This is a genomic window from Microbacterium sp. ZW T5_45 (assembly GCF_044987415.1).
Taxonomy (GTDB): Bacteria; Actinomycetota; Actinomycetes; order Actinomycetales; family Microbacteriaceae; genus Microbacterium.
In genome coordinates this window covers 112,876-170,546 of sequence record NZ_JBJDRJ010000002.1, presented here as the reverse complement: position 1 = coordinate 170,546, position 57,671 = coordinate 112,876, and the positions used below count along the sequence as shown (strand labels likewise).

At 70.3% G+C, this 57,671-nt stretch carries 36 protein-coding genes (2 of these 36 only partly in view); 7 read left to right on the top strand and 29 right to left on the bottom strand.

The features are described from left to right. The 22 genes from ACI3KS_RS01720 to ACI3KS_RS01615 form a co-directional block, all read right to left on the bottom strand. On the bottom strand, positions 1-499 hold the 5' portion of the coding sequence (locus ACI3KS_RS01720) for a transglutaminase domain-containing protein (RefSeq protein ID WP_404914557.1). It extends 2,033 nt beyond the left edge of the window; only the first 499 of its 2,532 coding nucleotides appear in the window; the start codon lies at positions 497-499; the stop codon falls past the left edge of the window. After that, positions 496-1,866 (bottom strand): DUF58 domain-containing protein, encoded by a 1,371-nt coding sequence (locus tag ACI3KS_RS01715; protein WP_404914555.1) that lies wholly within the window; start codon positions 1,864-1,866, stop codon positions 496-498. The genes ACI3KS_RS01720 and ACI3KS_RS01715 overlap by 4 nt, the downstream gene beginning before the upstream one ends. Then, on the bottom strand, positions 1,863-2,828 hold the full coding sequence (locus ACI3KS_RS01710; RefSeq protein ID WP_404914599.1) for an AAA family ATPase: 966 nt from the start codon (positions 2,826-2,828) through the stop codon (positions 1,863-1,865). The genes ACI3KS_RS01715 and ACI3KS_RS01710 overlap by 4 nt, the downstream gene beginning before the upstream one ends. Positions 2,829-2,939: 111 nt before the next feature. Beyond that, positions 2,940-8,867 (bottom strand): Ig-like domain-containing protein, encoded by a 5,928-nt coding sequence (locus ACI3KS_RS01705; RefSeq protein ID WP_404914553.1) that lies wholly within the window; start codon positions 8,865-8,867, stop codon positions 2,940-2,942. Then, positions 8,867-9,994 (bottom strand): serine/threonine-protein kinase, encoded by a 1,128-nt coding sequence (locus tag ACI3KS_RS01700; RefSeq protein WP_404914551.1) that lies wholly within the window; start codon positions 9,992-9,994, stop codon positions 8,867-8,869. Before ACI3KS_RS01700 ends, ACI3KS_RS01705 begins: the two co-directional genes overlap by 1 nt. A gap of 140 nt (positions 9,995-10,134) precedes the next feature. Beyond that, positions 10,135-10,704: a DNA-3-methyladenine glycosylase I gene (locus tag ACI3KS_RS01695; RefSeq protein ID WP_404914549.1), complete on the bottom strand. Its 570-nt coding sequence runs from the start codon at positions 10,702-10,704 to the stop codon at positions 10,135-10,137. A 28-nt stretch (positions 10,705-10,732) separates the two neighbouring features. Further along, positions 10,733-11,767, bottom strand: a complete 1,035-nt coding sequence (locus ACI3KS_RS01690) for an NAD(P)-dependent alcohol dehydrogenase (protein ID WP_404914547.1) — start codon at positions 11,765-11,767, stop codon at positions 10,733-10,735. A gap of 215 nt (positions 11,768-11,982) precedes the next feature. Next, entirely contained in the window at positions 11,983-13,074 is a 1,092-nt protein-coding gene (locus ACI3KS_RS01685) for a hypothetical protein (protein WP_404914545.1), read from the bottom strand. Between the two features lie 51 nt (positions 13,075-13,125). Next, the gene (locus tag ACI3KS_RS01680; RefSeq protein WP_404914543.1) at positions 13,126-14,319 is read right to left on the bottom strand and encodes a hypothetical protein; all 1,194 of its coding nucleotides are present in this window, start codon (positions 14,317-14,319) and stop codon (positions 13,126-13,128) included. After that, positions 14,316-15,338, bottom strand: coding sequence for a hypothetical protein (locus tag ACI3KS_RS01675; RefSeq protein WP_404914541.1), 1,023 nt, complete (start codon positions 15,336-15,338; stop codon positions 14,316-14,318). The genes ACI3KS_RS01680 and ACI3KS_RS01675 overlap by 4 nt, the downstream gene beginning before the upstream one ends. After that, entirely contained in the window at positions 15,338-18,010 is a 2,673-nt protein-coding gene (locus ACI3KS_RS01670; RefSeq protein ID WP_404914539.1) for a hypothetical protein, read from the bottom strand. Before ACI3KS_RS01670 ends, ACI3KS_RS01675 begins: the two co-directional genes overlap by 1 nt. Continuing rightward, positions 18,007-20,193 carry a hypothetical protein gene (locus tag ACI3KS_RS01665; RefSeq protein ID WP_404914537.1) on the bottom strand — a complete coding sequence of 729 codons (2,187 nt, stop codon included), beginning with the start codon at positions 20,191-20,193 and terminating at the stop codon, positions 18,007-18,009. Before ACI3KS_RS01665 ends, ACI3KS_RS01670 begins: the two co-directional genes overlap by 4 nt. Positions 20,194-20,209: 16 nt before the next feature. Continuing rightward, positions 20,210-22,792, bottom strand: a complete 2,583-nt coding sequence (locus ACI3KS_RS01660; RefSeq protein WP_404914535.1) for a hypothetical protein — start codon at positions 22,790-22,792, stop codon at positions 20,210-20,212. Then, positions 22,789-26,244, bottom strand: a complete 3,456-nt coding sequence (locus tag ACI3KS_RS01655; protein ID WP_404914534.1) for a tubulin-like doman-containing protein — start codon at positions 26,242-26,244, stop codon at positions 22,789-22,791. The genes ACI3KS_RS01660 and ACI3KS_RS01655 overlap by 4 nt, the downstream gene beginning before the upstream one ends. A 43-nt stretch (positions 26,245-26,287) precedes the next feature. Continuing rightward, positions 26,288-29,389 carry a VWA domain-containing protein gene (locus ACI3KS_RS01650; protein WP_404914532.1) on the bottom strand — a complete coding sequence of 1,034 codons (3,102 nt, stop codon included), beginning with the start codon at positions 29,387-29,389 and terminating at the stop codon, positions 26,288-26,290. Next, the gene (locus ACI3KS_RS01645; protein ID WP_404914530.1) at positions 29,389-29,925 is read right to left on the bottom strand and encodes a hypothetical protein; all 537 of its coding nucleotides are present in this window, start codon (positions 29,923-29,925) and stop codon (positions 29,389-29,391) included. Before ACI3KS_RS01645 ends, ACI3KS_RS01650 begins: the two co-directional genes overlap by 1 nt. A 318-nt stretch (positions 29,926-30,243) precedes the next feature. Beyond that, positions 30,244-32,283, bottom strand: a complete 2,040-nt coding sequence (locus tag ACI3KS_RS01640) for an acyl-CoA dehydrogenase (RefSeq protein ID WP_404914528.1) — start codon at positions 32,281-32,283, stop codon at positions 30,244-30,246. Positions 32,284-32,490: 207 nt separating this feature from the next. Continuing rightward, positions 32,491-33,573: an HTTM domain-containing protein gene (locus ACI3KS_RS01635; protein ID WP_404914526.1), complete on the bottom strand. Its 1,083-nt coding sequence runs from the start codon at positions 33,571-33,573 to the stop codon at positions 32,491-32,493. After that, positions 33,570-34,397, bottom strand: coding sequence for a DUF5819 family protein (locus ACI3KS_RS01630; RefSeq protein WP_404914522.1), 828 nt, complete (start codon positions 34,395-34,397; stop codon positions 33,570-33,572). Before ACI3KS_RS01630 ends, ACI3KS_RS01635 begins: the two co-directional genes overlap by 4 nt. Positions 34,398-34,473: 76 nt before the next feature. Continuing rightward, on the bottom strand, positions 34,474-38,766 hold the full coding sequence (locus ACI3KS_RS01625; RefSeq protein WP_404914520.1) for a choice-of-anchor G family protein: 4,293 nt from the start codon (positions 38,764-38,766) through the stop codon (positions 34,474-34,476). Between the two features lie 476 nt (positions 38,767-39,242). Beyond that, on the bottom strand, positions 39,243-41,024 hold the full coding sequence (locus ACI3KS_RS01620) for a glycoside hydrolase family 3 protein (RefSeq protein WP_404914518.1): 1,782 nt from the start codon (positions 41,022-41,024) through the stop codon (positions 39,243-39,245). Positions 41,025-41,026: 2 nt separating this feature from the next. Then, positions 41,027-42,325, bottom strand: coding sequence for an MFS transporter (locus ACI3KS_RS01615; protein ID WP_404914516.1), 1,299 nt, complete (start codon positions 42,323-42,325; stop codon positions 41,027-41,029). Positions 42,326-42,464: 139 nt separating this feature from the next. Here ACI3KS_RS01615 and ACI3KS_RS01610 point away from each other — a divergent pair, with 139 nt between their 5' ends. Further along, positions 42,465-43,730 carry a TetR/AcrR family transcriptional regulator gene (locus ACI3KS_RS01610; protein ID WP_404914514.1) on the top strand — a complete coding sequence of 422 codons (1,266 nt, stop codon included), beginning with the start codon at positions 42,465-42,467 and terminating at the stop codon, positions 43,728-43,730. Between the two features lie 128 nt (positions 43,731-43,858). Then, positions 43,859-45,058, top strand: coding sequence for a hypothetical protein (locus ACI3KS_RS01605; RefSeq protein ID WP_404914512.1), 1,200 nt, complete (start codon positions 43,859-43,861; stop codon positions 45,056-45,058). Between the two features lie 372 nt (positions 45,059-45,430). Here the strand turns inward: ACI3KS_RS01605 and recQ are convergent, their stop codons facing one another. Then, positions 45,431-47,488 carry a DNA helicase RecQ gene (gene recQ, locus ACI3KS_RS01600; protein ID WP_404914510.1) on the bottom strand — a complete coding sequence of 686 codons (2,058 nt, stop codon included), beginning with the start codon at positions 47,486-47,488 and terminating at the stop codon, positions 45,431-45,433. Positions 47,489-47,609: 121 nt separating this feature from the next. Here recQ and ACI3KS_RS01595 point away from each other — a divergent pair, with 121 nt between their 5' ends. Genes ACI3KS_RS01595 through ACI3KS_RS01585 form a run of 3 tightly spaced genes read left to right on the top strand, consistent with a single transcriptional unit; the run spans position 47,610 to position 49,965 of the window. Beyond that, positions 47,610-47,930, top strand: a complete 321-nt coding sequence (locus tag ACI3KS_RS01595) for a GNAT family N-acetyltransferase (protein WP_404914508.1) — start codon at positions 47,610-47,612, stop codon at positions 47,928-47,930. Continuing rightward, positions 47,927-48,844 (top strand): pirin family protein, encoded by a 918-nt coding sequence (locus ACI3KS_RS01590; RefSeq protein WP_404914506.1) that lies wholly within the window; start codon positions 47,927-47,929, stop codon positions 48,842-48,844. Before ACI3KS_RS01595 ends, ACI3KS_RS01590 begins: the two co-directional genes overlap by 4 nt. A gap of 5 nt (positions 48,845-48,849) precedes the next feature. After that, complete coding sequence (locus ACI3KS_RS01585) at positions 48,850-49,965, top strand: DUF6226 family protein (protein ID WP_404914504.1); 1,116 nt, start codon at positions 48,850-48,852, stop codon at positions 49,963-49,965. A gap of 131 nt (positions 49,966-50,096) precedes the next feature. On the opposite strand, the gene ACI3KS_RS01580 is transcribed toward ACI3KS_RS01585, so the two are convergent. From ACI3KS_RS01580 to ACI3KS_RS01555, 6 genes are all read right to left on the bottom strand, one after another. Further along, the gene (locus ACI3KS_RS01580; RefSeq protein WP_404914502.1) at positions 50,097-51,554 is read right to left on the bottom strand and encodes a cation acetate symporter; all 1,458 of its coding nucleotides are present in this window, start codon (positions 51,552-51,554) and stop codon (positions 50,097-50,099) included. Then, complete coding sequence (locus ACI3KS_RS01575) at positions 51,551-51,925, bottom strand: heavy metal transporter (RefSeq protein ID WP_404914500.1); 375 nt, start codon at positions 51,923-51,925, stop codon at positions 51,551-51,553. Before ACI3KS_RS01575 ends, ACI3KS_RS01580 begins: the two co-directional genes overlap by 4 nt. Beyond that, positions 51,922-52,644 (bottom strand): LytR/AlgR family response regulator transcription factor, encoded by a 723-nt coding sequence (locus ACI3KS_RS01570; RefSeq protein WP_404914498.1) that lies wholly within the window; start codon positions 52,642-52,644, stop codon positions 51,922-51,924. The genes ACI3KS_RS01575 and ACI3KS_RS01570 overlap by 4 nt, the downstream gene beginning before the upstream one ends. Before the next feature lie 9 nt (positions 52,645-52,653). Beyond that, positions 52,654-53,835, bottom strand: coding sequence for a sensor histidine kinase (locus ACI3KS_RS01565; RefSeq protein WP_404914496.1), 1,182 nt, complete (start codon positions 53,833-53,835; stop codon positions 52,654-52,656). A 172-nt stretch (positions 53,836-54,007) separates the two neighbouring features. Beyond that, positions 54,008-54,250 (bottom strand): YbdD/YjiX family protein, encoded by a 243-nt coding sequence (locus ACI3KS_RS01560; protein ID WP_404914494.1) that lies wholly within the window; start codon positions 54,248-54,250, stop codon positions 54,008-54,010. A 1-nt stretch (position 54,251) separates the two neighbouring features. Beyond that, entirely contained in the window at positions 54,252-56,528 is a 2,277-nt protein-coding gene (locus ACI3KS_RS01555) for a carbon starvation CstA family protein (RefSeq protein ID WP_404914492.1), read from the bottom strand. Positions 56,529-56,770: 242 nt separating this feature from the next. Between ACI3KS_RS01555 and ACI3KS_RS01550 the strand changes: the two genes are divergently transcribed. Continuing rightward, a complete protein-coding gene (locus tag ACI3KS_RS01550; protein WP_404914490.1) occupies positions 56,771-57,319 on the top strand; it encodes an ECF transporter S component in 549 nt (182 codons plus the stop codon). Positions 57,320-57,402: 83 nt separating this feature from the next. After that, positions 57,403-57,671, top strand: partial view of an ABC transporter ATP-binding protein gene (locus tag ACI3KS_RS01545; RefSeq protein WP_404914488.1) — the beginning only. Its footprint extends 1,405 nt past the window's final position; 269 of the gene's 1,674 nt are visible here — the first part of the coding sequence; its start codon is at positions 57,403-57,405; the stop codon falls past the right edge of the window.

Below are 57,671 nucleotides of genomic sequence, written 5' to 3'. Positions count from 1 at the left end.
TCGCCGAGACCACGGCGACCGCCCAGGCGGCACGACGGCGGGCATCGAGCACGAGCAGCGTGGCCACAAACGCGCCGAACAGCACGACCACGAGCAGCGGCACGAGCACCGCCTGGTACTCGCCGAGCGGCGGGTTCAGCGTGAGGATCTGCTTCCACCCCAGAGCGACCCCGAGCACGGCGTCGCGGACCCCCGCGAAGAAGGCGGGGATCGAGGTGAGCGACGAGGGCACCGCGAGCGGTGCGGCGACGAGCACATAGACGCCGGCAGTCGCGAGTGCGGAGAGCAGGAGGTTCCACCGCAGCACCCGCGACACGAGGGCGACGAGCATCCCGAGCAGGCCACCCACCACGCCGACGAGCACCACGCGCGGTGCGGCATAGAGCGGCCACGCCGCGACGGTCGCCAGGCCGATGCCGATGAGCACGTACGCCAGCCCCCAGACACGGGTGGCCGAGAACAGCTCGCGCACGCGGCGGAGCGCGGCGGACGCGGTCATCGAAGAGCTCCCCTGGCGAGCATCTGCGGCAAGTCGCCCAGCGCGCCCAGCGTCATCACCGACAGCTCGCGGGCGGTGCGCATGGTCGGCTCCTGCCCCAGCTCGGCGCGGACGGCGACCGCCTCGACCGCGGCGGGCAGCGCGACCGCGGCGTGACGCAGCCGCTCGATGGGCATGAGGGATCCGGTCGCGAGGAACGCGATCGAGAGGTCGGGGTACGACTGCACGGTGAGCGCGGTGACCGCCTCGATGCGCATGACGTTGTCGGCAGCGTCGACGGTCGACGTCGCATCGAGCATGGCCTTCGGGGTGAGCGTCGGCAGCGTGCGGATCGCGAGCACCTCGGCGCGTGAGTGCTCGGGGATCTCGTCGCTGACGACGAACAGCACGTCACGACCCTCGGTGACGCCCTGCAGGGCGAGGGATGCCGCGGCACTCACGGTCGTCTCGAACTCCTCGTCGCTCTCATAGGAGTCGGCCGCGAGGTCGAGGATGATCGCGATGCGGGCGTGCCGCGATTCCTCGTACTGACGCACCATGAGCTTTCCGGTCTTGGCCGTGGACTTCCAGTGCACGTGGCGCTGCGAATCGCCGACCACGTACTCGCGCACGGCGTGGAACGACAGGTCGGCGTCGACCAGGGTCGTGCTCGGCGTGCCCTCGAGGTCGCGGATGAGGCCGGCGCTCGTGCTGGGGATGCGCACCGTGACCGGGTGCACGTGGATGCGCTGCACCTCGGGCCAGCGCTGCTCGCGGCGCAGCAGACCGATGGGATCGCCGCGGGTGATGGTCATGGGGCCGACGTCGATGATGCCGCGGCGGTGCGCGGCGATCGTGAGCTGCTCGCTGTGGTGCCCGTCCGGGCGCAGCAACGGCACGTGCGCCTCGACGAGTCCCTCGCCGACCGGCACGTCGACGACGCCGGGCAGTGCGAGTCGGGTGCCCGTGTTGCGCACGTCGAGGACCGCACCGATGTCGGTGCCGGCGACGACGCGGTCACGTCCGAGTTCGAGGCGGATGCTGTAGTCGTGGGCGCCGAGCACGAACGGCACGCACACCACGAGCAGCACGAGCGCGATCGCTGCGACGGCCCACGCTTCGACCCAGCCGAGGAGAAGTCCGCCGACCAGCCCGAGCACGAGCGCGACGGCGACGAGCAGGCCGGCGGTGGTCACCGTCTCGTTCAACCACGACACGGTCCCCCTCGCCGCGCGGGCGATGCCGCGCAGCATCCGACGCACGCCGAACACCGCACCGCGGACGGGTCCGCCGTGCGTGCGTTCGAAACGCGTCACCGTCGAGGTACGGGTCGAGGTGCTCGTCCGTGCCGCGGTGCGCGTCAGGCGTGATTCGGTGTTGAAGCTCACGCAGTGCCGTTCTCGCGCGGGGGCTCCACGTCGAGGAGGATCTGACCGACCACGGCAACCGCGGTGACGCCGTCGAACTCGGCTTCGGGCTCGAGCACGAGACGGTGGGCGAGGGCGACGACCGCGAGGTCGCGCACATCGTCGGGGGTGACGAAGGTGCGGCCCGACTTCGCAGCCCACGCCATCACGAGGCGCGACAGTGCGATCGCGCCCCGAACGCTGACGCCCAGGCGCACCTCGGAGGCGCGACGCGTGGCGTCGACGATGCGCATGATGTAGTCGGAGATGAGCGGGTTCACGTAGACCCCGCGGGCCATCTCGGCCATCGTGAGGATCGTGTCGGTGCCGACGATCCCGTTCAACGGGGGCTTCGGGGTGGCCACCCCCTGCAGGATGCGCATGGTCGCGGCTCCGTCGGGGTAGCCGATCGAGGTCTTGATCATGAAGCGGTCGAGCTGCGCCTCGGGCAGACGGTAGGTGCCACCCTGCTCGATGGGGTTCTGCGTCGCCATCACGAGGAACGGCGAACCGACGGGTCGCGAGACGCCGTCGACCGTGACCTGCCCCTCCTCCATGACCTCGAGCAGAGCCGACTGCGTCTTCGGGCTCGCCCGGTTGATCTCATCGGCGAGCACGATGTTCGCGAAGATCGGCCCGGCGTGGAACTCGAACACACCCTGCTTCTGGTCGTACACCGTGATGCCGGTGACGTCGCCCGGGAGCAGATCGGGGGTGAACTGGATGCGAGAGCTCGTTCCCGTGATCGTCTGCGCGATCGAGCGGGCCAGGGCGGTCTTGCCCGTGCCGGGGAAGTCCTCGAGCAGCACGTGGCCGCCGCTGACCGCCGCCGCGAGCACCAGCTCGACCACGTGCCTCTTGCCGAGGATCGCCTGCTCGACGTTCCCCGCGAGGATCGAGAAGGTCTCGGAGAACCAGGACGCCTGTTCGGGTGCGATGGTCATGGCAGCAGCTGCGGGGACGGGCATACGGCAACAGTATTGGGCGCGAGGCCAGGGTTCCGAACCGGCGAGGTCATCGTCTTCCTTCTTCGTGGGGAGTAATGGTCGAGGGCGTCAGGGGACGACCGGACAGGCGTCGACCGTTCGAGTGATGGACTGCAGCGAGTTGAACTGCCCGTTCCACGAGACCGTGATCTCGAACTGCGCGGGATCCGGGACCAACGGATCGGTGCTGCTGATCGGGTCGGCGGAGATGTTCGCCGCTCCACTCGCCGCAGCCGAGACCGTGACCACGCTCTTCGGACGGTCGACCGGCGCGCACGAGGCGAAGTCGACGTTCACGATCGTCGGAGCCGTCTCCGCGTTGATGTTCGTCTCGTTGGAGCACACCTCGACGATCAGGTTGTAGCACCCGCGGCCCAACACCTGTCCCGGGGAGTTGTCCGCCGAGAGCACGAAGTCGGTGCGCCACTGCCCGTACAACCGGTACTGCGCTGTGAAGCCGCTTTGCACGTCGATCGACGGGCCTGACTCGAGACCGTACTCGTAGTGCGATCCGCTCTGCGCCGGGGTGGTGCTGACCCGATACGTGTTGTCTCCGCCCGGGGCGTCGATGAAGGTCAGGACGCGAACCTGTCTGACCGACGACTGCGCCACGCCGTACCCGTTGGATGCGCACACCATGACGTTGTAGACCTCGTAGGAGGCGAGTCCACTGAAGGTCGGACCGTCCGAAACCAGCTCCGCGGATGCCGAGAGCGAACCGTCGCCGTTCACGGAGCACTGCCCGTTGCCCGATCTCCAGGCCAGATACTTGACGGTCATCGGTCTCGCGCTGCCGTTCGGATCGGCCGAGGTCGGGCTGTGCACCGTGAGTGAGGTGTTCGACGAGGCGCTCACGTCGACTCCCGACGAGATGATCGGCGCTCCGGCCACCGTCACCGACGCCTGAGCCGCGCCGCCCTCGTTGCTCCCCCCGCCCACGGGCGGCTGGAACTGGCTGATCGGCACGATCGTGATCGTCTGCGCCCCCGGAGGGAGGGTGACGTCGACCGTTGTCGTGGCACCAGTTCGCTGCACGGTCTGCCCGCCGTCGCCGATCCGGAACGAGGCCGCGTCATCACCCGAGGTGATAGCGAGCGAGACGACGCCCTGACCCGTGTTCGTGATCCCTTGGCGGTAGACCGGCTCCGCCGTGGCACTCGACACCTCGGGGGCGGCATAGGCCCAGGTCGTGTGCGCCGAGGTCGGCAGCGACGAGCCGACCGAGTTCACGGCGACGGCCGTGTAGGCATGCGGCTCACCGTTCACGAGTCCGCTCACCGTGCAGCGGTAGACGCCGCCGCTCGGTGCGCAGGAGGCCCCGGACGGTGCCCCGTCGCGGAGGATCGTCACACCCGTCACCGCGGGGTGAGCCCGAGCAGCCTCGCCGAGCGGCACCTCGAGGGTGACGCTGTTGCGCGTGTAGGCGACCGTGGTGACGCTCGACGGCGGCAGCGGGAGCCCCTGCAGGTCAAGGGTGACGCTGCCGGTTCCGGTGCGGCCCTGCGCGTCGGTCACGACGAACGGGATGATGCACTGCCCACCCGGAGCGCTGCCGCCGCCGGGCCAGCTCACCGCGAGCGCAGTGCCGGCGACGCTGACGCTCGCGACGTCGCAGCGCGCGCCCCCGCCCAGCGAGGTGAGCTTCAGGCCTGCGCCCTGCTTGCCCTCGAACGGGTCGTACTCGCCGGCGATGCCGACGGCCTCGATCGTGCAGCCGGGCGTGGTCACGACGCACTGACGCGTGAACGTCGCCCCGCGCGGAGCATCCGGAGGCGCGATGCCGACCACGAGACGGACGGATGCCGACACGTCGCCGTACTCGGCGACGCTCACCGCGATGTCCTCACGGGTGCCGGGACGAGCATCCGCCCTGGCCTCGATCGTCAGGGACGCGCCGTTCTGCGTGACGGTGAACGCCGAGCCGGAGTAGGAGACGCCGTACTCGATCGACGATTCGTCGCCGGCGCGACCGCCCTCCCAGGAGGCCATGCCCGTGTACATGTCGACCGTCGTCGTCGCCCCGGGTGCGACCGTCTGCGCGATCGACGCGAGGTTCAGTTGAGGGGCGGCGGGGCGGATGCTGATCGGCACCTCGATGTACGACCAGCGCTGCTGGCCGGACAGGCGCACCGGCACGAGGCAGGTGTCGGACCACGGGGCTCCGGCACCGGCCTGGTAGGTGCCGGTCTTGCCTGTGGCCGAGCAGATGGCGGCCGACCGCTGCGCGCTGAGGTCGGTGCCGACGTCGAAGGGGTCGGCACCTGCGAGGTCGACATAGTCGGCGACGTCGAACTGCTGCGTGGCGTCCTCGTCGACCACGACGGGTTCGGCGCCGGGCAGCGTCTGCACCCGGAGGTCGTCGAAGGCCGGGATGTGCAGGAAGCCGTGCCCCACGATGTCGCGGCCGTCGACCTCGCCGCTGAGGGTGAACGGCACGAGAGCGCCTTCGGCCGGAGCTTCGCCCGAGATCCTGCTGCCGGACGCGGTGAACCCTGGCTGGTCGCCCCACAGGCTGAGGGTCAGCGCGCCGACGTCACCGGATGTCCAGCGCACGCGGTCGGTCACGACGTCGATACCGCCGTTCGAGAGTTCCGCGCGGTCACGGGCTGTGAGCACCGTGTCGGTGATGGTCGGCTGGTCGGCGACGTCGTCCTCGGTGACCGTGACGACGATCAGCCCCTGCGAGGTGCTTCCGGTGCGTGCGGACTGCACGGTGTACACGTACGAGTTGGTGCCGGGGGTGTCACCGGCGCGCAGCACCACGCGTCCGTCCTTCAGCGAGGTCTGCGGATCGATCAGGCCGTCCAGGCGCGCGTAGAGCGGGTTGCCGGGTGCGGACGGGGCGTTGGGCTCGAGCTCGACGAGCTCGAGCTCGCCCTGCGCTGGGTCGATGTCGTTCGCGCGGGGATCGAGCACGATCGGCGTCGAGGAGTCGACGCGGACGCGCACGTAATCGCTGAAGGTCACCGGCGCGGTGTCGTCGATCTTCTGATCGAGCACGCCGATGCGCACGGTTCCCTTTCCCTCGTCGCCCTGCGGGTCGCGCACGGTGTAGGAGAAGCGGACCTGACCGTCTGCCACGCCGCCGGCCGGCGCACGGTAGACGATCGACTCGCCCGAGGACGAAATCGTCACGGTGCCCTTGCCCGCCCCCGGCTGGGCCACCTCGGTGAGCGTGACCCGGTCGCCGTCGGCATCCATCCCGGTGGTCGGCACCTTGAGCGAGACGGTCTGTCCGCTGAGCACCCGACCCTCGAGCGTGATCGGGGTGGGCGCGCGGTTGGTTCCTGCGGGGACGACGGTCACGAGCACCGTGCCGTTGTCGGACAGCGAGGGGTTGCGCTCCAGCGCGACGGAATAGGTGAGCCGGTAGGTGCCGGGCGTGCTCGGCGCGAGATAGCGCAGCGAGTTCCCGTCGGCGAAGACGAGCTCGTCGTCCTGGCCCGACCCGATGACCTCCGGCAGCACGACCAGCGGTTCACCGCGCGGGGCGACGTCGTTGTCGGTCACGGCGATGCGCGACAGCGACCCGGCGCGCACCGTGATCGCGTCGGCGAACACGATGGGGCGGGTGACGCTCGACGGCGGGGTGAGGAACACCGTGACGGATCCGCGCACGGCGGCGCCCGCGCCGTCGGCGACGGTCACCGCGGCGGTGCCGATCATGCCGGGCTCACCGCTCTCGGTCGTTCCGCTGACACGGATGCTCTCGTTGCCCACGACGCCGACGTTGAGCTGCGGCGTCGAGCTCTCGACCCCCGAGACCAGCAGCACGCGACCGGTCGTGTTCTGCACCGCGCGCAGCACGTCGACGGTGGTGTCCTCGCCCTCGCGCACGAAAGCCGTGAGCGGAGCCATCGCGAGCGCTGCGGAGCCGTCGACCGCGGTGACGCGGAGCACCGCCGAGCGCTCGGCCTGGGTCACGGCATCCTGTGCCGTGTAGGTGACGATGTACTGACCCGGCTGCGCGACCGTCAGCTCCACCGTGCCCGCCGCCGTGTTCGGGGCGACCTCGAGACCGTCGGCCGACGCCGAGGTCTGCACGGCGTCGAGCAGACGGTAGGAGCCTGATCCGCCGGAGAGGTGGTCGGAGATCTGGATCGACTGCGGCTCGCCGACCAGCGCGGTCAGCGCCACCGGCGCCGCCACGAGCTCGGGGTTGGCCGTCACCTGCACGTCGAGGGTCTTCTCGGCCGTCGCGCCCTTGGCGTCCTGCACGACCACCGTCACCGGGATCACCGCATCCGAGGCGTTCGGGTCGGTGTGACGGATCGCCACGCGCCCGTCGTCCATCGGCACGACCATGACGGGGGCCGCGGGATCGGTCTCGTAGGCGTCGCTGAGCACGAAGGGGTCGCCCTCGGGGTCGACCCATCCCGAGAGCGCCGAGACGATCGTGCTGCCACCGGGCAGGAGCTGCGGCGTGGGCCATTCCTGCTGGCACGCCTCGACACCGCACCAGACCGGAGCGGAGTTCGACGCGGGGTCGACGACCGTGAGCGTCACGCTCGCGGGCTCGGAGACCGCCGAGCCGTCGGTGACGGCATAGCTGAAGCTGGTCTGGCCGGATGCCGCTCGTACCGTGACGACGAGGGACTGGCCGTTGGCGACGAGCGCCAGGTCGCCGAAGTCGGGATCGGCCAGGCCGCCGAGCGACGCGGGATCGATCGAGAGCACGTCCTTCTTGTTCGGATCGTGATCGTTGTAGAGCACCGGCAGGATCACCTGCTGGCCGCTGCGCACGCCGAAGGCGTTGTCGACCGCGACCGGGGGCAGCTGCTCGGCGACGTCCTCGACGACGACCGTGCCCTCCTCCTGCTCGGTCTCCTTCTCGACCGCCCACTGCTCGAGCGGAACCAGGCGGCCGTCCGGGGCCGTCCAGATGAGGCCGGTGCCGACCTCGGTGAGCACGGCGCGATCGCCGTTGTCGCGGAAGACGGGTCGGATCGACCCGGACTCGAGCGCATCGTCGGGAACGGTGAGCGAGACGGTGTCGCCGTCGGCCCACAGCGTTCCCGTTCCCGTGTCGAGCCAGGCCGCGTACGTGTGCCCGCCCGCGAAGACCGGGGCCGCGGGGACTCCCGACGCCTCGACCGTGCGGGTCGCCTCTCCCCCTCCGAACGGGGCGGAGACGAGGCCGTCGGAGTCGGCGATGAGCACCTCGTCGCCGTCGTCCGAGCCGACCTGCAGCACCGCGTCGTCCGCGACGTCGAGGGTCTGCGGTTCGCCGCCGTCGGTCCAGAGCAGCCCGTCCGCGGGCTGCAGCAGCGCCCAGCGATCGCCCACGACCGTCATGGCGAGCTCATCGCCGCCGTCCGGCGCCGACTCGATGGCCTGCGGATCGCCGAGGAACGTGTGCTCGTCGATGTCGAAGCGGCGCACCGCGCCCTCTTCGCCGGAGTACAGGGCGAGGATGCCGTCGGGCGACAGGCCGATCGAGTCGGCGGTGTAGGTCGGGGCGTCCTCGCCCTCCTCCACCTCGACCGCGGCGAAGGGGTCGACGAGGGTGGTCGCGGCGCCCGCGCTCAGCGTGGAGACCGAGACCTGGCCGGTGTCGGTGCGGTAGGCGACATAGGGGCCTGCCGAGACGATCTCGCGGGTGCCCGCCGGCGTCGGCTCCGATGCGGATGCCGTGCCCTCCTCGCCCGAATCGGCGAGCAGGTCCTGCGGGGCGGCGGGGTCGAGGTCCCAGCGCTGCCGGGAGCCCTGGCTGTAGAGCACGGCATCCGTGCCGTCCTGCCACACGGCCTCCGGTCCGTCGACGTTGCGGACCGTGTCGATCTCGGCCAGTTCGGTGTTGACGCGGGCGTACTGGCCCGAGTCGCGCAGCACCCACACCGAGGGCTCGAGGCGCGGCACCTCCTGCGACTCGTATCCCTGCGCGGTGACGGCCACCGCGACGACGGTGGCCAGCGCGGCCACTCCGGCGATCGACGCGATCAGGCGCCCGCGCGAATGGGGGCGCTCGACGGGTCGGTTGCGGTCGCCGATGGCCATCAGATCACTCCCGTCATCTTGAGCACGGTGACCCCGATCGCCGCGAGGGCGACCATGCCGATGCCGGCGCCGATGAGCCCCGCGGCCAGGGGCGAACGCTGCTTCGCGACGGCGGGCTGCTGCTCGATCTGGCGGGGCGCGGAGCTCTGCTTCGCGGCGCGGACGGCGCGGCGCGAGCCCGGATCGACCGTGGTCACCACGGGGCCGCGCGATGCGGCATCCGAGAAGTCGACGGGAGCGGCGGCGGCCCAATCGGCGGATGCCGCTTCGAAGGCCGTGGGCGCGATGCGCAGCTCGTACTGCGCCCAGCGCAGCCGTTCGGCGAACTCGGTCATCGATCCGAACCGTCGCTCCGGGTCGCGCTGCATCGCGGTCGCGAGGATCTCGTCGATGCCGCGCGGGAAGCCGGGGACGGGAACCGGCGTGTACTGGGCCTTGACGATGCGGCGAGTGAGGCGGTCGCGCGAGTTCTGCGAACGGTCGTCGACCTCGAAGGGCGTGCGGCCGGCGAAGAGCGTGTACAGGGTGGCCGCGAGACTCCAGATCTCGCTGGGGACCGAGCCGGACACCTTCTCCTGCAGCACCTCGGGGGCGCTCCAGGGCACCGACATCGCGATCGTGTCGGAGTCGCCCTCGTCGACCACGGCCGCGGCGATGCCGAAGTCGGCGAGCACCGGCGTGCTCAGCGAGCTGACGAGGATGTTCGACGGCTTGATGTCACGGTGCAGCAGTCCCGCGCGATGCACGGTCTCGAGCGCGCCGGCGATGCGGACACCCGTGTCGAGCACCTCGGCGATCGGCAGCGGCCCGCGCTTGTAGCGCGCGCTCATGTTGTCGGGGCAGTACTCCATGGCGATGTACGGACGGCCGTCGGACGAGATCGACGCCTGGTAGATGGTCACGATCGCGGGATGCGCGCTCAGACGGGCGGAGATGTCGGCCTCGGCGTTGAAGGTGCGCAGGATCTCGGGGTTGACGGCATCGGAGAGCAGCACCTTCACGGCGGAGACGCGGCGCGGGAGGTCCTGCTCGTAGAGGAAGACGTCGGCGAATCCGCCAGAGCCCAGCGGTCGGACGTAGCTGTAGCCGGACAGCACCGGCGGCGCGGACATCGTGCGCTTGGCCATGCGCGCTTCCCCTCCCGAAGTTCTCAGACGGCGAGAGAACGCCTCACCGCGAACTCAGAGTGCGCGCGTCATCCCCCCTGGGATCATAACCGAGGCGACACGCGCGGAACGACGCGGATGCCGCGCCCGAGGCCCTCCGATCAGGCCCGCCAGCAGCCCTCGAAGTGGTCGTCGACCATCCCCGCGGACTGCATGAGCGCGTACATCGTGGTCGCCCCGACGAACCGGAACCCCCGGCGACGCAGCTCCTTGCTCATCGCGGTCGACTCCGGCGTCACCGCGAGAGCATCCGCCATGCCGCGCAGCCGATGCTCGCGTGCGGGCGGCGCGAACGACCACATCAGCTCGTCGAGCTCGCCATCGGCCATCCCGCGGACGATGCGGGCGTTGCCGATCGTCGCCTCGATCTTGGCGCGGTTGCGCACGATTCCGGCATCCGCCATGAGCCGTTCGATATCGCTCTCGTCGAACTCAGCGACGATCTCGGGGTCGAAGCCTGCGAACACCTCGCGGAACCGCGGCCGTTTGCGCAGGATCGTGATCCATGAGAGTCCGGCCTGGAAGCCCTCGAGCGCCATCTTCTCGAACAGCGCACGGTCGCCGTGCAGCGGCGTGCCCCATTCCTCGTCGTGGTAGCGGCGGTACTCGGCGTCGTCGCCCACCCACAAGCAGCGGGCGAGGTCGTCGGGTCCGATCAGGAGTGCGGTCATGCGCCGACCGTAGCCGTGGTCACCGACATCAGTCGGCGAAGGTCGCGGCGTCGATCACGAAGCGGTACCGCACGTCGGAGGCGAGCACGCGGTCGTAGGCCGCATTGATCTCGGATGCCGGGATCACCTCGATCTCGGCCGCGATGCCGTGCTCGCCGCAGAAGTCGAGCATCTCCTGGGTCTCGGCGATGCCACCGATGTTGGAGCCGGAGATCGACTTGTTGCCGCCGATCAGCGAGGCGACGCCGAGCGCAAGCGGCTCGGGCGGCAGGCCGACGCACACGAGCGCACCGTCGACGTCGAGCAGCGAGAGGTAGGCGCGCAGATCGAGTGCGGCGCTGACCGTGTTGAGGATCACGTCGAACGATCCCCGCAGGTTGCGGAACGTCTCGGGGTCGCCGGTCGCGTAATAGTGGTCGGCGCCCAGGCGGAGGCCGTCGTCCTTCTTGCTCAGGGTCTGCGAGAGCACGGTGACCTCGGCTCCGAGTGCGTGAGCGAGCTGCACGCCCATGTGTCCGAGACCGCCGAGACCCACGACCGCGACGCGGCTGCCCGGACCGACGTTCCAGCGACGCAGCGGCGAGTAAGTGGTGATGCCGGCGCAGAGCAGGGGCGCTGCCCTGTCCAGCGGAAGGGACTCGGGGATGCGCACCGCGAACTTCTCGGTGACGACGACCTGCTGCGAGTAGCCGCCCTGCGTGATCGTGCCGTCGACATCGGTGCTGCCGTACGTGAAGACGGCGCCCTTGGTGCAGAACTGCTCCTCGCCGCGCAGGCAGGTGCGGCACTCGCCGCAGGAGTTCACGAGGCAGCCGACGCCGACGCGGTGCGCCGTGACCTCCGAGCCGACGGCGGCGACGGTTCCGGCGATCTCGTGCCCTGGCGCGAGCGGGTAGCTCTGCGGGCCCCATTCGCCGCGGACGGTGTGGATGTCGGAGTGGCAGATGCCGGCGAAGGCGACGTCGATGAGGATGTCGTGCGGGCCGAGTTCGCGGCGCTCGATGAGGGTCTTCTCGAGCGGGGCCGCCTCGCGGGGTGCGGCGTAGGCGATGACGCTGGACATGGATGCTCCTTCAGGGGTGACGTGCTCATCCATTCTTCCCTGCTCCGGCGGTGGCCCTGTACTCGCCCCCTCTGCCACGGCATCCCGCACTCTCGGGCGGAGAACGCACTCATGGGAGGAGGATTCCTCCCGAGTTCTCCTCCCGAACGTGTGTTCTCCTCCCGACATGTCGACACTGTGCAGGGCGGCAGGACGCCTGAGAGGGTGAGCAGGGCCTAAGAGGAAGACCAGGGGTTGCCGGGCGGAACCTCGTCCCACGGCGAGGGGGCAGGCGGCGACGGCTGTGCGCCGGATGACCCGGGCACCGGGGGTGCCGTCCACGGCGCGGGGCTCTGCGGTGCCGGCGCGGTCTGCGGCGCCGGCGCGGTCTGCGGCGCCGGCGGGCTCTGCACCCACGGCGCGGTGGTCTGCCCCCACGGCGACACGGACGGCGCCGCTGCAACGCCGGTGCTGCCCGACGCGGCGAGCGCGCTCGGCACGACCGATCCCGGCACGACCGAGACCTGAGCACCCGCACCCGCACGTACGGCATCCGGCGCCTCCCCCGCCGCCCGCCGCGCGGGCACGATCGCCGCCCACACCGTCCACACCAGTGTGACGAGGAGGGCGCCGATCATCACGTACCAGCCGGTTCCGAACTCGACGGATGCGGAACCTGCGATGTCCGTCAGATCGAGCTGTTCCGGGTCCACGCCGAGCTCCTCCAACGGAAGGTCGCTCGGCGAGAGGCCGAAGAACCGCACGAGATCTCCGAGCGTCAGCGAGAGACCCGAGACGCCGACGAGCGTCTCCTGCAGCGCCCTGGTCGCGGCTCCGAGTGCGAACAGCGCGAAGGCCCAGAAGGTGATCACGGCCGTCAGCAGCGCCGCTCCGAGGTGCACCATCCCGAGCGAACCGACGAGCACGCCGACCGTCGCGACGATGATCAGCGACACGATGATCACCGTGTCGAGGAAGTTCCCGGTCGGCATCAGCGGGATGCGCGTGCCCTCGTACCGCGTGATCCACCAGGGCAGAAGCAGCGCCGCCAGCATCGCCACCGCCGGCACCGCGAGCGCGATGCCGTTCAGCCGCAGCCGCCTCGGGCGCGCGATGGCCGCTTCCTCAGGGCCACGCCGCGCCGTCACGACGATCGCGGCGATCACCGGGCCCACGACCGGCGTCACGACGCCGAGCAGGATGCCGAGCCACACCGGGTACCTCGTCCAGGTCGCGAGAGCGAGGCCGAACAGCGACCCGGCCACGACATGGATCACGACGATGACGAGCACCGCCATGCCGAACGACGCGAACACCGCCTCCAGCATCCTGATCCCTCCCCCATCGAACGACCTGTCGCCGCGCAGGCGACCGGTCCGCTAGATCGCCTGCGTCAGACTCAGCGCCCACTTGAGCGGATCGACCGCGCGGAACGGCGCGATCCCCCGCTCGTCGATCGAGTCGCCACGGGGCGCATGGCCCAGCACCGAGACCGCGAAGTACTGGTGCTGCGTACGATCCGCGCGGTTCTCGAGCTGTGCCACGATCCCGGCACCGCCGAGCTTGAGCACGAGGCTGCGGACCTCCGCGCTCAGCAGGTCGCCGTCCGTCGGATCGTAGGCGAGAGCGCGCTCGCTGGGGTCGCGTGCGAACGCGGCACCGCGGTGCGACATCAGCTCGCTCCACTGCGGCTTGCCCTCGAGGTCTCGGAACTCCTCGAGCGCATCGAACTTCGACACCACCACGCCGATCGGAGGAGTCACGCCGACGGATCCCTCGCGCACCAGCGCGAGCACGTTCCCGATCACCGGCAGCGGATCGTGTCCGACCTCCGCGGGAAGCGGGATGATGCCCGCGAGATTGGCCCGCACATCGGGCACCGCGAGGGGGTCGAACAGGAAGAGCACGGCATCCGCCCGCCCGAAGAACGAGAAGTGCGTCCGCGACGGCGGCAGGTTCTCCATGTCCTCACCGGCGACGTCGCGCACGACGAGGTACTGCTGCCGGCCCTTGATGAGACCGAGATTGAAGATCAGCGGCACCCGCTGGTAGGCGCCCTGACTGGATGCCGACGGCGTGGACTGCAGCACGCCCCGCGCGTTCAGCGGCTCCTGGTAGTTGACGCGGAACACCTGCGCGATGTCGGGGGTCAGCGGAAGCAGCTGCGCCTGCGCGTGCGTGAGCAGCAGCTGCTCGAGCTTGTCGATGCCCATCGCGATGAACAGGCTCTTGCCCGAGGCGCGGGCGCCGCTCATGACGATGCACGTCACGTCACCGTTGCCCCAGCCCGGAGGCAGCATGTAGTGGCAGACGCTGCACGCATCGGCCATCTGCCGCGCGCACAGCGGGCACGAGGGGGTCGCCGGCGGCCACTTGCCCTGCGCCTGACCCTCGCGGCGCCGCTGCGAGAACTGCGCCTCGGTGTCGGCGTACATCGGTCGAGCGGGCATCTCGACCCCCGCATACGCACTCGCGACGTCGTCGCGCGCATCCTGCACGCATGCGGAGTTCGTGCACTGCCACGCCTTCTGCTGCGGCGGCAGCCCCGAGAAGCACTGCGGGCACTTGATCACGGTGCCACCCCACCTTCGCTGCGCTCGTCGCGCGGCGCGAGCACGAGAGACTTGACGACCTCCGCGAGCGCCAGTTCCCCCGGGGCCCCGGTGGCCACGGCCAGCGCCGAGACATCGAGGAAGACGATCGGCACGCCGCCGACGTCGACAGCGGGCGCCGACGGCGCGTCGGCGAGGACCACGATCGCGAGCGAACCGGATGCTCCCGCCGAGGTGCGCAGGCGGTCGAGGTCCGTTGGCACCTCGTCGCTGACGATCCAGGTGCGCGAGTTCTGCGAGGTCGGGCGCGCGGCCTGGGCCGCGGCGGGCAGCCGCGCTCCACTGGAGCGCGGCGCGGTTCCGAGCAGCGCGGCCGCTCTGGCCGACAGGGTGCTCAGGCCGTCGGCGGACTCGGTCCGCGGCGTCAGGCCCGAGACCGTCAGACCGACGCGGTGATCGCCGATGACTGCGATGATGCCGGCGAGCGCGTCGACCGCATGTGCGACGGATGCCGGGGGAAGCGCCCGGAAGGACGCCGAGCCGTCGAGCACCAGACCCACTTCGACCCGACGTTCGGGCGACACCCTCGTGACCCCGAGCAGATCGGCGGTGGCGGCCTGTGCCGCGTTGCCGACTGGAGAGAGCTCGATCAGCTCGCCCTCGCCCGCGACGACACGCACGACCACCTGGCTTTCGTCGATCGCGAGCACCGCGACGTCCTGCGTCGACAGCCCGCCGACGCTGAGGGGGCCGATCTCGACCGTGTACGCGGCGACCTCGAGGCCCACCGTGACCGCACTGCCGGCCGGGAACGTGCCGTCGGCCACGATGCGCAGGGTCACTCCGTCGATGTCGTCGACGCCGACCACCAGGCTGCCGGGAGGCGGCGGCACGAGCGGTGGAGGCACCTGCACGCCGGATCGGGCGATCGCGCGAGGGTGCGCTGCGGTGCCCACGGGCGAGGCGAACGCGCGCACGACGAGCAGCCCCGCCGGGACGCGTGCCTCCGCATCGCGCTCGTTGATGACGATCTTGGGCATCAGCCCTCCCCTTTCTGACGTCCGCGGAACAGGCTGCCGAGGAACTCCGCGCCGTTGTCGGCGATGGCGATCCCGGTGCCGAGGCCCCGCGCGCGCCACCAGCGCTTCGCCACCCTATCGGCCTTGACGTCGTCGCCGAGCGCGCGCTCCTTGAGAGCCGCGGTCAGATCCTCGACCGTGACCGCGCCGCGCGCGGCCCCGCTGAGGGCGCTGCTCGCGATCACATCGACCAGGCGCTCCCCGCCGGCATCCCGCAGCGCGGCGTTCGCCGCCTCCTCCGGGGAGAGACGGAACTCCGATCCCATGGCGGCGGCACCGATCACCGCGAGCTGCAGCAGCAGCGGGCGGGCACGTTCGGGATCTGCCGCCGCGTAGGCCCGGAGGTATGGCACCGTCCGCGCGGTGAACGCCGGGTCGGCGGCGGCCTTGGCGGCGACATCCGCGAGAAGCGGGTGCGCCTGCGACGGGAGCACGACGCCCTGCGCCCGCACGATGATCGACAGTGCGGCCGTCAGCGGCACGAAGGCGTACTCACGGTCGTCGGGCCTGCCGAGAAGCCCTTGCAGCTGACCCGCGATGTTGCTGAGCGCCTCGGGCTCGCTCCCCGAAGGCAGGAGCGACCGAGCGCTCTCCAGATCACGCGCCCATGACACCCAGCTCGCCAGCTGTCGTTGGTCTGCAGCGAGAAGCGGCTGCTGGGAGAGGATGCGAGCGTCCTCAGCGCTGGCCGTGAGGATCACACGGATCACGACATCGGGCAGAACGCGGGAGAAGTCACCGGCGGTGACCGCGAGAAGCCTGGACGTGCTCCAGGTGGCGCTGGCCGCCTGGAGAATGCCGAGTCCGTCGCGGGGGACTTCGGCCCACGAGTGGTAACGCTCCAGGAGGCGTCCGGCGAGCTCATCACGCAGGACCGCATCGGGCACCGCAGCTCCTTCGAGAGCCAGCGCCGCGGCGTCCCATTGGAAGTCGGTGCGTCCCGCATGGGGCCCCGGTGCAAGGAGTGCGGATGCGCCGAAGAGTCCGCGCAGCAGAGCCGGCGGCGTCGAGTAGATGGACCGCCCGGGGGCGGACGGAATCCGGTTGTCGAGCGCGGGGACGATCCATCGACCCAGGACCAGCTCATCGAACGGGCCGGCCTGTACGAGGATCTCGGCATGCGCCGGATGCACGACGAGCTGCTCGATCGTCCGGGCCACCAAATCCTCGAGCCGCCCCTCGATGCGAGGGTCCACAGGGCCGAGACCGAGCACCTGGCCGAGGAAGCCGATCAGGCGCAGAGCACCGACCGGGTCCGCGCCGTCGGCGGCCAGCATCCGATCCAGCGCACCGACCGCGGCCGTCGCGACGGCATCGAGGTTCTCGGGCGTCTCCGGCACCGGCGCGGAGTCGTTCCGCGACAACCACCCTGGCGTCCCCAACGCCGCGACGAGATACGCACTCGCCACGAGCTGATAGGCGTACGACGCCGACGGGATCGCCTGCAGCTCGGCCCAGATCTGAGCCGGGTCGTCGCTCATCGCCTGCACCGTCGCGCTCTCGGCGAGCGCTCGCAGCTCGGGGTCCGCGGCGACCTGCGGCGGCGTGCCCCGAACGACCACGGTGCGCGCGAGTGCCGCGGCATCCGGGTACTCGTCGGCGTTGCGCAGGATCGCCATCGCGAACGGCCAGGAGAGGAGGATGTTCGGGCAGTCTCCCGTGCGGCGGGAGACGTCGTCGACGGCGTCGAAGAGAGCCGCCGCGTCGACCGCCGTGAACAGGCACAGCGTCACCAGTGACGACATGACGCCGACCGGCACCGCACGTCCGTCGGCGAAGACGTGCTGGCCGCCCGGCTGACCGAGAGTCACCACCGCGTGCGGATCGATCTCGACGACCGCCCCGGCGGGCGCGTACTCGTCGCTGGGCGGGACGACCGCGATGTGCACGCCGCGGGCGAACGCCTGGTCCACACCGTTCGCATGCTCGCTCGTGCCGCGCTCGTAGAGGCTGAATCCGAGCCTGCGCGCGTCGCGCATCGACTGGATCGCATTCACCGCGCCGATCCACAGCGCGGCCTCCTGCTGGTCCTCGCAGCGCAGCACGACCCGCGGGCCGCCCTCGAGCGCCGCGAACGCGGCATCCGCGAGCACCGCGAGAACACCGACACGCCAGTGCGCCGAGTCGAAGAGGAACGTCAACAGGTTCTCGCGCGTGACCACGGGGCCGGGGGCCGGGGGCTCGTCACCGAGGCGCGCGCCGTCGACGAGGGCGTACTGGTGCGGAGCGAGGAACCCCTCCGACCGCCACAGCGCGACGGGCGCGTGACGGGGCGAAGGGGCGACCGGATGCCGGTCGAGCAGGAGGTGCGAGAACACGTTGCCGGTGCGTCCTGCACCGTCCATGTCGACCTGCGCGGCGTGCCAGTAGAGCGCCTCGTCACCGCTGGGCAGGTAGCCGAATCGTCGCGGCAGGGCCTGATACACCTCGGCCCGCTGCCCCACCCCGGGGAACGGCACATGGCTCTCGAAGCGGGTGACCGCGAGGGCGAGCATCCGCTGCGACTCCTCGTCGGTGACATCGCCGACGGATTCCTTCACCCGCCATCCGGCACCCGCATGCGTGACGGGGTCCGCGGGGAGGGAGCCGTAGCTCAGCTGCCCCCACCGCTGCCCGCCCTGCGCCGAGGTCATCGGCCGAGGAAGCCGCCGACGCGCAGGGCGCCGACGGCCGGGTCGAGGAGCGCCACGAAGGGCTGATATCGCGGGTCGTCGACGAACAGCCGGATGAAGCCGCCGCCCGAGACGATGGATCCCCAGGATCCGGCATCCGCCTTCCACCCGGGTTCGGAGTGGCCGGTGGTCGACAGCCGGGGCACGACGATCCGCTGTGCGGCGGATCCGCCCTCGTCGTCCTCCCGCACCAGTGCGATGTGCGCGGTGGCGTCGCTCACCGTGAGCGGCAGCCGGTCGGGGCGGTAGGCGAGCACGAAGCCCATGCCGGGATCGAGCTGCAGCTCGCGGTCGCTCTGGATGGTGAGTCTCGGCCGGCGGGCCGCCGCCGTGAGACCCATCGGGTAGGCGACGTGGTAATCGAGCACGAGAACAGGCACGTACGACTCGGTGACCGGTGCGCTCCGGACGGTCTCGACACCGTGGCTCGCGTAGGCGACCAGGTGGATGTCGCACGGCGACAGCAGCTGGTCGCGGCCGAGCAGCAGGCTGCCGCGGTCCTCGTATGCCGAGCGCGAGATCGAGGCGATCGCCTGCCCCTCGATGACCGATTCGGCCGGCACACCGCGCTGCCCGATGAACAGCCGCACCTCGTTCGCCCCCTCGGGGAAGTCGAAGGTCACGAGCTTCTGGTCGACTCGTTCGATGATCTTCACGCGCCGCACGGGAGGTACGCGGATGCCGGTGACGGTGTTGCCGATGAACGACGAGTCGCCGAGCTCGACGACCGGGGTGAAGAACGCCTTCGACCAGTCGCGCGGCCACGGCACGTGGTGCATCGCTCCCCGACCGGCTGCCCGGTCGACGGGGTGGTTCAGACGCGCCTCGACCGGCAGGTTCGCGTTGGGCAGAGCATCCGTCACGACGGGCTCACGATCCCACCCGGCAAGGGGTTCGGCGGTCGTGCGGTAAATCGCGACGCGGCCACCCGGCGGCTCGGTCCACTCGAGGTCGAACCAGGCGTCGGCGCCGTCCTCGTGGAGGGTGAAGGTGAGATCGCCCACGGGAGCGTGCGCCTCGGGGACGTGCACCTCGCGCGTGATCGGCGAGGAGGTGTGCACGACGCCGGCGATGACCGCCTCGGCGATCAGCTGGTAGACGTACCTGCCTCCGGGAGCCGCCTCGCGGTCGGAGAATCCGCCGAGCAGCGGCCGCTCCGCCTGGATGCGGAAGCTCGGGTTGCCCACGCCCGCTGCGAACGCCTGCTCGATCGGCACGCGGTAGGCGGCCACGGTCGAGGTGCCGTCCTCGGTCTCCCAGGTCGCCGTGACCACGGAGCCGGAGTCGACGCTGACCGAGATGCCGGCGGGTGGCGCGACCATCGAGCCGCGCGCCACGATCACGGGCTGAGAGGCCGCGGCCTCGACGAGAGATGCGCCGGAGTGGCGCCACACCTGGTAGTAGCGGACCGCGTGCCGGAACGGCGCGTCGTCCTCGACGACGCCGCCCGTGGTCACGGTCACGACCTCGGCCATGTCGGGCGAGTACGGCTCGTGCTGGTCGCCGCGGACCACCCGGTCGATGTAGACGCCCTCACCGGCCGGGTAGGTGAGCAGCTGTGCGCCGGAGGCGGCGGGGGTGACCTGGATCGTCGCGATCTCTCCGGGAACGCCGGACCCGCTGTACGCGGCGAACGTGAGCGAGCGCAGGTCGATGGGGCTGTCCGCCGGCGTCGGGGCCTCGGCGCGCGGGGCGACGGGCGGCGGCGGCATCGTCGGCTGCGACGCGGTCGGCTGAGGGGCCGGGGGCTGAGAGGCGCCGTACTGCGGAACACCGCTCTGCGGAGAGGGCGGCGGCGGAGACTGCGCAGGAGCGGCGGAGGGCGAGGGCGGCGGCGGCATCGTCGGGACGGATGCCCCCGACCCGGTGGACTGCGGATCCGATCCGCCTCCGGCCGGAGCGTTCGTCTTCGATGCGCCGGTGGAGTGCGCGTGCGCGAGCGCCACCTCGATCTCGGCAGCGAAGTCCTTGACGTTCGGCGGGAACTGCGGGGTGGCGAGGATCTGCTCGGCCGTCATCACATCGGAGGTGGCCACCGCGCGCTGCGAGGAGACGGCGAACTGCCGACCTACCGACTTCTCCAGCTGAGCGGCCAGCGCCTGCATCGCGGCGAACCGCACGTCGTAGAGACCGGCTCCGGTCATGCTCGTACCCTCCCCATCACAGCACCGGCATGTCGGATGACCCGCCGCCCCACCCGTCGCCCTGCCACTGCGTCTGCTCGCCGTGTGCCGAGAACTCGAAGGCCGGCAGTCCGGCCGTCGCCTGACGCAGCAGCACGAGGCGGCTGAGACCGCGCGTGACGGTCGTCGGACGACTCGTGACGATCTCGGTCTTGCCCGCCTGGATGCGCATGTCCGGACGCAGCGAGGAATCCTCGATCCGCTGCCCGGATGACGCCGGGTTCTCCAGCGCGCCCATGAACTCCGCATAGGTGATCGTGGTGCCGGCCGTCTGCACGCGGCGGACCAACTGCTGGCCCAGCGCCGGGTTCTCGGAGAGCAGACGGATGCTGTCCGCCCACGTGCGCTCCCCCGCGTCGGCGTCGACGCCGTAGTGCTGCAGGTGCGCGGCGAACGCCGGGAGGACGCTGTTCTCGCCGTCGCCCTGCTGCCGGAAGAGCAGTTCGGGCGCCTCGCGGAATTCGATGCCACGCCCGCCGAGACGCCGGTGCGCATTGCGCACGACCGCACCGAAGACCGTGTTGAGCCATCCCGGCTCGAACGCGAGTCGCCGCAGCTCCGCCGCCACGATCTCGAGGTCGGCGGGATCCGCCTGGGCCTTGCCCACCACGACCGACAGCGGCAGCCCGACGAGGTCGGGCTCGTCGGCACGACCGCCGAGCTGCGTGCGGCCGAACGGATCGGCGAGCATCAGACCGAGGATGCTCGACCAGCGGAGGAACTGCGAGTAGGCGTCGACGAGGCGGCGGGTGTCGCGCAGCGCGTGGGCGAGGTTCGCCTCGTCCGCCTCGCGTTGGCCGACGAGCTCGCGGCGCTCCTTGAGAAGCTGGAAGAGCAGCGCCTGCCCTCTGACGAACACGAGGAACGACGAGATGAGCCAGGCGAGCACGAGCCCGCCGATCAGGCTCCAGCCGAGTCCGGCGCTGATGACCTCGAAGCCCAGCAGAGCACCGACCACGGCGATCAGCACGACAGCCGAGATCAGCAGCACCCGCATCACGACGGCGAGGCGTCGCTGTGCCGCCTTGAGGCGATCGTCCACGTCACCCGCACCGGCGACCCGCAGCCGCTCGAGGATCTGCGCGACCTCGGATCGCGCCGAGTTCAGTGCGCCGCCGATGCGCGAACCGACGCGCACCGCGAAGCTCGCGGCGTGCTGGCGCCGCCAGTGCCGCAGGTTGTCGAGCGCCGTACTGGCCGCGACACCGGCACCGGGCTGGGCGGCGAGACCCGCCAGGCGGCGCTCCAGGTCGTCGGCCTCGAGCACCTGATACGGCGCGAGGTCGGCCGCTCCGACCACCGGGGCGAGGTGCGCGGGGATGTCGGTGAAGCGCGCAGCGGCGTCGGGCACGACGTCCTCGCGGCGCCGGACGACGCCCTTCCTGGCACCGATCTCGACGGGAGGCAGCGCGGGGTTGCGCTCGCCCGCATCGCAGAGCGTGAGTGCCGCGGCGGAGTACGCCTGCCACAGTGCGGTGAGGTCCTCGTGCGGCACGTGCGTGTTCGACGACCCCGCGGTCGCGAGGGCGTCGACGGCGTCGCCGACCTCGCGCCAGGTCGCCGGCCGTCCGTCGGGGAGCACCCCGCCGACGACCACGACGAACGCAGCATCCGAGGATCCGAACACGGCTCCCTGCACGGTGTTCGCGACGCCCGCCTTCACCTTGCGGAAGATGGATGCGGCCCAGGCACCAGGGGCGTTGCGGATCGACGCCCAGAGGAAGCCGAAGAACATCGACAGCGCCTCGAAGACTCCGATGCTCGTGACGCCGCCGTCGACCCGTGCCTGGCGGGGCCCGCGCAGCACGCCGGGGAACATCCGCCAGTACGCCTCCTCCATCGAAGCGGTCGCGAGCGGCACATCCTCGATGTACTCGGCCCCGCCGGACACCCGGGGTAGCGGGAGTCCGGCATCGGTCGACAGCACCGCGGTGCGCAGCTCGGCCTCGATCTGCGAGGAGTCGAGGCTGCGCACGAAGGATCGCGCGATCGTCGCCGAGGGGGACTGCGACGGAGCCGCGTGCTCGAACAGCGAGGTCTCGACACCGGCCCACAGGCCGAGCACGCCGGCGAGGGAGGCCGCGATGTGCACGTCGATCTCGTCGGTCGACGCGGTCGCGTCGAGGATGACCCGTCCGCGCTCGGGGGCCGATGCCTGCTCAGCCGACAGGACGACGTTGTGCCATCCGCCGATCGCGAGCGTCGGCACGGTGACGTCGACGTCTTTCAGCACGGCCGTCGCGCGGATGCGCACCACCGTCATCCCGTGCCCGAGGGACTCCTCGATCAGCCGCTCGCACGCATCGATCCGCTCACGGGCGACCGGGGCGACGTGCGCGATGGCCGCGCCGAGCACCGTGAGCACGACAGCCGACTCACGCGTCGAGGTGAGAACGTCGCGCAGGGCGACGCGCCGCGCCCTCCCGCCGTCGACGACGGTCGCGACTGCTCCGTCCGTCCACACGAACCGCTGGACGAGACCCGCCGCAGACCAGTCGCGCAGCACATCGCGCACACCGTCGAGGTCCGCGGGTGCGAGGACGACCGGCAGCGCGCTCACAGGATGAGCCCCTCTCCGAGGGCCGGGCCGTTGCCGCGCTCCGCCTGGGCCAGAGCCGGCACGAGCAGCCGCTCGATCTCATCGAGCGCCCACTCGGCATCGGGGGCGATGTCGCGGAACATGGGCGTCTCCGCCGCCTCTCGGCGATTCGCCAGCGGCTGCGAGAAGCGCTGGCGGATGCTGGCGCGCTGCGCCGTGAGCCAGGCCTGCACGGCATCCGCCCGCTCAGCGGGGGTCGCCCCCGTGAACACGTTCGCGCCGGACGGCGGCACGACCTCGGTGGCGAGCCACTCGGCGAGCACCGTCTGCCCCGCCAGGTCTGCCGCGAGGGAACCCGCGCCCGCCTCGTCGGCCGAGGAGTCGTACAGCGAGCGGAGCGTGCGGTAGGGAGCAAGCGAGGAGAGCACCGGCGGGTTGTTGACCTGCGCGATCGCGATGAGCTCGGACTCGAGCACAGCGGGCAGCCAGTCGAACTCGCGTCCGACGAACCGCGCGGGCGGGGTCAGCAGCGGGTCGGGGAACGACAGCCAGGCCGAGGCGTCCTGGTCCCAGATGCGCACCGGATCGGTGTACGGCGAGCCGGGGACGTGGATGCGACCCGTGACGCGGCCGATGTACCAGCCGGCGACCATGGCACGGCGCTCGGCGTCGCCGACCGGGAGCGAACCGGCGAGCGGACGGGACCGTCGGTGCGCCCAGAACGCTTCGCGTCCGTAGGTGGGCGTGGTCCCCCACTGCTCCTTCACCGGGTCGAGCAGGCCGCTGAAGACGACCGGCGAGTACGACTTGTACGAACCGAACACGTCGACCTTGGTCGCGGAGGCGTTGTCGCTGAACGCCCGCCCGAAGTCCTGCACGGTCGTCGCGTCGATGTTCGGCCAGGTGCGCACGATCTCGGTCAGTCGAGACACGAGCGCCGGGGCGCTCTGGAACGGCAGATTCGAGAACTTGAAGCGGTACGACACGCCTTCGCCGTGCACGGCGAGCACGGCCTGCTCGCTGACTCCGGCCAGCGGAAGGGCGGAGCCGAGCGCCGCCCGGAAGCCCTGCACGATGAGGTCGTGCCGCTCGGCCAGCTCGGACTCGGGCGTGTGCTCATCGCCCAGCGCGAACTGGCGCAGGGACACCGAGCAGTAGACGTCGAAAGGCTCGCCGCGGCGCGCCACGAAGGCGGATGCTCGCTCGAGCAGGTCCTTCGTCGACAGATGCAGCGAGTAGCGCGCCCGCGTCGGCGGGAGTCCCGTCTCGGTCGCGGGGTCGGTGTTGAAGTACGCGGCACGCCACGGCGTCTTGCGCTCGAGCAGCCCGCCAGGGGGAACCGCGCCCGCGCCGACCGGCCAGACGCCCGTGATCACCTGGGGGACGAGCAGGGCCTGCGCCTCGTCGTGCGCGGTGCCGATCGCCTGCGGGAACGAGGCCCGCACGTCGGCGGAGTACTGCACGGCGAAGCCCGCGGACGGGGTCAGCAGGATCTCGTTGTGCGCGACGTCGAACCGCTCGGGGACGCGGTTGTCGCGGTCGCTGGGCCAGGCGGCGTAGACGTCGGTCGCGACGTCGGCGAGCTTGACGCCGGCGACGGGCTGCACCACGGCGGCGCCGAGGAGCTTGAGCGCCTCGTTGATCTCGTCGCGGAGCGGGTTCAGCGCATCGCGGACCATCGGCCCGAACACGCGGCCGAGGGCCTCTGCGCCACGGGCGTAGAGGTTCTGGCGCACCCGACCCGAGATGCCCTCGATGAGCACATCGGTGATGCCGTCGGGGTTGAGGATCGCGCCCTTCATCCCCGAGACGGGGGTGACGACGGCCTCCGAGAGCGTCGCGGGATCCTCGACCGGATACTCGCCGAGCGCCTGCAATGCCGGCTGCAGGGCGTTCTCGAGCAGCGACTCGACGCGGGTGAGCAGCATCCGCGCGTAGGGAAGGCCGAACTGCGAGATGCCGAACGCGATCTCGTCGACGATGCGCTTCTCGAACCCGGGCACCCAGTCGAAGGCCCAGCGGTATGCGGCCTTCGCCACCGACGACGCGATCCAGGCGCGGGACGCGGCGAGATGGCCGCCGACGGCCTGCAGCCACTGGCGCGCGTCGTTGCCGGCCGCGGGCGGGAGACCGACAGCGAGACCGTCGATGATCGTCTTGATCTCCGTGTGCAGCACGCCGGGCCGGAACGCCGACGATGTGAACCAGGCGGCCACCGCGGGCTGATTGGCCTCGACCGGCAGCTCGAGGCGGGAGAGGACACCCGCCCACTGCGAGTCGACGAGCCTGTTCAGCACCACGTCGTCGGTGTCGCTGTCGTTGGCTCCGCGCCGGTGTCCAGACACGAGGCGGTCGACGGATGCGCGGGCGAGACGCTGTGCAGCGTAGTGCCGATAGCGGTCGCGACCGAGGTTGAGGCTCGCGAATCCGAACGACCCCCACTGCAGGTCGTCCTCGCTCTCGCCCCACCCGAAGCGCGAGCGATCAGTGCTCGTCGGGTTCGAGTTGCCGAGGTCCCACTGCACGTACTTCGTCATGGCCGCGTCGCTCGCGACGAGCCCGGCGAGGCCGCGACCGAGGCCGCGGTAGATGCCCTTCATGGTGCCGTCGCCGAACACCGTCTCGGTGACGCCCATGGTGCGGCCGATCGGGAACACGCGCGCGAACGGCACCGCGGTCGGATCGGTCGCGATGCCCATCGACGAGAGCACCGCCACGTCGTGCGCGCTGGCCGCTCGGGTCTGGCTCGCGACGATCTCGCCGAGCATCGCGAGACCGTTCGCACGGACACCGCCACGATCGGACGGCGCGAGCTCGTTGAACGTGTCAGGCGAGAACATGAACACGCCCATGAGCCGCGGGTTGAGCTGGGGGATGCCGGTGAGCAGACGGCATACGTCGAGGGCCATCGATGCACCGGCGCCGCCGGCCATCGACGAGACGACGAAGACGATCGGCTCGAGTCCCTGGTCGTACTCGCCGAACCGTTTCTCGGTGACCTCGGCGACGCGATGCATCGAGGCCTCGTCCGAGAACATCCGCTCCCATGCCGCTCGCAGGCCCGCGAACACGGCGGGGGCCTGGGCGAGCGTCAGCGTGCGACCCACCGCACGCAGCTGGCCGGCGCCGACCGTGATCGGAACGATGATCTCCTCGGGCTTGCGCGGCATCCAGGTGCCCAGACGCGGCAGCTCGCCGCTCTTCGCGACCTTGCCGGTGAGGGCCGCGTCCACGTCCTTGTACGAGGCCCCGACGGCGGGGGCCGTGGAGATGTACGTGCCGCCCTGCTGGGCCACGGTCGCGATGAGTCCGCCGCCGTCGCCCGAGATGGGCACGTCGACGTGCACGAACTGCCACCCGGCCGGGAGCTCTGTGATGCCGAACGGTGCGAGCTCAGCGCGCAGCTGGTCCATCATGAACCCGAGCGTCGCTCCTCCGGAGCCGCCGCAGCCGACGACGAGAATCTTCCTCATGATGCCCTCTCCGAAACGGTGACGAACGCGTTCATCCGACTGCTCATCCCCATGGTTTCCATTCCTTGCCTGGATCGTCGTTCTTCGGCCCGTCGGCGGGCGGAGCCGCATCGGGGGCCGGTGCGGCCTCGGCCGGCGGAGCCGGCGGGGTCGGGTACGCGGGCGGCACCGGGGTCGCGGGTGCCGGGTTCTGCGGAACCGGGTTCTGCGGCGCCGGAGGCGCCGGGTTCTGCGGTGCTGGAGGCGCCGGGTGCGGGGGTGTCTGGTTCGCCGGCGGGGCGGCCCAGAAGTCCGTGCCCGTAGGCGAGGGAGCCGCAGGAGCCGGAGCCGCGGGAGCAGGAGCCGCGGGTGCGGCCGGAGCGGTGGCACCGGGACCCGCCGGGTTCAGGCCGGGAGGCGCCGGCACCGCAGGTCCGCCGAAGGGTGATGCGGGAGCCGCTCCGAACGGCGCACCGGCAGGTGCACCCGTCGTGTCGAACGGGTTGCCGCCCTGCCAGGTCTGTGCCGGTCCAGCGAACGGGTCTGCCACGGCCGCCGTCGCGGGAGCGGTGCCCGCTGCGGTCTCGGTGGCGACGAGACCGGCCAGCCGGTTCGGGCCGCGGTCGGCGAGCGTCTGCACGAACCTCGACACGGTTGTCTGGTCGTTGCCGCCCAGCAGCGCCAGCAGCCTCGCCTGGTCGGCGGGAGCACCCGGCGTGCGCAGCAGCACCCAGTGGTTGTGGATCGCCAGCGGCAGCACGGCGGTCCTGCGCGTGCGGTCGGTCGACGGGGTCGCGCTGGAGATCGACGACTGCCCCTCGGCCTCGACCACGACGTGGCCGCGGCCGAACGGCGAGAGACCGTTGCGCACCCGTAGACCGATGCCCTCGATCGTCAGCGATCGGGCGTTCGGCGGCACGCTCACGAGCTTGGCGGTGTCGCTGGGGCGCACCGCGAAGGGCTGGCCGTCGCGGCGCACGCCGGTGTCGTCGATCGTCACGTCGACGACGAAGCCGTAGAGCATCTTCGCGGGGATCGTCGAGACGACCCGCTTCATCAGGTACAGGATGCCGAGCGGCAGACCCGGCCCCAGCAGGAGGGCCACGAGCAGCGTCAGCCAGAAGTTCACGGCGTTCACGGGCCTGGCGAGGCTCGCGGTGAACGACACCGTCGTCTCGAGCGCCTCGCCGCCGCCATCGGGCTCGAGCTCCACGACGAACGTGCCGTTGAGCGAGCCGTTGCCGCTGTTCTCCGCGGTGAGGGTGAGCGCGACGCCGTCGGCGCCGGCCTCGACGCATCCGGAGTCGTCGGTCGCGATCGCGACCGCGCCGATGTCCTCGGGACTCGCGAGCACCTCGGTCTCGCCCGACACGCGCACGCACCCGCTGCCCGAGACGGGCAGCACGGCGCTCAGACGGACGTCATCGGCTTCGAGGTGGCCGAAGTCCACCGAGGTGCCGACGACGGGGTACTCGAGAGGCGGCAGCACGGTGACAGGAACGGTCACCGTCTCGGCCTCGAGTTGTGTGCCGGGGATGTCCTCGCCCTCGAAGGTGGTCGGCGCGGTGGTGATGCGGCTCTGCAGCGTGACGACACCCGCGCCGAGCGCGGCATCCGTCAGGTCCAGACTGACCGGCTGATCCAGTTCGGCAGGGTCCGTGGCGCGGATCATCGTGACGGACTCACCGGCGCTGTCGCGGAAGACCGCGGAGTACTCCAGAGATCCCTCGATGATCGAGGAGTCGGCGGGCTCGCCGTCGCGCGTGCGGAATCCGAGGGTGATGTCGTCGAGGGTCTGACCGGCGTGCAGTTCGACGTCCTCGGCATCCGGCCAGTCGGGAACCAGGGCGCCCTGCACCCGGATGTGCGACTTCGAGGTCTGCCCAGCGGAGCTGCCGGTCGGGTCCGTGAATGCGAGCTGCCAGAGCCCGCGCCACTGCGTGGCCTGCGCCTCGTCGAGGATGACCGAGACCGAGCGGTCGGACTCCCACGCGTAGGTGAGCTTCGCGCCGGCGATGGTCGTCTCGCCGGCTCCCGTCGGCACCTCGACGATCTCGCCGGACGGCGCCTGGATCGACACGATCGCGCCGGGCAGGTCGGAGGACGCGAGGATGGTGACGCGCGGTGTCGAGGCGTCGAGGACGACGCGGTGCCCCTCCCCTGCGCAGACGGCGACCTGGCAGATGCCGTGCTCCTGCTTGATCGGGCGCTGACCGGGCGTGCTGAGCTCGTCGAACGCGAAGAGCAGGCTGTCGATGTCGCTCGCCAGGTAGAAGGCACCGGGCACCGGCTCGACGATCGATCCGCAGGTGGTGGAACCGGATGCCGTGCTGCCGGTGACGATCGACTCCATGAGGTCGAAGCCGCCGGCCGGGACCTCCTTGCCGTCGAGGCCGATGCCGAACGTGATCACGCCGGATGAGCGGAGCTGGTCCGCGAGTCCTCCTGGGCGGCAGAGGTCCTGCTGCGCGAGGCTCTTCGCCTGGTTCGCCGCCGCGTCTCCGCTGATCACGAGGTCAGGGGCGAAGCCCTTGGGCGTCTTGTCCTGCGGGTTCGCCGAGAACGACAGCTCGCCGTCCGAGAGCCACACGATCGCCTGGCACGAGGTCTGCTCCGTTCGAGACGCCGCGGCCTCGGCGAGCACCGTACGTGCGCCGTTGAGGGCGCTCCAGTAATCGGTCTCCCACCCGCTGTCGCGGTCAGCGACCGCATCGACCGATTCCTGTACGCTCGTGAGGCCCGCGGCATCCAGTCCGATCCATCCGGTGACCGGTGTGTACGTCTGGGCGAAGGTCGCGACCTGCACGCTCACCGTGGCGGAGTTCTGCGTGGCGTATGCGCCGAGCTTGTCGACGAAGTAGGCCGCCGAGGTCGATCGTGCGTCCTGCGGGTCACTCGTGCGGACGCTCTCCGATTCGTCGACGAGCAGCACGACGTCGCCGATCCCGCCGCCGGCGAGACAGGCCCCGAGGCGCTCGACCGGAGTCGCTCCCGGGTCGTCGACCGCCGTCACCGCGGCCGGCGCGGTCGCCGCTGCCGTGGCCGTGGGGGCGGCGAGGGCCGGCGTCGCGCCGAGGCCCGCGACCGCGAAGGACAGCACGAGGGCGGGGGTGAGGGTCTTCAGCACCGTGCGCAGGAATCGGGGGGAGGAGGTGCGTCGCGACATCAGAATCCTCGTCCCGCCCACATCGCGAGCGTCACCGCCGCGACGACGACCGCGGCGAGGCCGAGCACGAGCGCCGCGATGTAGAGCGTCTTGGCGAGCGCGTTGCGCCCGGTGGAATAGCCGATCTGGGTGCGACGAGCGGTGTCGGCGCTCTGGAAGATCGAGGTCAGCGCGATCGCGATGGGACCGCCGAGGACCCAGCCGGCGATCGCGATGGGGACGACGCCCCAGAACACGAGGACGAGCACGAGGGCGACGAGTCCGACCCCCGTGGCGGCGTAGAGCCAGACGAGCGGCGGATGCACGACGGTGAAGGCCGCCGTCGACTGCGGTGCGCCGCCGGGTGCGCCACCGAATCCGGCGTCGGGACCTGTCGCGGGTGCGGCTCCGAACCCCGGGCCGGATGCCGCGCCGAACGCGCCGGCAGGGGCAGGGCCGGGGTTCCCGGGTGCCGCGGGCGTGCTCGGACCGGTCGGACCGGTCGGACCAGAACCCCATGACCTGCCGAACAGGTCATCCGCACCCGAAGAACTCATCCTCTATCCCCCCACACATGCACGACCGTCGTCACTGCATTCGGCCGAGCAACGTGCACTCGAACGTGCGACCGGGCTGACGCCCGGTCTCTCCGGCCACACGAGCTCGCGCCCGCATCGCCGACTACGGTTAGCGTAGCCAATATCCCAGCGACGCACCTCCGCGCGGACGACTTGCGTCACGGGCCTGGGGTCGGAACACGGATGGGCGGCGAACGCACTGATGGGCGGAGAACGCACTGATGGGCGGAGCATCCGTCTCCGGATCTCCGCCCATCGCGTCGTTCTCCGCCCATCGCGTCGCGGGGCGCGACCGACTCAGCGCTTCTGCTTCTTCAGCTTCTTCTCGTCGATCGGCGCCTGGCCGGATGCCGCGAGCTCGGCGTAGTACGCCCGCGCCTCGTCCTGCCGCTGCCGCTCGATACCGCTCGCGATCGGGGCGCGCACGTGCTCGGGCTCGTAGCCGAAGGCGTCGACGAGCTCCTGTGCGTGCGGCCGCAACCGCGCACACAGCCGGTCGATGTAGCGCGAGACGGCCGCGGCACGCTGCGTCGACAGGCGGCCGTTGATGAGGTACCAGGCGAGGTGCTTCTCGATCAGCTGCAGACCGAACAGGTCGCGCAGCCAGACGAGCACCTTCTTCGTGTCGGCATCCTGCACGCGACCGACGGCGTCGGTGAACGCCTCCCACTGCAGCAGCTCGCCGTGCGCCCTCGCCGCCTCGATCAGCTCGGCCTGATTCTCGTTGAACAGCCGAGAGCCGAGCTCCTTGTCCTTGCCGCCCGCGCGCAGACGGCCCGCGATGTCGGCGACCATCTGCTGCACCCGGCCGGCCAGCAGTTCGTGCTGCTGCTCCTCGCGCAGACCGTTCTCGACCGATCGGCTCACCTGCCCGAGGTCGGCGACCGCCTGGCCGAGCTGGCGCAGACCCGCGCCGTGGAACAGCTTGCCCGCGGTCTGCCCCACCGCGTACTTGGCGAGCGCCGCGGCATCCTTTCCCGTGAACTGCTTCGCGAAGTCGGTGAGCAGGCGCTTGCCGACCAACTGCAGGAGCACGTTGTTGTCACCCTCGAAGGTGACGTAGATGTCGAGGTCGGCACGCAACCCCACCAGCCGGTTCTCGAACATGAACCCGGCGCCGCCGCAGGCCTCTCGCGCCTCCTGCAGGGTGTCCAGCGCGTGCCAGGTCGACAGCGGCTTGAGGGCGGCGGCCAGGGTCTCGAGGTCCTCACGGTCGTCGGGGGTGTCGGTGCGTCCCGAGAACACGCCGTCGAACTTCTGCAGGAACTCGTCGTGCGCGAAGATCTGGGCATACGTCGTCGCGAGCCGGGGAAGCAGTCGGCGCTGGTGCTTGCCATAGTCGAGCAGCACGACCTCCTGGCCGTCGATGCCCCCGAACTGCCGCCGCTGGTTCGCGTAGGTGATCGCGATGTCGAGTCCCAGAGCGGATGCCCAGGACGCTGCGCCGTCGAGCGACACGCGACCCTGCACGAGGGTGCCGAGCATCGTGAAGAAGCGACGGCCCGGGCTGTCGATCGCGCTCGTGTAGGTGCCGTCGGCGGCGACGTCGCCGTAGCGGTTGAGCAGGTTCGTGCGGGGGACGCGCACGTGGTCGAACGACAGGCGGCCGTTGTCGATGCCGTTCAGGCCGCCCTTGAGCCCGTCGTCCTCACGGCCGATGCCGGGCAGGTCCACGCCGTCCTCGCCGCGCAGCGGCACGTAGAAGCAGTGCACGCCGTGGTTGACGCCGTTCGTGATCAGCTGGGCGAACACCGTCGCCGCTACTCCGTGCAGCGCCGCGTTGCCGAGGTACTCCTTGGTCGCCGCGCGGAACGGCGTGTGGATCACGAACTCCTCGGTCTCGGGGTCGTACGTGGCCGTCGTGCCGACCGCGGCGACGTCGGAGCCGTGCCCGATCTCGGTCATCGCGAACGCGCCGGGGATCTCGAGGCTCATGATGCCCGGCAGCCACTTGTCATGGTGCTCGGTCGTGCCCAGCTGCAGCACGGCGGAGCCGAAGAGGCCCCACTGCACACCCGACTTGATCTGCAGGCTGGGGTCGGCGGTGACCAGCTCCTCGAACCCGGCGATGTTGCCGCCGTTGTCCTCCGAGCCGCCGAGGCGCTTCGGGAAGGCGCGGTGCACGGCCTTGTTCTCGACGAGCAGGTGCAGCTGGCTCAGCACGCGCTCGCGGTGCTCGTCCTTGCCGAGCTCGTCCTTGCGCCAGAAGGCCGAGTCCTTGATCATCTCGCGGGCCTGGCGGCGGGTGTCGGCCCAGGTGCCCAGCAGCAGCTCGGTGATCTGCGGCACATCGAGTTGCGGGTTCGTGACCTCGTTCACAGTGGCGACGTCGACCATGCGTGATTCCTCTCACGGAAGGATGGGATGCCTCTACCGTAGGACTACGACAAGCCTTGGTGAACTCGCCTGTGAGATCCCCACAAGGATCCACCCCGACGCCCGACCCGCCCGTTGTCGCGCAACAACAGTCCCAGCATCCATCGCCGATCGATGAGGGATCAGAGACGCCGGCCTACGCCACCCGCCCGCAGCATTCCTGATCCTTCATCCGGCGGGGACGGTGGCGGGCTCAGGCGAGGGCGGCGTCTTCGACGCCTCCCACCGCTTCGCGACCCCGGCGCTCAGCCGCTTCCATGTGCGGTCGCGGATGAAGATCGCGTCGATCGCGATCATCGTCAGCGAGAACCACGGCAGCCCCATGAGCACCGCGATGCCGATGTGGAACGACAGGATGCCGACGAGGGCGATGAGCCGGGTCGGACGGGTGAGCAGCGCGAGCGGGAACGCGACCTGCACGAGGATCGAGCCCCAACTGAGCGCCACCACGAGCGGTCCCCACGTCGTGAACAGCTCGGTGAGCACCGGCCAGGTGCCGAAGCGGGCGGTGTGCAGCGGGTTGTAGACCGCGTATCCCTGCTCCCAGGGCTCGCCGCCGGCCTTGAACAGCGCACCGGATGCGTACACGAAGCACACCTGGGCGGTGAGCGCGACCAACGCGAGGTTGTGGAACATGGTGCCCAGCAGCGCCGGCTGCGAGCCCACGGCGAACCAGTCGCCGCTCTTCGCCCGGCGACGGGCATCCAGCGACCAGCGGGCCGCCGGGTCGGCGAAGAACAGCAGCAGCAGGGCGATGCGGAACATGTTGTCGCCCTGATCGCCGACCATGTCGTTCGCCTCGATGAATCCCACCCACAGGCAGAAGAACACCGGAAGCACGATCCGGAAGCGCCAGCCGAGCACGAACAGCACCGCCAGCGCCGCCAGCAGCAGGTACAGCGCGGTGTACGCGACGCCGTTGCCCATCACCGCGTGGAAGGCGCTGAACAGCCAGATCTGGGGGAAGTCGCTGACGGGCTGAGCCATCTCGCCGTTCCATGCCGAGCCCGGCCCGAAGGTGTAGAGGCGGGTGCCGAAGTTCGAGGCGAGCAGACCGAGCGCGGTGAGACCGAACAGGATGCGCGTGACGGCCAGGCCGTACAGCGCCTTCTTGCCGTTCCACAGCCAGTCCGAGACGAAGTCCGAGATGCGGTCGACGGCCGAGACGACCATGTTCCAGAAGCCGCCGATCATGGCGGCGGCGAAGGTGAGCAGCCGCGCGGGCAGCGAGACGGGAGTGGTGGGGCTCATCGCTGCGTCCTCTCGAACTGTGCGCGGAAGACGTCGGCGAAGTCCTCGCGGCTCTGCCCCTCCTCCTCGATCGGCAGGCGCCAGCCGGTCGTCGAGAACGTCGGTTCCGGGCGCGTCGCGTCGGGATCGTTGCGCTGAGCGAAGGGCACGACGTTCTGTCGGCTCACCCGGTACTGCACCTTCACCACGGCATCCGCTCCCCAGATCGCGTACGCGACCTGCGTGGCGTACGCCGTCGACAGGTGCTCCTCGGCCATGTACGCAGTCGGGTCGGGGTTGTCATCGCCCTCGAGCTCGTCGAACGAACGGAGCATCCACTCCTCCCACTCGCCCTCGTCGTAATCGAGCGCCACGACCGCCTGCTGCTGCGCGTTGAGCTTGTTGTACGCGTTCATCTGACCGCTCGCGACCTCGGTCGACTGGATGCCGGCGCGCGGAGGGAACAGGTTGTAGCGGATCATCGAGAGCTCGACGTCGGTCGCGCTGACCCAGCCGGTCTCGACCTCCTCACCGTCCTTCTCGATCACCGCGCGCACGTTGAAGTGGTAGTCGCCGTTGATCGGCTCCGGCGCGAACACGCTCCAGGACTGGCCGAACATCGGCAGCATGTACCCGGACAGCACCTTCTGGGTCGGGATCTCCCGCAGCGCCGAGTACGGCGCGATCCACAGGAACGACGCCCCCACGTGCCAGAGCGTGAGCAGGCACGCGGCCAAAGCGATGAGCTTCACCCACCAGGTCGGCCGCGGGCGGGAAGCCGCGGGCGCGGCATCGGGAACGGATACGTCCTCATCGATCAGGGACGTCTCGGTCTTCGAGCTCATTCACACACCTTCTCATCACTGAAGGTCGGGGACGCCGCATGGGCGCCCCCGACCTCTCAGTGTCGTGCCTTACCGCTTATGCCGCGTCGACCGTCGCTCGCTTGCCGCGTCCGACGAGCGCCGTTCCCAGTCCGAACAGGAGCAGGAGCGCGCCCATCAGGATCCACGGGTTCGGCAGCTCTCCACCCGTCGTGGCGAGTCCGTTGTTCGCAACGAGCTGGAACGTCGCCGCCACGCTGCCGGAGGTCTCTCCGGAGAGCGTCACGGTGTGCGTGCCGAGATCGATGGTCGAGGGGACGGCCCAGGTGAAGGTGACGTTGCCCTGCGCGTCGGCGATCTGCGTGCCCAGCGCCAGCGGGTCGGACGTCATCACACCGGTGACCTTCTCGCCCGGCAGGAAGCCGGTACCGATGGCGGTCTGCGTGCCACCGCGCTCGAGAACGGGAACCTTGATGATGATGCCCAGCTTGGTGCCCGCATCGGCGGTGGCGTCGGCGGATGCCGCAGCCGCAGCCTGGGCGGAGGCCTCGGCTGTCGCTTCGGCCGAGGCGTCGGCTGCCGCGGTGGCGGATGCCGTGCTCGTCGAGGCGGCGTTCGCCGCGACCGCTGCGGCCGCGTTCGGATCGGCGTCGGCCTCGGCGTCGGCGTTCGCCGCGCTGGTCGAGGTCGCGTCGTTCTGCGCCGCCGCCTGAGCGGCTGCTGCGGCTTCAGCGTCGGCATTCGTCGACGCCTCGCTGGACGCGTCGACGTTGGCCGCGGCCTCGGCCGCCGCGTTCGCGGTGACATCGGCGGCCGCCGAGGCGGTCGTCGTCGCGTCCGCCAGGGCTGCGGCGACGGCTGCGGCCTCGACCGAGGCGTTGCTGTCGTCGTCGGCGTTCGCGGATGCGGCGGCCGATGCCGAGGCGTTGGTGTCGACCTCCGCGTCGGCAGCGGTCGAGGCGTCAGCCGAAGCGGTGGCATCGGCCGTCGTCGTCGCGGTGGCGTCCGTGGCGGTGGTCGCGGTGGCGTCCGTGGCGGTGGTCGCGGTGGCCGTCGCGTCTGCAGCGGCCTCCTGCGAGGCATCCGCCGACGACGTCGCGGTGGCCGCGACCGAGGCTGCCGACGACGCGTTCGCGTTGGCCTCCTGCGTCGCATCGGCGTTGGTGTCGGAGGAGTTGTCCGCCTGGGCCGCCGCCTGAGCGGATGCCGCAGCCGCGACGTTCGCCTCGGAGGTCGCGTCGACGGAGGCGTCAGCCGTCGAGGTGGCCGCAGCCGCAGCCGCTGCCTCCGCATCGGGGTCCGCCGCCGCGTCCGCTGCCGTCGAGGCATCCGCCAGGGCTGCAGCGACCGCTGCCGCCTGTGCCGCCGCGTTGTTGTCGTCATCGGCCTGGGCGGATGCCGCAGCCGACGCCGTGGCGTTGGTGTTGGTCTCCGCGGTCGACGTCGCATCCGACGAGGCGTCGGTCGATGCGTCGGCGATGGCCGCCGCGCTCGCGTTCGATGCCGCGCTGGTGCTGGCGTCAGCGTCGGCCGAGGCCTCCGCCGCCGTGTTCGAGGTGGCGTCGGCGAGGGCCGCCGCCTGTGCCGCGATGGCCGCACCCGCGTTCGCCTCCGACGTCGCGTCGGTCGTGGCGTCGGTCGTCGACGTGGCCGTCGCTGCCGACTCCGCAGCGGCGTTGGCCGCCGCAGTCGCCGCCGCCGAAGCAGAGGCGTCGTCGTCGGAGTACGCGGATGCCTGCGCTGCGGCTTCAGCGACGGCTGCCGTCGTCGCGTCGGCGTTCGCGGATGCCGAGGCGGATGCCGCGGCATTGGCGTTCGTCGAGGCCTCAGCCGAGGCCTCCGAGGAGGAGTCGGCCGTGGCCGCCGCCTCGGAGGACGACGAGGAGTTCGCGTTGGCCGCCGTCGATGCCGAGGCGTTCACGTCATCCGAGGCGTCGGCCTGCGCTGCCGCCTGAGCGGCGACAGCCGCCGAGGCGTTCACGTCCGAGGTCGCCGTCGCCGAGGCCTCCGAGGAGGCGTCAGCGGTGGCTGCGACCTCTGCTGCTGCGCTCGCGGTCGCGTCGGCCTCGGCCGATGCGCTCGAGGTGGCGTCGGCGAGAGCTGCGGCGACGGCGGCCGCCTGGGCAGCCGGGTCGGCGTCCGCGGTGGCGTCAGCCGAGGCGGAGGCCGAAGCCGCCGCGTTCGTGTTGGCGTCGCCGGGGTCGCCGGCGGTCACCTCGGTGGTGTCCTCTGCCGTGGTCTCTCCGGACGTTGCCGTGAGGATGTACCCCGTACCCGGCTCGGTGTCGGCGGGAACCGGGTAGGCGAAGGTGAACGCACCCGTTCCGTTCGTCTCGGCCGTCTCCGGTCCGCCGACGTTCGTCTCGCCGTCGGGCGTCGTCAGCTGGAGCGTGACGTCGGAGTCGGCGGGCCACCCCGTGCCCGAGACTGCGAGGCTGGTGCCGGCAGGGACCGTGTCGGCCGCGTCGACGGATGCCGCAGCAGCCGTGACCTCGGTCGTGTCGGTCGCCGTGATCTCACCCGCGGTCGCGGTCACCGTGTAGCCGGGTGCGGCCGCAGCGTCGGCGGGAACCGGGTAGTCGAGCGTGAACGCACCGTTGACGTCGGTCTCGATCGTCTGCGCCTCACCCACGTTCGGACCCTCGTTCGGAGCCGTCAGCTGCACCGAGAGCTCGGTCTCGGCCGGCCACCCGGAACCCTCGATCGCGAGATCGGTGCCCGCCTGCACGGTGTCGGCCGCGTCGACGGCGGCGACGGCCGCGGCGTCGAGCGCCTTGGACGACACTGATGCGAGGTCGAGCTGCACTCCTCCTGCGAGAGCGGGCAGCAGTGTCAGGCTCAGCGCGCTGAGCGCGAAGCTGCCGTCGGCGGTCTCGGGCTGGGCGTTGATGGTCAGGTCGACGACCTGCTCGAGCAGCGGCTCGAGAGCGTTGTCGAGAAGATCGGTTACGACCGGCTGCACGACACCGATGAGCGTCGGCTGCAGGTTCTGGATGATGCCGTCGCCGACCGGCGTCAGCACACCACCGACGCTCGAGACGAGCCCGGTGAGCGCGTTGATGATCGGCTGAAGCACCGTTCCGAGCGGAATGCCGGCGACGTTGATGCCGCTCGTGTCGATCACCGCCGCAGGGTAACCGGCGACCCCGAGAAGACCGCCGACCGAGCTGTTGATCGTGACGGGAGCGTCGACCAGCGGGCCGAGGATCGGGAGGGATATGTCGGCCTGGATGTCCACGACGAGCTGGAGGCTGTAGATGCCATCGGTGACCAGGTTCACGAGCTTCGACACCAGCGAGTTCGGGCCTGCTCCGATCAGAGCATCCGTCACACCGTCGAGGATCGAGGTGACGACCGCGCCGGAGAGGACGTCGGTGTTGGCACCGAGGCTGTTCAGGTCGGTCGCGCCCGTGCTGTCCAGCAGCACCTGCGCGAGGTCGACGTGGATCGTGCCGTCGTTGAGGTTGATCGAGATGCTGCCGTCGGCGTTCTCCAGCGGTGCCTGCAGCAGCTGGGTGCGAACGGAGTCGACCAGGCCGGACGTGTCGAGCGACAGCTCATTGAGGCTGGCATCGACGAGCGGCAGTGCGCCGATCGTGTCGACCAGGTTGGCGACCAGGGTCTGGATGCCACCTCCGGGTGCGAGCAGGGCGTCGATCGGGGCGGTGACGTTCCCAACCGTGGTGTCGAGCGTCTGCACGAGGCCCGAGACGGCGGGGCTGTGCACGTCGATGTCGAGACCCGCGATCGCGTACTCGTCGGTGAGGGTCGTGCCGTTCTTCTCCGCCCGTGCGGCGAGTGCACCGATCTCGATCGCGGCCTCATCGATCAGCTGGTCGCTGATCGCCGAGACGCCGAGCTGGTCGAGCAGATCGGTGAGCTCGAGGTTCGCGGGGCTGGTGTTCCCGTTGACGCCGTCGAGATCGATGGCGCCGTTCGCGCCGAGAACGCCGGCAGCGGCGGTCGACTGGGTGGAGCTCGGCGAGACGCTGAAGCTCGAGAGTGCGCCCGCGTTCCCCAACGAGAGCAGACCGTTGTTGGTGCCGTTGTCGAGCAACGGGAGCTGGATGTTCCCGAGGTCGAGGAGCACCGCGTCGTTGATGAGGTTGACGTCGAGGGACCCGACATCACCCGCGGGAGTGCCCGGGGCTGAGGGATAGCTCGTGAACGTCTCTCCGATCGCCGCGAGATCGAGTCCCGCCAGCAGATCCGCGTCCAGGTCGAGGATCCGGGCCTGTGCGACGGATGGATCCTCCGCATTCGCACCGTCGAGCGCGCTGGCCGCCATCGGCACCAGAGCACTCGTGAGGATGACCGCGCCTGCTGTGGCCGCGGCTATCCCTCCGCCTATCCGCCTGCGCCTGCGCAGGTCTTCCTCCGTCTTGTACATCTTTCGCCTCTCCCGTGATGCGTTCTCTTCGTCGCTTCACAAGAGCCTCCCCAGGACCGACCCGGTGGGACGGCAGAGCTCATGTCCGCTCAGTATTTCGGTACAGCGGTGTTCTGTCCAGTCCGGTTCGCGAGATGACGAAATGCGAACCTCCGCTTTCGGCGCCGCTGTGGCCGCCTCGGAGAGGTCGCCGTACCGGCTCGCACGCACCGTCGCACTCGCCGCTTCGCGGGCGCCTTCGCGGGTCCCCTCGCCCCTCCCTTTGTGCGAAAAGTCGGAGGTTCGCCGCGACACGCCGCCATCCGCGGCCGCGGCGCGGCGTATCACCCCGGAACTCCGACTTTTCACACGCCAACCCGTCGCACGCCGCGCCCGGGTCCGCGCCCCGGACCGCGGCAGCCCGCACACACGACGACGCCCCACGGAGGTCTCCGTGGGGCGTCGTGTCGACCGGATCGGTCGAGGTCAGGTGTTCGTCAGAACGTGAGTCCGTGTCCGAATCGGAACAGCGGGTCCTCGGTGTCGAACGGCACATCGGGGCGCGAGACCTCGGCCGCGGCCATCGACCGCGGAACGTCGAACGGCAGCTTGCCCTGGGCGGGCACGACGCCGAACAGCACCTCGAGCAGAGCATCCGCACTGGCTCCCCAGTTGGCCGTGACGGCGGCCGCCGACTCCACGATCGGGGCCAGGATCGCCGGGCGATCGAGGAACACGTCGACGACCGTGGGAACGGATGCCGCGACCTCTGCGACGTGCGCGAGCACATCGGCCGGGAAGTCGAGTGAGCCGGCGTGGAAGAAGTTCTCGAACATCGACGCCCGCTGCTCGTAGGGCGCCTGCAGCCGCAGGATCGCGGCATCCGCCTCTTCGGGCGTCGCGACGACCTCACCGAAGCGCGCTGCCGTCTCGGGGTCGATGCCCTCGACGTACAGCTTCACGCCGCGGCGCAGCGGGAGCGTGCCGTCGTTCGAGAGCGCTGCGATCGACTTGCGCTGCGCGGCGTCGCCGGCCGCACGGAACTCGGCCGAGCCGACGATCGCATCGGCGGCGTCCGCATCCACATAGGGGTTCTCGAACAGGCCGAGCTCGAACTTCTCGCGCAGCAGACGGCGCGCTGAGACGTCGAGGCGTTCCTCCGAGAGCGCGCCGGAGCGCACGAGCTCGATGAGCATCCCGGTCTCCCGTTCACCGCCGAACTGGTCGGCACCGGCGTCGAGGATCTTCAGCATGCGCTCGGCTGGCGTGAGGTGCTCGACGCCCCAGGCTCGTGCGGCGAAGTCCGTTCCCATGATCGGCTGGTCGGTGACCAGGCCCCAGTCGGTGCAGACGATGCCGTCGAAGCCGAAACGTTCACGCAGCAGCCCCGTGAGCACGCCCTTGTTGAATCCGAAGCCGACCTCTTCGTACTGCGTGCCGATCGGCATCCCGTAGTAGGGCATGATCTGGCGTCCGCCGGCGGCGAAGATCGCGACGAACGGCTTCAGGTGGTGCTCGAAGTTGTCGCCGGGGTAGACCTGCTCGCGGCCGTAGTCGAAGTGCGGGTCCTCGCCGTCCTTCTGCGGACCGCCGCCGGGGAAGTGCTTCGTCATGGTCGACACGGAACCCGCGCCGAACGACTCGCCCTGGAAGCCGCGCACGTACGCGGCGCCGAGCTCGCCCGAGAGGGCGGCGTCCTCGCCGAAGGTCTGCAGCTGGCGCGCCCAGCGCGACTCGGTCGCGAGGTCGACCTGCGGGTGCAGGGCGACGCGGATGCCGACGGCGGTGTACTCCTGGCGGGCGATGTCGCCGAAGCGCTCGACGAGCTCGGCGTCGCGGGTGGCCGCGAGGCCGAGGGGCTCGGGCCACTGCGAGAAGGGACCTGCGTGGAAGGTCGCACCGGGGTTGTCGGTGAACGAGTGACGCGGATCGGTCGACAGCGAGACCGGGATGCCGAGCCGGGTGGATGCCGCGAGCTCCTGCAGCTTGTTGTGCCAGCGCGCGATCTCTCCGGCCGACGGGGCGGTGCCCAGAAGGTTGAAGTGCGTCATGTGCTGGTCGACGACGTACTGGCTCGTCGACGGGAGGCCGAACGCGGCGTCGCCCTCGGAGAGCTCGCCGTTCTCGCCCATGACGATCATGGTCTGGAAGAAGAGTCCGGCCTTCTCCTCGACGGTCATCTCGGCGAGCAGCAGCTCGACGCGCTCGACGACGGGCAGGTCGGCGTTCAGCCAGGGACGTGCGCTGTCGTTCACGGATGCTGCTTCGGTGTCGGCCATGATCACTTGACTCCCTTGATGCGGTAGACGAGGGCAGCACCCGCCAGAGCGACGAGCGCTCCGAAGAGGTACCAGGTGGGGTAGCCGCCGAGCGGTGTGAGCGAGCCGACCGCGATGATCGACGGCGCGATGGCCGGGGCGATCGACTGCGGCAGGGCGTTGGCGATGTTCAGCACGCCGAGGTCCTTCGCGGTGTCCTCGGGGTTGGGCAGCACCTCGGTGGCGAGGGCGAGGTCGACCGACAGGAACGAGCCGGCACCGAGTCCGATGATGCCCTGCGCCACGATCACGACGGCGATGCTCGGCGCGAAGGCCAGCAGCACGAGGCCGACGACCATGATCGCCCCGGCGATCGCGACGAACGGACGGCGCTTGCCGAACTTGTCGGAGAGGAAGCCGCCGAGCGGCGCCGAGACGGCCATCGCCACGGTCGAGGCGATGTTGGCGACGAGGATGGTCGAGACGGCGGCGGCCTCGTCGAGCCCGAACTTCTCCTGCAGGAAGTAGGGCAGGTAGGTCGCGATGCCCGCGTAGCCGAACATGACGAAGAACTTCGTCAGCCAGGTCCAGCCGAAGTCGGGGTGCTTGCGCGGGTTGAAGATGAACGAGCCGAAGAACTTTCCGACCGTGAGCCGGTCGGCCGGCTTCTCGGTGAGGCGACGATCCTTGAGGACGAGCACGAAGACGACCGCCAGGATCAGCGCGATGGCACCGGGCACGACGAAGCGCTCGACGTCGCCGGGCAGGTAGTTGACGATGAAGCTGCCGGCGAGGATCGCGAGCGGCGTCGTGATGCCGACGATGCCCGAGACCTTGCCGCGGCTGTGCACGGGGGTCTGATCGGGCAGGGTCGCGTTGGCCGCGGCGAGCACGGCGTTCAGCGACGCCTGCACGAGGCACCATGCGAGCAGGACGACCCAGACCGAGGTGGCGACGCCGACGACGGCCAGGGCGCCGAAGCCGACGACCGCTCCGCCGAGGATCCACGGGCGACGCATGCCCCAGCGCGAGGTGGTGCGGTCGGAGAGACGACCGACGAGCGGGTTGCACACCAGCGCGAAGAACGCGCCGACTCCGAGCACGAGACCGAGGCTGGCGTCGGCGTTGTCGGGGTCGATGTGCTGGATCTTGAACGCCATCGAGACCATCACCGGGGTGAGCAGCGCGAGGTACACACCGAAGTTCGCTGCGGCCAGACCACCCGCATAGCCCCGAGGGGTCTTCCCGGGAGTCGTTCCGGGGGCCTTGAAACCGGTGGTTCCGACTGCCGCGGCGTGCGCAGCCGATGACATCTCTGTCATGGGAGTTCCTTTCGGGCATGAGTCGCGCCGGTCGTCCACGACCTGGCGTCCTGACGACGATACACCCAAATTCGACCGATTGGTAAGTGAAAACCAACCGAATGGTAATGAGTAGTCTGAGAACCGACGAGGAGACCCGATGACGACGACCCGGCAGGCCAGGACGGCGGCCACGCGAGAGCGCATACTCTCGTCTGCGCGGGAGCTGTTCGTGAGCCGCGGATACCGGTCCACATCGCTGCGCGACATCGCCGCCGCAGCATCCGTCAGCCACCCGGCGGTGCTCGGCCATTTCGCGTCGAAGGACGATCTGCTCGCCGAGGTCGTCGCGCAGTTCGAGCAGGAGAACGATGAGGCCTTCAGCACCGTCGTCGCCGCGGCTGAACCCGGATCGCTGATCTTCTCGGAGCTCGCGGAGCGCAACGCCGCCACTCCCGGCTACCTCGAACTGTTCACGGCCCTCATCGGCGAGGCGTCCACCCCTGATCACCCCACGCATCAGCGGATGCGCGAGCGATATGCACAGATGCGCGAACTGGCGAGCGACATCCTCGCGGATGCCGAGTTCCACGGCGTCATCGCACCGGATCGCGATCCCGAGGGCGAGACCTTCCGGCACATGGCGATCTGGGACGGGCTGCAGCTCATGGCGCAGTACCTGCCCGAGCGCGTCGACGTGGTCGAGCACCTGGCCGAGATGGAAGATCTGTGGGCGACGCCGTGGAGTTGGCGGGAGCCGGACGAGGGCGGCGCTGCCGATCCGCCCGCCGGCCCCTTGCCGACGCTGATCGTCGGGGCCCCCAGAGAGGCGGATGCCGCGGGCTACGCGGCCGGTCGCCGACGCCGCACGCAGATCGTGTCGGACGCCATGCATCTGTTCGCTCGACAGGGGTACGGCGATACCAGCCTGCGCGACATCGCGGATGCCGCAGGGGTGTCGAAGTCGACCCTGCTGCACCACTACGCGACCAAGGAGGCGCTGCTGCTGGCGGTGCTGACCGAGCGCGACGAGGCCATCCAGCAGTGGGGCGCGATGCTCGAGGACAGCTCAGCCGTCGAGGTGCTGCGCCGCCTGCCCGAGGGAGCCGTGCACAACGCCGACGACGAGCCGGGTCTGGTCGAGGTGTACGCCGTGCTGTCGTGCGAGGCCGTGCCGGTGGGGCATCCGGCCCATGCGTACTTCACCTCGCGATTCGCCCACAGCATCGACTACTTCGCGGAGCTGTTCCGGCTCGCGCAGGAGGACGGCGATCTGCCGTCGCATCGAGACCCCGTGCACGAGGGGATCCGCCTGATCGCACTGTGGGATGGGCTGCAGTACCAGTGGCTCTACGACCGCGACGCCGTCGACGTCGCAGAGCAGCTGCGGCTGCACCTCGTCGACGTGCTCCCGGCTCGGGGCTGAGGCGCCCACCTTCTGCGGCCGATCTCACCTTCTGCGGCCAGAATCCGGCAGACGGGCCGCAGAAGTTCACATCCACCGCCGGAGTCACTCTCGAGGTTGAGGCGCACGGGCTCTGAGAGGATCGAGGCATGAGCGCGAAGAGTGACCGGCCGGGCAAGCGGAGCGGGAAAGCATCCGCTCGTCCGCACCTCCTTCGCAACTGGAGCATCCTGCTCGCCATCGTCGTCGGGATCTGGGCGGTCTTCTTCGGCATCCCGGCACTGGTGAAGAATCTGAAAGCTCCGCCGATCGCCGAGGACTTCGGTCTCGAGGACGCCGTCGTCGCGCTCCGGCTCTATGCCGACGACACCGCGTACCTCGTGCTCGTGGACGAGAACGGCTCGACGCGCTCCGTGCAGCTCGAGGAACGAGGATTCGAGGACTCCCGACTGGTCTGGTCCGATGCAGGGCTCAGTACCGGCGGCCCCACGGACGAGTTCATCGTGCGCGCCGACGGACTCTCGCGCATCCCGGTGCCTGTCGATCCGGACTCGGCATCGGATCGGTCGAGGTTCGCCACCGACGACGGGTTCGTCGTCTACACGGGCTCCGCGCAGGGCCAGCTCCTGACGTTCATCGATGCGGCCTCCGATCGCGTGACGTCCATCGACCCGGGCTACACCAGTGCGACGCTGGCCGATTGCGGCGGTGAGGTCTTTTTGGTCGGCGAGCGCGGCCCGCGCGCCATCACCGCCTCGACGACCGACTTCGACGGCCTCGGGCTGCTCGACGATGTGGAGTCGCTTGTCTGCGACCAGGGGCACCTGTACGGTCTCGGCGAGATCGACAGCGAAGGCGACACCTCTCATCAGGCACTGCGGGTCTGGGATCGCACCGACGGCACCATGGTCGAGCGGGAGATCCGCTACCCCGATGACGTCCTCGGCTGGCGTTCCGGCTCGCCCTTCATCCGGGAAGGGCGTCTGCACTGGGCTGCGGGATTCTCCCTGTGGTCCATTCCGCTCACCTCGTCCGACGATGTCATCGACGCCGAGGAGACCGCCGACCTCTCCTGGTTCGACGACGGCCTCTCCCCCGTCGTCGGCACCGATGACGGCATCCTCGCGACAGCGGGCGACCGCGTGTTCGGTGTCGCCGAGGACGACGAGTTCGTCAACCCGAGGCGCGGTCCCTCCTTCGACAGGCTTCTCGATCTGGCGATCTTCAGCACGGACATCTCCACCGGCGAGACTCGGATCGAGATCGACATCGACGGAATCGACTTCCCGAAAAAGGATCTCCACGTCACAGCGATCGCCGTGAATCCGGACTGGGCGTCGGCGCGCTGACCTCGCCCGCCCCGGCAAGTTCTGCGGCCATTCTCGACTTCTGCGGCCGCATTCCCAGAACCGGGCCGCAAAAGTTCACATCGGCCGCAGGATTTGCGGATGCCAGTCGCGCCCGGGCTTGTCCGCCCGAACGCTCACCCGGCAACTTCGCGGCCGATCTCACCCTCTGCGGCCACAACCCCCCACGCTGGCCGCAGAACGTCACGCTGGCCGCAGAAGTTGCAAGAGCCCTATGGTGCTCGCACCCGGGCGTCGACTTCACGTGCACTCGGCGATTGCACGACATATCGACGCGAACAGGTCGTGCACTCGGCAACACGTCGTGCACTCGGCGCGCGACTTCGACGCGCGACCGCGGCGAGCGCCGCGGGCTCAGTTCGCGGCGATGACAGCGAGCACGTCCTCACCGTAGGCGTCGCGCTTCTTGGCGCCGATGCCGGTGATGCCGTCGAGCTGCCCCAGCGAGCTCGGGCGGTGCTCGGCCAGCGCCCGCAGGGTCGCATCGCCGAACACGACGTACGCCGGTTTGCCCTGTTCACGAGCCACCCCGGCGCGCCAGGCGCGCAGCGCCTCGAACAGCGGGCGGTCGCCGGCATCCAGAGCATCCGCCGCCCCGGCCTTGCGTACGCGCCCCGCCGACGAGGGCCGTCCGATCGTGTCTTTGCGCAGCGGCACCGGGGTCTCGCCCGTCAGCACGCCGCCCGCCAGCTCGCCGGGGGCGAGGGTGCCGTAGTCGCCCTGCGCCACGACGATGCTCCGCGCCAACAGCTGCCGCACCACGCTGCGCCAGTCCTGATCCGAGAGGTCGGACCCGATCCCGTACGTCGCGAGCTGATCGTGACCCTGCTGACGGATGCGCTCGGTCGAGGCACCGCGGAGGATGTCGATCAGATGCCCCGCACCGAACGCCTGATTGCGCTCGCGCTTGAGCCGCACGATCGTCGACAGCAGCTTCTGCGCAGGGATGAGCCCATCGAAGGTGTCGGACGGTTCGAGGCAGGTGTCGCAGTTGCCGCAGGGCTGCGACTCCTGACCGAAGTAACCCAGCAGGTTCTGCCGCCGGCATTCGACCGTCTCGCACAGGGCGAGCATCGCGTCGAGGTGCTGTCCCATCCGCATCTTGAACGTGCGGTCGCCGGGGCTCTGGTCGATCAGCCGCCGCTGCTGCACGACGTCGCCGAGGCCGTAGGCCATCCAGGCGACCGAGGACTCGCCGTCACGTCCGGCGCGTCCGGTCTCCTGGTAGTACCCTTCGACCGATTTGGGCAGGTCGATGTGCGCGACGAAACGGACGTCGGGCTTGTCGATGCCCATTCCGAACGCGATCGTGGCCACCATCACGACGCCGTCCTCGCGGAGGAACCGCGACTGGTTCGCCGACCGCACCTCGGGCGGGAGACCCGCGTGGTACGGCAGCGCGTCGAATCCCTGCGCCACGAGATATGAGGCGGTCTGCTCGACCGACTTGCGGCTCAGCGCGTAGACGATGCCGACCGCGCCCTCGGGCTGCGACCGGATGAACGACACCAGCTGCTTGCGCGGGTCGACCTTGGGCACGATCCGGTACTGGATGTTCGGACGGTCGAAGCTCGCGACGAAGTGCTTCGCGGAGTCCAGGCGCAGACGCTCCGTGAGCTCTCGGTGCGTCGCGCGCGTCGCGGTGGCGGTGAGCGCCATGCGCGGCACCCCGGGGAACCGCTCCCCCAGATCTCCCAGCGCGAGATAGTCGGGGCGGAAGTCGTGACCCCACTGCGACACGCAGTGGGCCTCGTCGATCGCGATGACGCTGAGCGTTCCGCGCTGCAGCAGCGCAGTGGTCGCCGGTGACGAGAGTCGCTCGGGCGCGACGTAGATGAGGTCGAGCTCTCCGGCGACGTAGGCGCGTTCGACCTCGCGCCGCTCGTCGATCGACTGGGTCGAGTTGAGGTAAGCGGCGGCGACGCCGTTCGCCCGCAGCGCGTCGACCTGGTCGTGCATGAGGGCGATGAGCGGGCTGATCACGAGACCGGTGCCCTCGCGCACGAGCGCGGGCACCTGGTACGTGATGCTCTTGCCCCCGCCGGTCGGCATGAGCACGACGGCATCCCCGCCGCCGATCACCTGGTCGACGATGTCGGCCTGGTCGCCGCGGAACGCGTCGTACCCGAAGACCGTCCGCAGCGCCTCGAGCGCTGTCGGATACCGGCTGGGTGCCGCTCGACGCACAGCCGGGGCGGATGCCGTCGCTCGCGGCTCGTTCAGGGAGCGACCCACCGGGGTCGTCGGTCCTGGGCCCCAGTCGAGGGGCGGCTCGAAGCCGGCGCCCTGCGGTTCCCAGTCCATCGGCTCCGGCGGCTCGCTCGGCTCCCAGCCGTCGCCCCAGGGGTCGTCCGGCCCCTCGGCAGGCTCGGGAACCCACCCCTCGTACGGATCACGGGGTGTCTGCGGCATCCCTCCAGCGTAACGACCCTCTCCGACACGGAGTCCGGCTCTCCACAGCGCGGAACGACACCCACGCCGCGATGTCCTCGCGCGGGCGTAGGTTGGAGGCACCCGCGAGAAGGAGCATCCGATGTCCGACACCGCCGTCACCCGCAACGACGACACGTCCCGCTACGAGATCACGGTCGACGGCACCCTCGCCGGCTTCGCCGAGTTCGAGCTCCGCCCCGGCGCGATCCGATTCACGCACACCGAGGTCGATCCTGCGTTCCAGGGACGAGGACTCGCCGGCATCCTCGCGAAGGACGCGCTGACGGATGCTGCTGCATCCGGTGACGCAATCGTCCCGCTGTGCCCCTACATCGCGAAGTACCTCGAGACGCACGAGATCCCGGGCGCGGAGATCCGCTGGCCCGGCCGCCGCTCCCCCGTCTCCGGGGCGTCGGAATGATCGGCGAGCACCGACTTCTGCTCGAGCCGCGCGAGGTGCCGCTCGGCGGTGTGCGCGGCATGAACGTGCTGCGGGCACTGCCGCACCGAAACCTGCCGACGATCGGCGCCTGGTGCTTCCTCGACCGGTTCGGCCCCGCCGACACGAAGATGCGCGTCGAGCCGCATCCGCACATCGGCCTGCAGACCGTCACCTGGCCGCTGGTCGGCGAGATCCGCCATCGCGACTCGCTGGGCAGCGACGCCGACCTGCGCCGCGGGCAGCTGAACCTGATGACCGCGGGCAACGGCATCTCGCACTCCGAGTACTCCATCGGCGAGACTCCCGTGCCTCTCGACGCCCTGCAGTTCTGGGTGGTGCTGCCGGAGTCCTCACGGCACGGCGCAGCCGGTTTCGAGCGCCACACCGAGCTCCCCGGGCTCACTCTGCCGGCGACGGAGGGAGCGGATGCCGACGCCACGGTCGTGCTCGGCGAGTTCGCCGGAACCCGCTCTCCCGCCACCGTGCACACCCCGATCGTCGGTGCGGAGATCGTCCTCCCCGCCGGCAGCAGGGTGCGCGTGCCCCTGCGGAGCGACTGGGAGCATGCGCTCATGCTCGTCGAGGGCGACGCCGTCGTGGCGGAGCATCCTCTCGCCCTGAACGACCTGCTCTACCTCGGCGACTCCCGCGACGGGGTCGAGGTGTCGAGCGAGAACGGTGCCCTGCTGTTCCTGCTCGGCGGCGAGCCGTTCGAGTCCGAGATCGTCATGTGGTGGAACTTCGCCGGCCGCACGCACGACGAGATCGCCGAGGCGCGCGCCGACTGGGAGGCGGCATCCGCTCGGTTCGGCGAGGTCGCCGGACACGATGTGCGCATCCCGGCGCCGCCCCTGCCCGACGTGCGGCTGATGCCCCGAGGACGCAAGCTCTGAACCCTATGGCCGCCGAACTGTTCCCCGAGCCGCTGGCCCCGATGCCCTCGGCGAGCACCGGCATGATCCTGATTCCGTCGGATCCGCGGCCGGCACCGCCGCGGTTCGTCGACGGCATCGACGCATTCGTCGCGTTCGCACGCGCGGCGGATACCGACCCTGCGCTGCTCGCCATCGACCTCTCCGCGCTGTGGTCGTTCATCGCCGAGCACCCCGAGATCCTCGAAGATGCCGAGCTCGCAGATTCCGGGACTCGGTTCCTCGGGAACGCGATCGCCGTGCGACACCCCGCGGCGACATGGCGAGCCACCCCCGCCGCGGAGATCGGAACGTCGACCAGATCCGTTCCCGTCGCCGATCTCCTGCGGATCATCGTGGAGCATCCCGAGCGGCTCGAGCCGTTCCTGGACATGTTCGCCGACTGGGCGCAGGACGACGCGGACGATGCCGAGCTGCGGGCGCTGACCCGCGACCGGACCGCGGCGGAGCTCGTGGTGCCCGCGGCACCGTTCGTGCGCCCCGCTCTCCCGACGCCCGAGTTCCGCGACGACCACGGCCAGGTGATCGAGTACGGCGCACGCTGGTCGGGTCCGGCGCCCGAAGAGGCGTACTCGCGGGTCTCGCACCCCGAGCGGTTCGCCCCTCTGCTGCTCATGGTCGATGCTCTGATCGAGCACCTCGCGGGTTCGTACCTCGTCGATGTCGACCGGCGGACCGATGCCGAGGGAGCGCTGGTCGTTCACCTTCGGCCCTCGACGGGCGCCGCGATCACGCTCACCGCGACCGTGGAGGGCGTGCGCCTGCAGGCCGGCGCACTGTTCCGCGAGACCGTGCCGGACTGCACCTGCGACGCCTGCGACGAGTCGGCGGAGACCGAGGCGGGGCACCTCGAAGAGACACTCCTCTCCATCGCCGCCGGGGGCCTCAGGGAGCTGTTCCCGCTCGGGAACAGGGGCTGGGGGCACATCGACCTGCTCACCGTCGACGGTGGAGGACGGTCGAGCGACGGTCCGCCGGATCCAGGTCTCACGGACGCGCAGCTGAGCGAAGTCGCCGAGAAGCTGCGCGGCCTCGACGACGGCTGGTGGCCGGCCTGGACGCTCCGCACCGGCAGCTCCTGAGCGGCACCGGCGAGCCGGAGGCCCGACGCAACGGAGGAGATCAGCACTGCGGAGGATCCGCGGATTCCGACCTCCGTGCGGCAGATCTCCTCCGATACGCACACAGCCGATGCACGCGAGGCCCGAAACTCTCACGGCCGTTCGGGAGTGTGCACCCGCGCGAGGAAGCGGTCGGCCCGAGGAGCAGGGCCGCGCGGATCGAGGACCGACACCACCACCGTGACGGCGGTCGCGAGAGGGATCGTCCATGCCGCGGGCTGAGCGAGGTACGGCGCTACAACGCCGACACCGTCGACAGCCGCGTGCACGAGCAGCGCGAGTCCACAGGATGCCCCGCCGACGATCATCCCGGCAACGGCGCCTCTGGCGGTGAGTCCGCGCCACCACACGCCCAGCAGTACAACGGGCGAGAGGGTGGATGCCGCCACGACGAACACCGCGCCGACGCTCGACACCAGGCCCGCGGGAGCCGTGAGAAGAGCGACGGCCAGTGGGACAGCGGCGCACAGCACCGAAGAGAGCCGGAACGATCGCACCGACCCCGAGAACACGTCCTGGCTGATGACACCGGCGAGCGAGACGACGAGTCCGGCCGACGTCGCGAGGAACGCGGCGAACGCGCCGGCAACGATGAGCGCCGTCAGCACCTCTCCGGCGAGGCCCGGGAAGACGCGCGACGGAAGCTGCAGCACGACGGTGTCCGCCAGGCCGGGCACCGCGAGGTCCGGAGCGGCGATGCGCGCCACCAGCCCCATGCCGCTGGAGACGGCGTAGAAGGTACTCACCATGGCGACGACGATCACGGTCGTGCGCCGAGCCGACACCCCGGTCGGGCTCGTGTAGAACCGCACGAGAACGTGGGGAAGGCCCATGGTTCCCAGCAGCAGGGCGATCAGAAGGGACGCCGTGGCATAGGCGTCGAACCCCGACGGGCCGGCTTCGACGGGGAATACGAGGGCGGGGTCGACGTCGTGAGGGCCTCCGCTGAGCGCGAAGGCTATGAGGATCAGCGGCACGAGCAGCGCCACCAGCTTCAGCCAGTACTGGAAGGCCTGCACGTAGGTGATCGCGCGCATGCCACCGGCGGCCACCGCGGCTGCCACGAGCACCGCGATCGTGACCGCGCCGACCCATTCGGGGAGCCCCGCCACGACCACGAGCGTGATGCCTGCACCGTGCAACTGCGGCACGATGTACAGCCATCCGATCACGAGCACGGCGAGGCTCGTGACGCGACGGGCCGAACGGGAGCCGAGCCGAGCCTCGATGAAGTCCGGAATCGTGTACGCACCGCTGCGCCGCAGCGGAGCCGCGACGAACACGAGCACGAGCAGGTACCCGGCGGCGTAGCCGATGGGAAACCAGAACCCCCGGGCTCCGTCGAGCAGAACGAGTCCGGCAAGGCCGAGGAACGTCCCGGCCGACAGATACTCGCCGCTGATGGCCGACGCGTTCCAGACCGGTCGCACCGTACGCGAGGCGACGAAGAAGTCGCCGGTCGTGCGTGAGACCCTCAGCCCGTAGACACCGATCAGCAGGGTCGCGATGACGACGAGCGCGACCCCGATGAGGTCGAGCACCGCGTTCACTCGCGATCCCGAAGCGCGCGATAGCGGCGCTCGTTGCGGGCGGCGGTGCGGACGTACAGCACCGCGAACACGAGGATGACCGGGTAGAACGCGAACGCCTGCAGGATCCAGGACAACGGCAGCGGCCCGATCAGCACCTCATCCGTCTCGGGGATCAGGGCGATCGTCAGGGCCAGCGCGACGACGACGAGCACGAAGCCGGCGACGGTGCCGAGGGCGAGGCGGAGCTGACTGCGCATCAGAGCACGGGCGAACACGGCATCCGCCTCGTCGATGGGTGCGCCGGGAAGCGCGATCCCCCGGGTGTGGACGGAGGAACGGCGGTCCGGAGTGTCCGCGGTCACCCGCACGCGGCGCGGCGCTTCGGTCATCCTGTCCCCTCACCGCGCATCAGCGTGTCGCGCACCGATGCGACCAGGCGCCTGCTCACGGGGAGCACGACCTCCCCGACGGACACCGACGGCTCGCCGCCCGACAGTCGCGCCTCGGTCACCGCCGACACACGCACCAGCGACGACCGGTGGATGCGCAGGAAGCCGGCCTCGGCCCACCGTGTCTCGAGTTCGGAGATGGGGATGCGCACGAGATTCCCCGTGCCGTCCTCCCCGTGCAGGCGGGAGTAATCGCCCTGTGCCTGCACCCAGCGGACCTCGCTGCGACGCACGAACCGCACCGTCGCCCCCACCGTGACCGGCAGCACCTCGTCATCGCCGCTCGCTGCCGCGCTCTCGCCCAGTTCGAGAACACGGTCGACCGCGCGACGGAGCCGTTCGGCGCGTACCGGCTTGAGCAGGTAGTCGACGGCGCGCAGCTCGAAGGCCTCGACGGCTCGTGCCTCGTCGGCGGTGACGAACACGATCGCCGGTGCGGACGCGAGCGCATGCACGGCCCGAGCCAGATCGGTGCCGAGGAGTCCCGGCATGTGGATGTCGAGGAAGGCGATGCCGACGGTCTTCTCGGTCAGCAGCCGCAGGGCCTCAGCGCCGGACGCCGCTGGAAGGATCTCACCGATCCGCATATCGGCGCGCAGCAGATGCACGAGCTCGTGGAGCGCGGGCTTCTCGTCGTCGGCGACGAGCACGTCGATCATGGCCGCACCTCAGTCATTGTCCGGATCGTGCAGGGGCTGCGACTTCGGCACCCGCATGCGCACCAGGGTACCCGCGCCCATGTTGGTCTCCACGACGAGGGCGCCGTCAGGTCCGTAGAGCTGCCGCAGCCTGGCGTCGACGTTGCGCATGCCCACGTGCATGCCGTCGTCAGTCGCGTTCAACCGCTCGCGGAGAGCGTCCGGATTCATGCCGACGCCGTCGTCTTCGACCGTGATCTCGGTGTGGGTCCCCTCGTCGCGCGAGACGATGCGGATCTCCCCTCCATCGGCGCCGGGTTCCAGGCCATGGCGCACGGCATTCTCGACGAGCGGCTGCACGGAGAGGAACGGGATGACGGTCGTCAGGGTCTCCGGGGCGATCTGGAGCGTGACCTGCAAACGCTCGCCGAAGCGGGCACGCTCGAGTTCGAGATAGGAACGGATGCTCTCGAGCTCCTCGGCCACCGTGGTGAACTCACCCTGGCGGCGGAAGGAGTACCGGGTGAAGTCGGCGAACTCGAGGACCAGCTCGCGGGCCCGCAGCGGATCGGTGGTGATGAACGAGGCGATCGCGGTGAGCGCGTTGTAGATGAAGTGCGGGGAGATCTGCGCGCGCAGTGAGCGGAGCTCCGCCTCGGCCAACTGGGTGCGCGAGGCGTCGAGTCCGCCGAGTTCGACCTGCGCGGCGCACCAGTCGGCGACCTCGTCTGCTGCCCGCACGAGAGCGGCGCGCACCGGCGATGCGAAGGCGACCACCACTCCCACGACCCTGTCGTCGACGATGATGGGCGCACCGACCCCTTCGATGCCTGATTCCCGATCGCGGGACGGGAACACCTGTCGACGGCCGGACACTCGCACCCGCTCGGCGATGCGCAGCGCCGACGCCTCCAGGCCGTCGGCCGCCCCGTCGGATGACACGGTGCCGTCGGCGGCGACGATCGCCACCGCGGCGCTGCCGAGCAGCACACGGAGGTGCCTGGTCGCCTTGACGACCTCGGGCGTCGCGAGTCCGGCTCGCAGGTGGGGGGCGGCGAGACTCGCGTGGTGCAGAGCCGACAGGGCCGCCTGATCGGCATCGCTGCCGAGGTCGGGGGCACGCCGGGCCAGCCTGCGCGCGAGCACGAGAAGAACGGTGAGCAGGATGCCGCCGAGCACGCCGAGCGCGGCGGCCAGGACGACGTCGTTCATGGGTTCAGCCTAGACACGCGCCCTTCGTCTCGCTCCGCTCGCTCAGGGACCGACCAACCGGTCCCTGAGCGAGAAGCGCAGCGACGAGACGAAGCGCCGCCCGCGCTCTGAGCACCCTCACGACCCCCGGTCCCTGAGCGAGGAGCGCAGCGACGAGACGAAGGGCGCCAGCTCAGCAGCACCGGGCACCGGGATTGCGGTCCTGATCGTCCATGCGCTGACGCCAGAACTGGCGCTCCGTCATCGGCTGCGCATCCGGGTGCGCCCTGGCGAGATGTGCGATATACGTGTCGTAGGCGCGGTCGCCCATCAACGTCGTGACGTACCAGCGGATGCCGCGCCCCACCCGCGCTGCGGCACCCAGAAGTGCGCGCAGCGGGGTGGCGACGGCATCCGTCCGATCGATGGTCGCCATCTCAGTGCCTCGCGGCCCGGCGCTCGTCGGTGAGGATCGGCTCCCACTGCTTCTCGAGCTCGCGCTCCGCCGCGCCCGGGAGGAATCCGGCCGGCGCGAACCTGCGCGAGGCGACCGGGGCGTCCTCGGTGTTCGCACCTCCGCCGGAGCGGATCGCGGTGATGGTGACGACGACCGCGGCGATCATGACGATCAGGGCGAGCGTAACGAAGATGATCGAGAGCGTGCCCTGCACGGCGGTGTTGCGGATGACCGCCTGCAGCACTTGGGGCTCTCCGAGGGAGGTGTCGCCCGAGTTCAGCGCATCGAGGTAGCGGAAGTGGTTCGCCCAATACCCGATCGCCGGGACCGGCGAGAAGATCTTGTAGAGCGAGGCCGTGACGGTCACGACGGCAGTGAACGCGAGCGGCGCCGCGACGATCCAGAGCCACTTCACGTAACTGCGTCCGCGCTTGGCGACGATCGCGAGCACCACGGCGAGCGCGATCGCGGCGAGCAGTTGGTTGGCGATGCCGAACAGCGGGAAGAACGTGTTGATGCCGCCCAGCGGATCGGTGACGCCGAGGATGAGGATCGCTCCCCAGCCCGCCACCATGATCGCCGTGCAGATCCACACGCCGGGACGCCACGAGACGTCACGGAACTTCGGGAACCATGCCCCGATCGAGTCCTGCAGCATGAAGCGGGCGACACGGGTGCCCGCGTCCACTGCGGTGAGGATGAACAGCGCCTCGAACATGATGGCGAAGTGGTACCGGAACGCCATGAGCGCCTGCCCTCCGAGGGCCTGCTGCATGATGTGGGCGAGGCCGAGCGCGAGGGTCGGAGCGCCGCCGGTGCGCGAGACGATCGATTCCTCACCGACCGCCGCGGCCGTGCCGGTGAGCATGTCGGGAGTGAGGTTCACCCCGGTCAACCCCAGCGAGTTCACGAAGGCGACGGCCCCTTCGACGGTTCCGCCTGTCGCCGCAGCCGGCGCGTTCATCGCGAAGTAGATGCCCTGGTCGATCGAGATCGCGGCGACGAGCGCCATGATCGCCACGAAGGACTCCATGAGCATGCCACCGTAGCCGATAAACCGGGTCTGCTTCTCCTTCTCTACGAGCTTCGGAGTGGTGCCCGACGCGATCAGGGCATGGAATCCCGACAGCGCCCCGCAGGCGATCGTCACGAACAGGAACGGGAACAGCGGACCGGCGAACACCGGACCCATGCCGTTCTCGCCGAAGACGCTGATCGCCGGCACTGTGATCTCGGGGCGGACGAGCACGATCGCCCCGGCGAGCATCACGATCACACCGATCTTCATGAACGTCGACAGGTAGTCGCGGGGGGCGAGCAGCAACCACACGGGCAGGACGGCGGCGATGAAGCCGTAGACGATGATGCCCCAGGCGATCGTGGTGCGGTCGAGGTGGAAGATCGCCTGACCCCACTCGGTGCCGGCGACCCAGCCGCCGCCGATGATCGCCGCCATGAGCAGCACGAAGCCGATGATCGAGACCTCGGTGACTTTGCCGGGGCGCAGGTAGCGCAGGTATACGCCCATGAAGAGCGCGATCGGGATCGTCATGGCGACGGAGAAGACGCCCCAGGGGCTCTCACCGAGCGCATTGACGACGACGAGGGCGAGGATCGCGACGATGATGAGCATGATCAGCAGCGAGGCGATGATCGCGGCGGTCCCGCCGATCTTGCCGAGCTCCTGTCGAGCCATCTGGCCGATGGTCCGGCCGCCGCGGCGCATCGAGAAGAACAGCACCGTGTAGTCCTGCACCGCACCGGCGAAGACCACGCCGAGGATGATCCAGATCGTGCCGGGGAGGAATCCCATCTGCGCCGCGAGCACCGGGCCGACGAGCGGTCCGGCACCTGCGATGGCGGCGAAGTGGTGGCCGTAGAGCACACGGCGGTCGGTGGGGACGTAATCCTTGCCGTCCTGCTTGATCTCGGCGGGCGTCGCCCGGCGGTCGTCCGGTCGGGTGATGTACCGCTCGATCACCTTGGAGTAGAAGCGGTAGCCGATCAGGTAGGTGCAGACGGCCGCGAACACGAACCAGATCGCGTTGACGGTCTCGCCGCGGACGATGGCGAGCATCGTCCAGGCGACGGCTCCGAGCAGCGCGATCGCCGCCCAGAGCAGGATCTTCGGCAGGGTCCAGCGCCTGCTCTTCTCGTCATGCTCGGCCGAGAGAGCGACGGGAGGGAGCGAAGGGTCGGTGACGATGACGGGATCGTCGTCGAGTGCGGCGCCGCGGCGCGACGATGGTGCGGTCATGGGGGGTTCTCCTCGGTGTGCGCGTCTTTGCGTTCCTTCCACGCTAGGAAACGGCGGCCGTAGCGTCCCTCGGGCCGCGACGATCGTGCGACGAGCGGCGCGGGTGACGCGACGAACGGCGCCGGGGACTCGGAGGGGCCGGTGCCGTATCGCCGCTGCAGACGGGCGGAACCCCGCGCACGACCGCCTTTTCCACGGCGTCCGCAGCCCGCGTACAGGGTGTGCGCAAGTAGGCTGGACGGGTGGCATCCCCCTCCTCCTCCCTGTCGACCAGGGTGCTGCTGATCTGCGCAGCGGTCGGCGTCGCCACGGGCATCATCGGAGGCATCGCCGGGTGGGTCACGCCGATCCTGCTCGCGAGCCCCCTGCTCTTCCTCTACGGACTCGTGCTCGGCTCGCACGTGCTGCCGGGCATCATCGCCCAGGAGGTGCTGCGCAAGCCGCTCGTCGCCCTCATCACTCACGTGATCGCCGCCCTCGTCTCGAGCGCGTTCAACCCCGCCTGGGCGCTCCGATTCATCGGCACGGCACTGCTGTTCGGCGCCATCCAGGAGGGCGTCGCCGCGCTCACCCGCTACCGCGCCTGGGGCGCGTGGCGCTTCTTCATCTCGGCCGGGGTCATCGGCGTGCTCGTCGCCGTCGTGGTCTTCTTCGCCGCGCACCTGGGCACGATGCCGCTCTGGGCGCAGATCGCCTACCTCGCCGTCTCGGTACTCGGACCGGTGGCCTGGACGGCGGTCGGACTCGCCATCGGAGCGGCGCTGAGTCGCGCAGGTGTGGCCCGCCGTTGACCGGCGACGCGGGCTGAGCCTGCGTTGAAGGTTAGGCTCAGCTAAGTTGGCAGGGTACGTTTCTGCCGACCCGGGGTATCGCCGTGCGCTCATCCGCGCCTCTCCTCCGCGTGCGTGATGTCTCACTCACCCACGCGGATGCCGTGCACCCCTCGCCACGCGAGATCAGCTTCGACATCCATCCCGGCGAGGTCGTGCTGCTGCTCGGCCCCTCCGGCTCCGGCAAGTCGACCCTCACGCTCGCGCTCAACGGCCTGATCCCGCACGCGCTGCCTGCGACCATGACGGGTTCGGTGCATGCCGGCGATCTCGACACGGCCGACGCGCAGACCGCCGAGCTGAGCACGCGCGT

Coding starts and splice junctions, on each gene's coding strand:
- ACI3KS_RS01665 (WP_404914537.1), bottom strand. CDS start 20,193: ATGACCGGAGCCGGTCTCTACGACGTGCGGTTCGCCGCGATGCAGGCG.
- ACI3KS_RS01640 (WP_404914528.1), bottom strand. CDS start 32,283: ATGGTCGACGTCGCCACTGTGAACGAGGTCACGAACCCGCAACTCGAT.
- ACI3KS_RS01565 (WP_404914496.1), bottom strand. CDS start 53,835: ATGAACGACGTCGTCCTGGCCGCCGCGCTCGGCGTGCTCGGCGGCATC.
- ACI3KS_RS01585 (WP_404914504.1), top strand. CDS start 48,850: ATGGCCGCCGAACTGTTCCCCGAGCCGCTGGCCCCGATGCCCTCGGCG.
- ACI3KS_RS01555 (WP_404914492.1), bottom strand. CDS start 56,528: ATGACCGCACCATCGTCGCGCCGCGGCGCCGCACTCGACGACGATCCC.
- ACI3KS_RS01570 (WP_404914498.1), bottom strand. CDS start 52,644: ATGATCGACGTGCTCGTCGCCGACGACGAGAAGCCCGCGCTCCACGAG.
- ACI3KS_RS01685 (WP_404914545.1), bottom strand. CDS start 13,074: ATGCTGGAGGCGGTGTTCGCGTCGTTCGGCATGGCGGTGCTCGTCATC.
- ACI3KS_RS01605 (WP_404914512.1), top strand. CDS start 43,859: ATGAGCGCGAAGAGTGACCGGCCGGGCAAGCGGAGCGGGAAAGCATCC.
- ACI3KS_RS01630 (WP_404914522.1), bottom strand. CDS start 34,397: ATGAGCTCGAAGACCGAGACGTCCCTGATCGATGAGGACGTATCCGTT.
- ACI3KS_RS01610 (WP_404914514.1), top strand. CDS start 42,465: ATGACGACGACCCGGCAGGCCAGGACGGCGGCCACGCGAGAGCGCATA.
- ACI3KS_RS01645 (WP_404914530.1), bottom strand. CDS start 29,925: ATGAGTTCTTCGGGTGCGGATGACCTGTTCGGCAGGTCATGGGGTTCT.
- ACI3KS_RS01590 (WP_404914506.1), top strand. CDS start 47,927: ATGATCGGCGAGCACCGACTTCTGCTCGAGCCGCGCGAGGTGCCGCTC.
- ACI3KS_RS01615 (WP_404914516.1), bottom strand. CDS start 42,325: ATGACAGAGATGTCATCGGCTGCGCACGCCGCGGCAGTCGGAACCACC.
- ACI3KS_RS01625 (WP_404914520.1), bottom strand. CDS start 38,766: ATGTACAAGACGGAGGAAGACCTGCGCAGGCGCAGGCGGATAGGCGGA.
- ACI3KS_RS01595 (WP_404914508.1), top strand. CDS start 47,610: ATGTCCGACACCGCCGTCACCCGCAACGACGACACGTCCCGCTACGAG.
- ACI3KS_RS01675 (WP_404914541.1), bottom strand. CDS start 15,338: ATGCCCAAGATCGTCATCAACGAGCGCGATGCGGAGGCACGCGTCCCG.
- ACI3KS_RS01670 (WP_404914539.1), bottom strand. CDS start 18,010: ATGACCTCGGCGCAGGGCGGGCAGCGGTGGGGGCAGCTGAGCTACGGC.
- ACI3KS_RS01575 (WP_404914500.1), bottom strand. CDS start 51,925: ATGACCGAAGCGCCGCGCCGCGTGCGGGTGACCGCGGACACTCCGGAC.
- ACI3KS_RS01700 (WP_404914551.1), bottom strand. CDS start 9,994: ATGGCCAAGCGCACGATGTCCGCGCCGCCGGTGCTGTCCGGCTACAGC.
- ACI3KS_RS01655 (WP_404914534.1), bottom strand. CDS start 26,244: ATGAGGAAGATTCTCGTCGTCGGCTGCGGCGGCTCCGGAGGAGCGACG.
- ACI3KS_RS01710 (WP_404914599.1), bottom strand. CDS start 2,828: ATGACCATCGCACCCGAACAGGCGTCCTGGTTCTCCGAGACCTTCTCG.
- ACI3KS_RS01705 (WP_404914553.1), bottom strand. CDS start 8,867: ATGGCCATCGGCGACCGCAACCGACCCGTCGAGCGCCCCCATTCGCGC.
- recQ (WP_404914510.1), bottom strand. CDS start 47,488: ATGCCGCAGACACCCCGTGATCCGTACGAGGGGTGGGTTCCCGAGCCT.
- ACI3KS_RS01690 (WP_404914547.1), bottom strand. CDS start 11,767: ATGTCCAGCGTCATCGCCTACGCCGCACCCCGCGAGGCGGCCCCGCTC.
- ACI3KS_RS01650 (WP_404914532.1), bottom strand. CDS start 29,389: ATGTCGCGACGCACCTCCTCCCCCCGATTCCTGCGCACGGTGCTGAAG.
- ACI3KS_RS01620 (WP_404914518.1), bottom strand. CDS start 41,024: ATGGCCGACACCGAAGCAGCATCCGTGAACGACAGCGCACGTCCCTGG.
- ACI3KS_RS01695 (WP_404914549.1), bottom strand. CDS start 10,704: ATGACCGCACTCCTGATCGGACCCGACGACCTCGCCCGCTGCTTGTGG.
- ACI3KS_RS01560 (WP_404914494.1), bottom strand. CDS start 54,250: ATGGCGACCATCGATCGGACGGATGCCGTCGCCACCCCGCTGCGCGCA.
- ACI3KS_RS01635 (WP_404914526.1), bottom strand. CDS start 33,573: ATGAGCCCCACCACTCCCGTCTCGCTGCCCGCGCGGCTGCTCACCTTC.